The organism is Serratia sp. K-E0102, from assembly GCF_029962625.1.
Taxonomy (GTDB): domain Bacteria; phylum Pseudomonadota; class Gammaproteobacteria; order Enterobacterales; family Enterobacteriaceae; genus Serratia; species Serratia sarumanii.
The window spans coordinates 967,852-1,024,576 of record NZ_CP124754.1; the positions used below are offsets into that span (position 1 = coordinate 967,852).

Sequence of the window (56,725 nt, forward strand, 5' to 3'; positions counted from 1 at the left end):
TTGGGGCTGCTGAACGCTGTGTAGGGAAGGGGGAGAGGGGATGCATCTCCCTGGAAGATCGGAATGTCACCTGTCGCTGTCCGCGAGCGCTTTACTCTGCGCCGCGATCGCATTTCGCGCGAAAAACCAGTGACAGATCAACCGCAATCCCCCAATATGGATTTTCCATCAAGATGATTACGCGGGTGCCAGTCTATGCTGAAAGTGAATGAGTATTTTGCCGGAAAAGTGAAGTCTATCGGTTTTGACAGTAGCAGCATCGGTCTTACCAGCGTGGGCGTGATGGAAGAGGGGGAATACACCTTCTCCACCGCGCAGCCGGAAGAAATGACGGTGATCACCGGGGCGCTGAAAGTGCTGCTGCCGGGGGCGCCGGACTGGCAGGTGTTTACGCCGGGCGAGAAGTTCTTCGTGCCGGGGCACAGCGAGTTCAACCTGCAGGTGGCCGACGCGACCGCCTATCTGTGCCGCTACCTGAGCAAATAAATTTTGTTCGTTAGGGAAACGCAGGGCTCAGCGGATGCTGGGCCCTGGTCATTTCTGCGGCGGGATTAACGCTGGGCTTCGCCGCCGAGCGCTTCGATGGTGTTTTTGATCAACGCCGCCAGCTCGCTGGTCATCAGGATAAAGTCGGCGTCAAAGCGCTGGGCGAAGTCATCGCGATCGATATCGTCGTTCTGTTCGCGCAGCGTGTCGGCGAATTTCAGGCGCTTGAGCGAGCCGTCGTCCGACAGCATCAGCTGAATGCGCTCCTGCCAATCCACCGCCAGCTTGGTCACCAGCTTGCCGGCTTCGATATGCACCGCGATTTCGTCGCTGATCAGATTCTGTTTCTTGCAGCGGATCACGCCGCCTTCTTCCAGAATCGCTTTCAGTTCCGCTTCATCCTGAATGGCGAAACCAGCCGGCATCTCGCCGGAACGCACCCATTCGGTCAGCGTCAGTTCGATCGGGCTTTCCATGGTCAGCGGCACCACCGGCAGCGAGCCGAGGCTTTTGCGCAGCAGCGCCAGCGTATCTTCGGCGCGTTTGGCGCTGGCGGCATCGACCATGATCAGATCGTTGACGGTGTCGATCCACATGAAGGTTTGGTTGAAGCGGCTGAAGGCACGCGGCAGCAGGCTGTGCAGCACTTCGTCCTTCAGCGCGTCTTTCTCGGTTTTCTTCAGTTTGCGATGTTGTTCCGCCTCCAGGCGCTCAATTTTGGCCTGCAGCTCTTGCTTGATGACCGGCGACGGCAGGATTTTCTCTTCCTTGCGCGCGCAGATGACGATTTGGCCGTTGACCGCGTGCGTCAGCGCATCGCTGTGCGAGCCCATCGGGGAGACCCAGCCGGTCTTGGCCATGTCCTGGCTGCCGCACGGCGTGAAGGCGAACGCGCTGAGTTGTTTTTCCATTTCATCCGCGTTTAACGCCACTTCGCGGCTCAAACGGTAAACCATCAAATTCTTAAACCACAGCATAATGTTATCCCTGGCTGGGCGTGCGCTCGGCACGCTGATTCGTCAAAAGCAGGGCGGCATGATAACGAATTGACGCTGAAAAATCGCCCCATTCTCTCCGAATTGCGTCGCCGACCGCAGCGGAAAAGGCCGGGCGGGGGAGAGGGAAACAGGTGATTCATCCGCGTACTTACATTAGGCTGTGGCAACGCTGCGCGGCATCGAGGAGAAAAATACATGCGCATTGGCATCGATTTGGGCGGGACAAAAATTGAAGTGATTGCGTTGGCGGACGACGGCCGGGAGCTGTTTCGCCATCGCATCGCCACGCCGCGCCATGACTATGGGCAAACCCTGGCGGCGATCGCCGGGCTGGTGAAACTGGCGGAAGATTATACCGGCGAGCGGGGATCGGTCGGGATCGGCATTCCCGGCACGCTGTCGCCGTTTACCGGGCGGGTGAAAAACGCCAACTCGGTATGGCTCAACGGCCAACCGCTGGACAAGGATCTCTCAGCGCTGTTGGCGCGCGAGGTGCGTATCGCCAACGACGCCAACTGCCTGGCGGTGTCGGAAGCCACCGACGGCGCAGGCGCCGGCGCGCAAACCGTGTTTGCGGTCATTGTCGGCACCGGCTGCGGCGCCGGCGTGGCGCTGAATGGGCAGGCGCATTCCGGCGGCAACGGCATCGCTGGCGAGTGGGGCCACAATCCGCTGCCGTGGCAGGATGACGATGAGCTGCGCTACGCCCGCGAAGTGCCGTGCTACTGCGGCAAACCGGGCTGCATCGAAACCTTTATTTCCGGCACCGGTTTCGCCACCGACTATGCGCGCCTGAGCGGCAACGCGCTGCAAGGGCACGAAATCATGGCGCTGAGCGAGCGGGGCGATGCGCTGGCGGAGCAGGCGATCGTGCGCTACGAAATGCGGCTGGCGAAAGCGTTGGCGCACGTGATCAACATTCTGGATCCGGACGTGGTGGTGCTCGGCGGCGGCATGAGCAACGTGGATCGCCTGTACCGCACGGTGCCGCAGCGGGTGAAAGATTGGGTGTTCGGCGGCGAGTGTGAAACGCCGATCCGCAAGGCGGTGCACGGTGACTCCAGCGGCGTACGCGGCGCGGCCTGGTTATGGCCGCAACAGCAGCGCTAAGCGTTGCAGCAAAGCGCGAGGCTGCTCGCGCTTTAAACCATTCCCTGTACAAAAACTGGACGGCGCTTTATGCTTTAGCTAACTTAGCTAAGGAGGACGCGTATGCCGATTCAGGCCAATATGCACGAAGCCAAATCCAATCTGAGCCAGCTGGCGGACAGAGCCGCGGAGGGAGAAACCGTGATTATTGCAAAAGCAGGGAAGCCGTACGTACAGCTGGTCGCCATCCAGGGCGAAGCGCGCCGGCCCGGCGCCGCCAAGGGCAAGTTTACCGTGCCGGTGGATTTCAACGCGGGGGATGCGGCCATTGCGGCGCTGTTTGAGGGCGATGCATGAAGCGCCTGCTGCTGGATACCCACGCGTTGCTGTGGTGGCTGATTGATGACGCCTGCCTGGGCGCGAACGCCAAAAGGCAGATCGCCGATCCGGGCAATGCGGTGTACGTCAGCGCGGCCAGCATTTGGGAGATCTCGATCAAGCAGGCGCTGGGCAAGCTGGCGCTGCCGGAAGACATCTTTGCGATCATCGAGGCCGAAGATTTTCTGGCGCTGCCGATGGACGCCTTTCATTGCCAACAGGCCGGGCAGCTGCCGCCCTATCATCAGGATCCTTTCGATCGCATGCTGATCGCACAGGCGCAGGCCGAGGGGCTGACGCTGATCTCCGCCGACGCGGTGTTTCCGCAATACGGCGTGCGGGTGGCGGACGCCCGCCGTTAAGCCGGTTTCTCCTCGCTTTCGCTGCGCACCCGTTCGATATGAATGGTCAGGAACATCATCTCTTCCGTGGTGAGCTGGTGCTGATAGTGCTTTTCGATGTGGCGGTTGATCTTGCCGGCGCAGGCGAATGACTCACGGTATTTCTCTTTCACCACCTGATACAGCGAGTCGTCGTCGCTGTCGACGTAGTTTTTCCCCAGCAGGCGCTGGGCAAAGAATTTCAAATGGGTGACGAAACGGTGGTAGCTCAGGGCTTCCTCGTTGTAATCAAAGCGGAAGTGGTATTTGACCAGGTTGAGGATCTCTTGCATCACGCGGGTGATGTGCAGCGTGTTGTGCATCTCGTCGTTAAGCTGGGCGTTGACCAGGTGCAAGGCGATAAATCCGGCCTCGTCTTCCGGCAGCGCGGTATTCAGCCGCTCGGCGATCAAGGCCAGCGCCTCCAGCCCGACGGCGAACTCGGCCTGATAGAGCTTTTTAATCTCCCACAGCAACGCATTTTTGATATCCAATCCTTCCGCGTGGCGCTGCAGAGCGAAATGGATGTGGTCGGTCAGCGTGATATAGACGATGTTATGCAACTTGCCCGGCAGCCGTTCGCGGGCGAGGGTAATAATCCGGTCGGCGGTGGTGACGCAGGCCAGCGGGATCTCGGAGAGCAGCTCTTTATAGCGCTCGGCGATTTCACCGCCGTTATGGGTGAACACTTTTTCGATCAGGCTTTCGTCCAGCGTGTCGCCGGGCTTCTTTTTAAAGCCGATTCCTTTTCCCATTACCACCGTCTCTTCCTGACGGTCGTCCAGCGTAATCACCACGTTATTATTGAGTATTTTAGCGATTTTCATGGTCTTTCCCGGTGTTTCAGCATCCTGAAAACGAAAAAACCTGACGCCCGGGAGCGATCCCGGGCGCCAGGTTTTGCCTGTATTTTATGTTTCTATCCTGCGGCCTGAGCGGCGGAGGGGATACAGTAACAATCCTGTTATGCCTGCATAATAACCCGTGCTCGCCGCGGCTCAACGCTTTTCACCGCGGAGTGCCGCCGCGGTCACACTTCTGCGCCGCGCACGGCGTGATCATTCCAGCCTAAAGTGCGCCTCCAGCCGGCTGACGCCGAGTCCGTTGACCTTTTTCACCTTGATCTGCACCGGAATACGCTCTTTCATCGCCTCGACGTGGCTGATCACGCCAATGGTTTTGCCGGAGGCGTTCAGGCTGTCCAGCGCGTCCAGCGCGGTATCGAGGGTTTCGGCGTCCAGCGTGCCGAAGCCTTCGTCGAGGAACAGCGAGTCGATGCTGGTTTTGTGGCTGACCAGATCGGACAACGCCAGCGCCAGCGCCAGGCTGACCAGGAAGCTCTCGCCGCCGGACAGGGTGCGGGTATCGCGCAGCGCGTCGGCCTGCCAGGTGTCCACCACCTGCAGCTCCAGCGCGTCGCTGGTTTTGCGCTGCAGCAGGTAGCGCCCGTGCAGCCGGCCGAGTTGCTGGTTGGCCAGATAAACCAGATGATCGAGCGTCAGCCCCTGAGCGAAGCGGCGGAACTTGTCGCCTTCTTTCGAGCCGATCAGCTGGTTGAGGTAGCTCCAGTCGTCGTAGTCTTGCTGGCTGCGGGCGATTTGCTCGAACAGTGCCTGTTGATTGAGGCGGCGGGCGGCGTCGCTTTCCAACTGGTTGCGCAGTTCACCCTGGCGCAGCTGCAACGTTTTCAACTGCTGTGCCAGCTCGGCCAGCGATTGGGTGAGTGCGTCGAGATCCGCGTTGGCTTCATCCACCCCTTCTGGGCGGCTTTGCCGATGCTGCTCCAGCGTTTGCGTCGCCTGCGTCAGCAGGGCGGCGGCCTCCACCTGCCGCTGTTGCAGTTGCTCTTTGCGCTGCTGCAATTCGCGGCGCAGGGCGTCGTCCAGCAGCGCAGCGGCGAAGGCGGTTTCATCGGCGAATTCGCTGTCGGCCAGCGCCTGCTGCCACAGCTGCTGCGCCTGCTGCAGCCGTTCCTGCATTTGGGTGTGCTGTTGTTGCAATCCGGCCTGCTGGCCGGCCAGGCGCTCGCGCAGTTCCTGCGCTTTTTGCCACTGCTCGGCGGCCTGCAAGCTGGCCTGCTCACAGGCGGTTTGTTTGGCGCGCAGCTGTTCGCGCACCTCGGCGACCTGCTGTTCGCCGAACAGCGCCAGCCGCTGCGCGCGCCGTTCGGCGAGGGTCTTCTCGCCTTCTTGCCAGCGTTGTTGCAGGTCTTGCTGCTGTTGCAGGCTGTCGGCATGGGTTTTCTGCAGCAGCGTAAAGCGCTCTTCGAGCAGCGCCAGCCGTTGCTGCGCCTGCTGCTGCTGCGTTTGCAGAGCGGCGAGCGCGTCTTTTGCCTGCTGTACCGCCTGCGCCGCCTGTTCATGCTGCTGCAGCGCGTGCTGCCCGCGCCGCTCTTCGTCGTCGCAGCCGCTCAGCCAGGCGCTGAGGCGCTCGCCCTCGGCCAACGTAAAGTCGAATGCCAGCGGCGCGCTGAGCTGCTGCCACTGCTGCTGTTGGGCAGCCAACTGCTGCTCATCCTGCGCGATAGCCTGCTGTTGGCGTTGCAATTGCTGTTGCAGGTTGTCGTAACGGGCTCGCAGCTCGACGCCTTGTTTTTGCAATGCTTCGGTCTGGACTTTCATTTGCTCCAGACGTTGCGCAGTTTCTGACAGTTTTACCTCTTGGTATTGTTCTACCGCCGGGTGATCGCATGAGCCGCACAGCGGGCAGGGGGCGCCGGGTTGCAAACGGGCGCGCTCGGCTTCCAGACCCACGATCCGTTGTTCCAGCGCATAGGTTTTTTCAACATCGGCCTGGTGGGCTTTCTGCTGCTTAAATTGCTGACGGATGAGCTCTAACTGTGGCTCCAACTGGGTCAGTTCATTTTGACCGATGTTTAGCTCTTGCCGCTGCTGTTCCAGCCGTTTAACAACTTGTTGCGATAAAGAGGCGAGCGTAAATAACTGCTGGCGCGTCGGGCGCAGATCCGCCAGAGCGCTCAGGCGCTGGCGCAGCGGGGCCAGCGGCGTTTGCGCCGCCAGCGCCTGCTGCTGTTGCTGCTGAACGGCCAGCGCTTCGGTCAGCGCGTTCAACCGCTGCTGATGCTGTGCGGCCTGCGCCGTCAGCTGGCTGCGCTCGGCGGTGAGCTGCTCCAGCGTGGTTTTCTGTTTGGCACACTGCTGCGCGGCAGCATCGCCGGACTGTCGCCGCTCGGCCTGCGTCGACTGCAGTTGGGCTATTTGGTGGTCGAGCGGGGCGACCTGGTCATCGATCAGCTGTTGCTGCTGCCGCATATACTCGGCATGGGCTTGCTGCGCCAGACGGGCCTTTTCCACCGCCTGCTGCAGTGGCGCCAGCTGCGCCGAGTGCTGTTCCTGTTGCTGCGTCAGCTGGGCTGCCTGCTGTTGTATCGTCTGCAGCTCGGCGCGGCAGCGATCGCGTTCACCGCGCAGCGGCCGCAATTTCTCGGCCGGTTCGCTGAGCGCCAGCCGCTGCAGCTGCGGGGCGGCCTCCGTCTGCTCGCGCTGGGCGGTTTCCAGCCGCTGTTGACCCTCGTTTTGCTGTTGCTGGAGGCGTTGCCATTGCTGCAGCCAGCTCAGCGCCTGTTGCTGTTGCTGAGTTTGCTTACCGAGGGCGCTTTCCTGCGCGCTCAGCGCCGTCAGCTGTTCAGTCAGGGAGTGGCGCTGTTCATCGTTCAGCAGCTCGATGCCGCTGGCGCGCTGGTGCAACCCATCCAGTTCGGTTTTGGCCTGCTTGTGCGATTCGAACACCTGTTCGGACAACCGCCCGTAGATTTCGGTGCCGGTCAGCTCTTCCAACAGTTCGGCGCGATCGTTGGCGTCGGCGTTGAGGAACGCGGCGAACTGCCCCTGAGACAGCATCATCGATTTGGTGAAGCGGCCGAAGTCCAGCCCGGTGATGGCGGCGGTGATCTCCAGCTTGTCGCGCACCTTGTCCGCCAGGATCTTGCCGTCCTCACGGCGCGCCAGTTCCACCTTCGGCGCCTGCAGGTTGCCGTCCGGCGCGTTTTTGGCGCGGCGCTGGCTCCAGAAGGCGCGATAGCCGACGCCCTTGACCTCGAATTCGACCTCCGCCAGCGATTCGGCGGTGTGGCGGGTCATCAGCTCATTCTGGCTCGGCGTGACGTTGAGACGCGGCGTCTGGTGGTACAGCGCCAGGCAGATGGCGTCCAGCAGGGTGGTTTTGCCCGCGCCGGTCGGGCCGGTAATGGCGAACAGGCCGTTGCTGGCGAACGGCTCGGCGGTGAAGTCAATTTTCCACTCGCCCTGCAGCGAGTTGAGGTTTTTTAACCGCAGGCTGAGGATCTTCATGGATTGGTCTCCTCAGGATTGTGCTGCACCGCCTCGACCACCTGGCGGAACAGTTGGTGCATCCGCCGTTGGCGCGCTTCGGGCATGTCGGCCTCCTGCGCCAACCTGCGTTCGAACACCTCGTTGACGCTCAGCTCGTTGAGCGTTTCCTTATCCTGCTGCGCGATCGCCTGGCGGCGCTGCTCTTTGCTGCGCCGCAGCAGCACCACTTCCACCGGCAGCTCATCCGCCATCAGCTGGATGCGGCGCTGGATATCGCTGAGATAGTCCTGCGTCGCCACTTCGATATCCAGCCACACCGGCAGCTCGCCGGCATAGTCGGCAAATTGCTGCAGCTGCCGTTCGATCTCGGCCAGATCGCCTTTGATCAGCTGCATGGGCTGGAACTGCGGGATCGCTAACGCTTCTACCTGCTGCAGGGCGCCGTCGGCGAAATCGACCAGGAAGACGCTTTTGGCTTTGCCCAGTTCATCGAAGCTGAGCGGAATCGGTGAGCCGCTATAGCGAATATGCTCTGATTTGGCGACGTTCTGCGCGCGGTGAATGTGGCCCAGCGCGATGTAATCGGCAGGTGGGAAGGCTTGCGCCGGGAAGGCGTCGAGGGTGCCGATATAGATGTCGCGCACCGAGTCGGAGGTGGTGACGCCGACGGTGGTCAGGTGGCCGGTGGCGACGATCGGCAGCGGCAGGCCCAGCCGATCGCGGCGTTCGCAGGCCGCCTGATACAGCGCCTGGTAATGTTCGGCGATGGCTTCCTGCAGCGCCTGCTGTTTTTGCGCGCCGGATTCGCCGGCGCGGCTGGTGAGCAGATCGCGCGGCCGCAGAAAAGGAATGGCGCACAGCACCGCGCCCGGCTGGCCGTCGCGCCGGTTCAGCACCACGATCTGCTGCTCAAGGGAGCCCTGCGCGCTCGCGATCACCGTGGTGTTCAGGCAGGAGAGCAGTTCCCGCGATTCGTTCAGCGTCGCCACCGAGTCGTGGTTGCCGCCCAGCACCACCAGCTGACAGCCGGTGCGCTGCAGCTCCACCACGAAGCGGTTGTACAGCTCGCGGGCGTAGCTGGGCGGCGAACCGGTATCGAACAGATCCCCGGCGACGATCAGCGCATCCACCTGCTGCTGCTCGATCTGCTCGATCAGCCAGTTCAGAAAAGCCTGGTGCTCGGCGGCGCGGCTTTTGGTGAAAAAGTACTGGCCAAGGTGCCAGTCAGAGGTGTGGATCAGGCGCATGACACTCCCGGATGCAAAGGTAATGGCGATGATTATAAAGGCCGCGGCGGCGGCTGTCCCGGCGCAATGATGATGACAACCGGATGATTTTTCTTTGCGGCGGGAAATAATCGCTATGCTTACTGCCTATAACAGCCGCTTTTTTTCATAAAAGTGTCACAAAACTGACGCATAATGGCGCCCGCAAAGTCGCTAACACATTGGCAGGATTGACGATGGCAAGACGCATACTGGTGGTGGAAGACGAAGCGCCGATCCGTGAGATGGTGTGCTTTGTGTTGGAACAGAATGGTTACCAACCGTTGGAAGCCGAGGATTATGACAGCGCCGTGACGCGCCTGTCTGAGCCGTTCCCTGATTTGGTGTTGCTCGACTGGATGTTGCCCGGCGGTTCCGGCATTCAGTTTATCAAACATATGAAGCGCGAAGCGCTGACCCGCGATATTCCGGTGATGATGCTGACCGCGCGCGGCGAAGAGGAAGACCGCGTGCGCGGCCTGGAAGTGGGGGCGGATGATTACATCACCAAGCCGTTCTCGCCCAAGGAGCTGGTGGCGCGCATCAAGGCGGTCATGCGCCGCATTTCACCGATGGCGGTGGAAGAAGTGATTGAAATGCAAGGGCTGAGCCTGGATCCGTCCTCCCACCGCGTGATGGCTAACGATCAGGCGTTGGACATGGGGCCGACCGAGTTCAAGCTGCTGCACTTCTTTATGACCCACCCGGAGCGGGTTTATAGCCGTGAGCAGTTGCTTAATCACGTCTGGGGCACTAACGTTTATGTGGAAGACCGTACCGTTGACGTGCATATCCGTCGGCTCCGCAAGGCGTTAGAAACCAGTGGGCATGATAAAATGGTTCAAACCGTTCGGGGCACCGGCTACCGGTTCTCAACGCGCTACTGATCGCGCTGCGCTGGAGAATATGCCGTGTTAGAACGTCTGTCGTGGAAGAGGCTGGCTCTGGAGCTGGCTCTTTTCTGTTTGCCCGCCTTACTGCTGGGGCTGATTTTCGGTTATCTGCCCTGGTTCCTGCTGGCCTCCGCGCTGGCCGCGCTGGTGTGGAATTTCTACAACCAGCTCAAACTCTCTCATTGGCTGTGGATCGACCGCAGCATGACGCCGCCGCCCGGCCGCTGGAGTTGGGAGCCGCTGTTCTATGGCCTGTATCAGATGCAGCAGCGCAATCGCCGCCGCCGGCGCGAGCTGGCGCTGTTGATCAAGCGCTTTCGCAGCGGGGCCGAATCGCTGCCTGACGCGGTGGTGATGACCACCGTTGAAGGCAACATCTTCTGGTGCAACGGGCTGGCGCAGCATCTGCTCGGCTTCCGCTGGCCGGAAGACAACGGCCAGCACATCCTCAACCTGCTGCGTTATCCGGAATTCAGCCACTATCTGCAACAGCAGGAGTTCTCGCGCCCGCTGACGCTGCAGCTGAACAACGAACACTACGTCGAATTCCGCGTGATGCCCTATTCCGAAGGGCAGTTGCTGATGGTGGCGCGCGACGTCACCCAAATGCGCCAGCTGGAGGGGGCGCGGCGCAACTTCTTCGCCAACGTCAGCCATGAGCTGCGCACGCCGCTGACGGTGCTGCAGGGCTATCTGGAGATGATGGGCGACGAAGAGCAGGACGGTTCGCTGCGCAGCAAGGCGCTCGGCACCATGCAGGAACAGACCCGCCGGATGGACGGGCTGGTCAAGCAGCTGCTGACGCTGTCGCGCATCGAGGCGGCGCCCAATGTCGACATGAACGAGCGGGTGGATATCCCGCTGATGCTGCGGGTGTTGCAGCGCGAGGCGCAATCGCTGAGCGGCGGCAATCACGAGATCACTTTCCGGGTGAACGAACAGCTCAACGTGTTCGGCAATGAAGACCAGTTGCGCAGCGCGGTGTCTAACCTGGTATACAACGCGGTCAACCACACGCCGAAGGGCACCCATATCGAAGTGAGCTGGCAGCAGACGGCGCACGGCGCGCAGTTCCAGGTCAGTGACAACGGGCCGGGCATCGCCGCCGAACACCTGCCGCGCCTGACCGAGCGTTTTTACCGCGTCGACAAGGCCCGTTCGCGCCAGACCGGCGGCAGCGGGCTGGGGCTGGCGATCGTCAAGCATGCGCTCAGCCATCACGACGCGCGGCTGGAGATCCTCAGCGAGCCGGGGATCGGCACCCGCTTTATCTTTACCTTACCCAACCGGTTGATTGTTCCCGCCGCTTTATCAGAGAATGCGGTGAAAAATTAACGCGAGACACCGGTATGACCCGAATAACCCGAGGGCTGTTGCTTTGCCTGGCGCTGCTGGCCGGACGCGGCGCGCTGGCGCAGCCCGACGGCATGCTGGCGGGCAACCTGTCCAGCGTCGGTTCCGATACTTTGGCGAATCTGATGGCGCTGTGGGCGCAGGATTTCAGCCGGCATTATCCCAATGTTAACCTGCAGATCCAGGCCGCCGGCTCGTCGACCGCGCCGACCGCGTTGGCGGCGGGCGCCGCGCAGCTGGGCCCGATGAGCCGGCCGATGAAGGCGGCCGAGGTTTCGGCGTTCGAACACCGTTACGGCTATGCGCCGCTGGCGGTGCCGGTGGCGGTGGACGCGCTGGTGGTGTTGGTGCATCAGGACAACCCGCTGCGCGGCCTCAATCTGCAGCAGCTCGATCGCATTTTCTCCGCCACCCGGCGCTGCGGTGAAAGCAAGCCGCTGACGCGCTGGGGCGAGCTGGGGCTGAGCGGCGACTGGGCGACGCGCTCGCTGCAGCGCTTCGGCCGCAACTCGGCGTCCGGCACCTACGGCTATTTCAAACTGCGCGCGCTGTGCGGCGGCGATTTTATGCCGCGCGTCAATGAGCTGCCCGGCTCGGCCTCGGTGGTGCAGGCGGTGGCCGGTTCGCTCAACGGCATCGGCTACGCCAGCATCGGTTTTCGCGCCAGCGGCGTGCGGCTGCTGCCGTTGGCGGAATCGGGAGAGGACTATGTCGCGCCTACCGCCGCCAACGTGCGCAACGATCGCTACCCGCTGTCGCGCTATCTCTATATCTACATCAACAAAGCCCCCAATCAACCGCTGGAGCCGCTGACCGCCGCGTTCCTCGACCGCGTGCTGTCGAACGCAGGGCAGAGCCTGGTCAATCACGACGGCTATCTGCCGCTGCCGCCGGGCGCCCTGCAGAGGACCCGCCAGGCGCTCGGGCTGCAGCCGCTCGCGGCGGCCACGGTGCAATAAGCGACAAAAAGCGGCGTAATTTTCGCCTTTTTTAACGGCCAAACGGAGCTTATACCACGCGAAAACCGGGCATTTATTGGCGTTTTCGCGCGGTAAAGCGGTATATGTTTCACGTTTCGTGAATCCATTGTTCAAAAATGATACAAATCATGTAGTGTATATTTATTGATAGCCAATATGATCGACTGGTGGCTAAAGTTTATATGGTCGATAGCTCTGCTTTTCGCCGTGCGTCTTGCCTTGAAGCGCTATAAACGTTTACCTTAGCCCTCGTTGTCGGATTAAACCTCCATTTTTATAACTCCTAAAATTTTGCCCATCTTCATGAGCGGCCACTTTCGAATAGGGACATAAACGCCGGATCGACTGCGTTTAGGGTGCTTATTTGGCGCTGCGACGATCGGGCATGCCGGCAACCGGTGGGGCGTCACGCCACCACGCTATCGGACAATTTTTTTCATTTGAACAGGCAACACGACATCGTATGAGTCATCGTTTAACGTCAAAAGATATCCTGGCACTGGGCTTCATGACCTTTGCCTTATTCGTTGGGGCCGGGAACATCATCTTCCCGCCGATGGTCGGCTTGCAGTCCGGTGAACACGTCTGGACCGCGGCGCTGGGCTTCCTGATCACCGCCGTCGGTCTGCCGGTCATCACCGTCATCGCGCTGGCGCGCGTCGGCGGCGGCATCGATGCCCTCAGTTCGCCGATCGGCCGCGGCGCCGGCCTGCTGCTGGCGACCGTCTGCTACCTGGCCGTCGGCCCGCTGTTCGCCACGCCGCGCACCGCCACCGTGTCCTTTGAAGTGGGCATCGCCCCGCTGACCGGCGACGGCGCCATGCCGCTGTTCATTTACAGCCTGGTGTACTTCGCGCTGGTGATCGGCATCTCCCTGTATCCGGGCCGCCTGCTCGACACCGTCGGCCATGTGCTGGCGCCGCTGAAGATCGTGGCGTTGGGCGTACTGGGCATCGCCGCGCTGCTGTGGCCTGCCGGCGCGCCGATTCCGGCGACGGCGGCTTACCAGAGCGTGCCTTTCTCTTCCGGCTTCGTTAACGGCTACCTGACCATGGATACGCTGGGCGCGCTGGTATTCGGCATCGTTATCGTCAACGCGGCGCGCTCGCGCGGCGTGAAAGACGCCGGTCTGTTAACCCGCTACACCATTCTGGCCGGTTTGATCGCCGGCGTGGGCCTGACGCTGGTTTACCTGAGCCTGTTCAAGCTGGGCTCCGGCAGCGGCGCGCTGGTGCCGGACGCCACCAACGGCGCGGTGATCCTGCACGCTTACGTTCAGAACACCTTCGGCGGCCTGGGCAGCTTCTTCCTGGCGGCGCTGATCTTCATCGCCTGTATGGTGACCGCGGTAGGCCTGACCTGCGCCTGCGCCGAGTTCTTCGCGCAATACCTGCCGTTCTCGTACAAGACGCTGGTGTTTATCCTGGGCCTGTTCTCGATGGTGGTGTCCAACCTCGGCCTGAGCCACCTGATCCAGATCTCCATTCCGGTGCTGACCGCGATTTACCCGCCGTGCATCGTGCTGGTGGTGCTGAGCTTCACCCTGCGTTGGTGGCACAGCGCGCCGCGCATCATCGCGCCGGTGATGCTTGTCAGCCTGTTGTTTGGTATCCTTGACGCGGTGAAAGCCTCCAGTTTCCAGCAGCTGCTGCCGGCCTGGACCACTCACCTGCCGCTGGCGGAGCAGGGGTTGGCATGGTTGCCGCCTTCGCTGCTGATGCTGGTGCTGGTCGCGATTTATGATCGGGTGTGCACGCGTTCCCAAGTGACCGCGCACTGATAATCCCCCGGCTTAATCCAGGGCCACGGACATGTCCGTGGCTTTTTTACGTTTAAAACTATGGGTCATTTTCATGCAACAACAGTCACCCACCACTGCCCCCGACAATAAGCTGAAACGCGGCCTCAGTACGCGTCATATCCGCTTTATGGCGCTGGGATCGGCCATCGGCACCGGGTTGTTCTACGGCTCGGCGGACGCCATCAAAATGGCCGGCCCGAGCGTGCTGCTGGCTTACCTGATCGGCGGCATCGTGGCCTTTATCATCATGCGCGCCCTGGGGGAGATGTCGGTCAACAACCCGCAGGCCAGCTCGTTTTCCCGCTACGCGCAGGACTACCTCGGCCCGATGGCGGGTTACATCACCGGCTGGACCTACTGCTTTGAAATCCTGATCGTCGCCATCGCCGACGTGACCGCCTTCGGCATCTATATGGGGGTCTGGTTCCCGGAAGTGCCGCACTGGATCTGGGTGCTGAGCGTGGTGCTGATCATCGGCGCTATCAACCTGATGAGCGTCAAGGTGTTCGGCGAGCTGGAGTTTTGGTTCTCGTTCTTCAAAGTCGCCACCATCATCATCATGATCGTGGCCGGCATCGGCATCATCATCTGGGGCATCGGCAACGGCGGGCAACCGACCGGCATTCATAACCTGTGGTCGAACGGCGGCTTCTTCAGCAACGGCTTTATCGGCATGATCCTGTCGCTGCAGCTGGTGATGTTCGCTTACGGCGGCATTGAAATCATCGGCATCACCGCCGGCGAAGCCAAAGATCCGAAAAAATCGATTCCGAAGGCCATCAACTCGGTGCCGTGGCGCATTCTGGTGTTCTACGTCGGCACGCTGTTCGTCATCATGTCTATCTACCCGTGGAACCAGGTGGGCACCAACGGCAGCCCGTTCGTGCTGACCTTCCAGCATATGGGCATCACCGTGGCGGCGGGCATTCTCAACTTCGTGGTGATTACCGCTTCGCTGTCGGCGATCAACAGCGACGTGTTCGGCGTCGGCCGCATGCTGCACGGCATGGCCGAGCAGGGCCACGCGCCGAAGATGTTCAGCAAGGTGTCGAAGCGCGGCATTCCCTGGGTGACGGTGGTGGTGATGATGCTGGCGCTGCTGCTGGCGGTATATCTCAACTACATCATGCCGGAGAGCGTGTTCCTGGTGATCGCCTCCCTGGCGACCTTCGCCACCGTGTGGGTGTGGATCATGATCCTGTTCTCCCAAATCGCCTTCCGCCGCAGCCTGAGCAAAGAACAGGTGAAGCAGCTGGCGTTCCCGCTGCGTGGCGGGGTATTCACCTCGGTGGTGGCGATCGTGTTCCTGGTGTTCATCATCGGCCTGATCGGCTATTTCCCGACCACGCGCGTCTCGCTGTACGCCGGCCTGGTTTGGGTGGTATTGCTGCTGGCGGGGTACTGGTTCAAGGTCAACCATCAGAAAAAACGCGCGCCGTTGGCGACGCAGCAAGACTGAATGGAAAAACACCGGCTAAGGCCGGTGTTTTTTTAGGAGCAGGCGTCAAGCGAAGTCCAGCTTGCGCAGTTTGGAAACGTCGATGGACTGCCTGGCCTGCCACAGATCGTAAGCATCCTGCATGCCCATCCAAACCTGTTCGGAACTGCCTATCACGATGGACAGGCGGATGGCCATTTCCGGCGAGATATCGGACTTTCCGCTGATCAGGCGTTGAACCGTGGAGGGCGCGACGTCCAGCGCTTTAGCCAGCGCACGCGCGCTGAGATTCAGCGTTTCCATGGTTTCTTTGATCAACTCGCCAGGATGAGGGGGATTATGCATGCGGTTCATTAGTGATAGTCCTCATAATTCACGATATAAACATCACCCTCGACCAGTTCAAACGTGATACGCCAGTTGCCGGTTACGGTGACGGACCATTGCCCGCTGCGAGCGCCCGTTAGCGGGTGCAAGAAGAAGCCGGGCAGATCTACGTCATCAATCACTTTCGCCAGATCCAGCACGCTCAGCCGCAGCGCGATTTTCTTCGCCTGCTTGGCGTCGATACCCGCCGTTGAACCGGTTTCGAAAAACTTTTTGAGTCCCTTATGCTTGAAGCTTCTTATCATCCTGACGGCTCCATGAGTGTTGCGCTATACGCATCATAGCCAGGTGTTGCGTATGGCGCAACAAGATGGGGCGTTTTTTAACCTATTATGCCGGGCGTTTGTCTTCCGCTTCATCCTCCCCGGCGGCGCGCGCTTCGATACGCACGTCGCCGCCGTTAAGGCGTTCCTCCTCTTCCTCGCCGGCGCAGCGCGCCAGCACCTCGCGAATGTCTTGCATATTGCTGCTCAGGGCGCTCAGCGAAGGTTGCAGGTTGCGGGGCATGCGGCTTTCGTCCAGCGAAGCGCTGTGCAGGCAGCCGATAAACAGCAGGGTGGCCATCAGGGTAAACAGCCGGTGACGTAAGCGTTTCAGCAAGGGCTTTCCCTCTCGGTGGTGAAGATGATGGCGCATTAACGCCGTTTTCACCGGGGAAAAGAAGGGGATGGAGATATCTGCTGGCAATTGAAAGAACATCATTACCAGCAGACACAGTTACGTCAGCCGACGTCAGGAAGCGTTGGCGTTTTGTAGCAGCATGCCGCGCAGGTCATTGCCGGTTGGCGTTTGATGCACGCGCAGGCCGAACTCGTCGATCACCGCCAGGATATGGTCGAAAATATCCGCCTGAATGCTTTCATACTCCGCCCAGACCGTGGTGTTGGTGAAGGCGTAGATTTCCAGCGGCAGGCCTTCCGGCGTCGGCGCCAGCTGGCGCACCATCAGCGTCATGTTCTGGTGAATGCGCGGGTGAGCGCGCAGGTAGGCTTCCAGATAGGCGCGCAGCGTGCCGAGGTTGGTCAGGCGGCGGCCGTTGAGCGGCGAGGCCAGATCGATGGCAATCTCCTGATTGTGCCGGCTCAGCTCCTGGGTTTTATCATTCAGGTAGCTGTGCAGCAGCGGGTTGCGCTGCAGGCGGCGCTGTTCCTCTTCCGACAGGAAGTGCACGCTGCCGGTGTCGATATTCAGGCTGCGCTTGATGCGGCGCCCGCCGGATTCCGACATCGACCGCCAGTTTTTGAACGAGTCGGAGATCAGCGCGTAGGTGGGAATGGTGGTGACGGTGTTGTCCCAGTTACGTACTTTGACCGTGGTCAGGCCGATGTCGGTGACCGCGCCGTCGGCGCCGTATTTCGGCATTTCCAGCCAGTCGCCGATCTTCAGCATATCGTTGGCGGAGAGCTGGATGCCGGCCACCAGGCCGAGGATCGGATCCTTGAACACCAACATCAGGACCGCGGTCATGGCGCCCAGGCCGCTGAGCAGCAGCAGCGGCGATTTGCCCATCAGCAGCGAGACGATCATGATGCCGATCAGGATCGCCGCCACCAGTTTCAGGCCCTGGAAAATGCCGCGCAGCGGCAGCTGATTGGAGATCGGGCTTTGGCGCAGCAGCGCCAGCAGCGTATCCAGCAGCGAGAACAGCGACAGCAGGGTGAAGGCGAGGATCCACACCTGTGCGGCGGTGACGATCACCGCCTGGGTCTGGCTGCCGCTCTGTAACCACAGCGTCGCCTGGATGCTGATGATCACCCCTTGCAGCAGCAGCGCCACGCGCTGGAACAGTTTGTATTGGGTGATGGCCTGTTGCCAGACGCGCTGCGATTGCTGGCCGCGGCGCTGAAGGGCGGCCAGCACCACCCGGTGCAGCACCAGGTGGATCGCGACCGAGATCAGGACAATCAACCCCAATACCATCAACAGCGACATCACTCCGCCGAATTCCAAACCAAACTGTTCCAGCCAGCGCGTTATCTGTTGTTGCATTACCGCTCCTTAAAAAATGCGCAAAAAATATCCTGTAAACTTAAAACGCGTTAGCCTAAGGGGTAACGTGCAGGATTTGTACCTGTTTACCTTTTTTTACATCGGGTTAGCGTTATTTTTCGGTCTCCGCCCCCCGGCTCATCCCCGGGTTTTGCGGCCAGAGAGGAGGGGGAGTTGCACTTAACGTGGCATTGTTCGTTTCTTGAAGAACGCCGTCGATTTCGTTTGGTACAGCAGGAGAAACAGTATGCTTAACGCCTGGCATCAACCGGTCCCGCCTTTTGTGGTAAAGCAAGGGCAACGTTTGGATATCACGCTGTGGTTACAGGGGGATGAACTGCCGGAACGGGTGTTTTTGCGCGCCGAACCGGACAACGAAGAGTGGCTGCTGGTGATGAAAGCGCAGCGCCACGAGGGGATGCGGCGCTACCAGGCCAGCCTGACGCTGAATGAGGGCGAGCCGACGCGGCGTTACTGCTTCAAGCTGCTGTGGGCCGATCGCCAGCAGTGGTTCGGGCCGCAGGGCTGGTCGCCAACGCCGCCGGGGCAGCTGGCGCAGTTCGCCGTCGACGAACCTGACAACGGCCCCGAGTGGGTGGCGGATCAGCTGTTCTATCAGATTTTCCCCGATCGCTTCGCCAGCAGCGGCGGCGAGCACGGCATCCAGAGCGGCAGCTACCGCCATCACGCGGCCGGCGCCGAGGTGATTCGGCGCGACTGGCAGCACCCGCTGGAGGATCGCCACGCCGCCTCGACCTTTTACGGCGGCGATCTGGACGGCATCGGCGCCAAACTGCCGTATTTGCAGCAGCTGGGGGTGACGGCGCTGTACCTGAACCCGATTTTTACCGCACCGAGCGTGCATAAGTACGATACCGAGGACTATTACCAGGTCGATCCGCACTTCGGCGGCAACGCGGCGCTGCAGCGTTTGCGAGTGAGCACTCACAAGGTGGGCATGAAACTGGTGCTGGACGGGGTATTCAACCACACCGGCGACTCGCATCCGTGGTTCGACCGCCATCGTCAGGGCGAAAACGGCGCCTGTCACCACCCCGATTCGCCGTATCGCGGCTGGTTCAACTTTTACCCGGACGGCCGCGCGCTCGACTGGAAGGGCAACGCCAGCCTGCCGAAGCTCAACTTCGCCGAGCCGCAGGTGGCGGAAGCGATCTATCGCGGGGAAGGCAGCGTGGTGCGCCACTGGCTGCGCCCGCCGTACAGCATCGACGGTTGGCGGCTGGACGTGGTGCACATGCTGGGGGAGAACGGCGGCGCCACCGGCAACCTGTACCACCTGGCTGGCATCTATCAGGCGGTGAAGCAGGAGAATCCGCAGGCCTACGTATTGGGCGAGCACTTCGGCGACGCGCGCCGCTGGCTGCACGCCGGCGTGGAGGATGCGGCGATGAACTACATGGGCTTCGCGCTGCCGGTGCGGGCGTTCTTGGCGGGGCTGGACGTAGCCTATCACCCGGTGCGGCTGGACGCCGCCGGGTGCGCGCAGTGGATGGACGGCTACCGCGCCGGGTTGCCGCACGGCCGCCAGCTGATCCAGTTCAACCAGTTGGACAGCCACGATACCGCGCGTTTTCTCACGCTGTTGCAGGGGAACGCGGCGCGCATGCAGATGGCGGCGGTGTGGTTGCTGAGCTGGATAGGCGTGCCTTGCCTCTATTACGGCGATGAGATTGGTCTGGACGGCGGCAACGATCCGTTCTGCCGCAAGCCGTTCCCGTGGGACGTCGGCGACTGGGACCGGCCGCTGCTGGCGCTGTTCCAGCGCATGGCGGCGCTGCGTAAACAGAGCGTGGCATTGCGTCGCGGCGGCTGTCAGGTGCTGTATGCCAGCGGGGAAACGCTGGTGTTCGTGCGCCTGTATCAGCAGGAGCAGGTGCTGGTGGCGCTGCAGCGCGACGGCAGCGGCCAGGCGCAGCTGCCGTACAACCCGCTGTTGGCGCGCGGCCCGTGGCGGCGTGTGGAAGGGCGGGGAGAGTTGAGCGAAACGGCAGGCGGGCTGCGCCTGCAGCTGGCGGAAGAGACGGCCACCGTGTGGCGCTGTGAAGGCTAAAGACACTGCGGGGGCCGAAGGGCCCCCGCGATAAAGGTGAGTAGGCGTTTACATCAGTAACCGACCGCAGAACCTGCCGGGCGACGCACGTCGTTGGCGCCGTACAGATAGCCTTCGCGCACCTTGCCGGAAACCGCCGAGTCGTTGCCGGAGTTGGCCGGGCTGACGCCCGCCGCGCCTGGCAAGCCGACCAGAATCAGTTCGGCGGCGCCCCACGGCGTTTGCTCGACCATCTTATAGCCCATGCCGCTCAGCAGCTTCAGCGTATCGGCGGAAACGCCGCGCTGTTCGTAGTACACCTCATCCGGCAACCATTGGTGATGGATGCGCGGTGCGTCCACCGCTTCCTGCGGCGCCATGCCGTGGTCTATCACGTTCAACGCGGTCTGCAGGGTGATGGTGATGATGCGCGAACCGCCCGGCGAGCCCAGCACCATAAAGATCTTGTTGTCCTTGGTCACCAGCGTCGGGCTCATCGACGATAGTGGGCGCTTACCGGGGGCAATGCTGTTGGCGGTGCCCTGCACCAGCCCGTACAGGTTTTTCTCGCCCACTTTGACCGTAAAGTCGTCCATCTCGTCGTTGAGGAAGAAGCCGGTGCCCGGTGCGATCACCACGGCGCCGAAGCGGCCGTTGACGGTATAGGTGGTGGAGACCGCGTTGCCGTCGTGATCGACGATCGAATAGTGGGTGGTTTCCGGCTTCTCATGCGGTTCCATGCCGGGCTGCACGTTTTCCGACGGCGTGGCCTTGTCCGCGACGATTTTCTTGCGGATCTGCTCGGCGTAGCTCTTGCTCACCAGCCGGTCGATCGGGTTCTTGATGAACTCCGGGTCGCCGAGGTAGGTGTTGCGGTCCATGTAGGCATGGCGCATCGCTTCGGTCATGGTGTGAATGGCCGCCGCCGAGTTGAAGCCCATGCTTTTCAGGTCGTAGCCTTCCACCACGTTGAGGATTTCGCACAGCGTCACGCCGCCGGAGCTGGGAGGCGGCGCCGACACGAACTTGTAGCCGCGATAGCTGCAGGTAATCGGCGGCGTTTCGGTGACCTTGTAATTGGCGAAGTCGGCGGCGGTCAAGATGCCGCCGCCCTGTTTGGCCGCCGCCTCCACCGCCTGCGGGATCTTGCCTTTATAGAAGGCGTCGGTTCCCCCTTTGGCGATGGCTTCCAGCGTATTGGCCAGATCGGTTTGCACCAGTTTGTCCCCCGGCTGCAGCGGGCTGCCGTCCGGGCGCAGGAAGATTTTGGCCGACTCGGGATCCTGTTTGAAGCGCGCGACGGTGGTGTCGAGGATATCGGTATCGGCGCGGGTCAGCACAAAGCCTTCGCGCGCCAGCCTGATCGCCGGCGCCAGCACCTGTTCACGGCTCAGCTTGCCGTACTTCTCACGCGCGGTTTCCATCCCCAGCACGGTGCCCGGCACGCCCGCCGCCAGATAGCCGTACAGGCTGGCGTCTTTCTTCACCTTGCCGTCGGCATCCAGATACATGTTGGCGCTGGCCGCCGCCGGCGCGGTTTCACGGAAGTTGATGAAGGTGTCGGTGCCGTCCGCCAGGTGAACGGTCATAAAGCCGCCGCCGCCGATGTTGCCGCAGCAGGGGTTAACCACCGCCTGCGCATAGCCCACCGCCACGGCGGCGTCGATGGCGTTGCCGCCCATCTTCAGGATATCCACGCCGACCTGCGAGGCCAGGTGCTGCGAGGTGACCACCATGCCGTTTTTGGCTTCCACCGCGGGGTTGGATGCCGCATACAGGCTGCCGCTGACCAGCAGCGCCGCCATGGTCAGGGGTTTGCTCCATTTCTGTAAAAACATAGTTATTCCTACCCTGTCAGTTTTTTATTGTGTTGTGTTTGCTTGCCGCTGTTCGCTTGCAAAGCGCGAGCCAGCGTTATTGATAGTAGCCGCAGATGGGCGCATGCGCGGCGAGCAGGGTGGGAAATGTGAGCGGAAACAGGGAAATAAAGCACTGAAGGTGGGCGGCCTGCCCCATAAAGGGGCATAAAAAAACCGGCCGCGTGGGCCGGTTGATTCACTATCAGGCTGAAATTACAGCTTGGCAGCGTTTTCAGACAGGTATTTTGCAACGCCGTCTGGGGAAGCGCCCATACCTGCTTTGCCTTTTTCCCACTGAGCCGGGCACACTTCACCGTGCTCTTCGTGGAATTGCAGCGCGTCAACGGTACGGATCATTTCGTCGATGTTACGGCCGATTGGCAGATCGTTAACAACCTGAGCACGCACGATGCCGTCTTTGTCGATCAGGAAGGAGCCGCGCAGCGCAACGCCGGCTTCCGGGTGTTCGATGCCGTAAGCTTTCTGAATTTCACGCTTGATGTCAGCAACCATTGCGTATTTCACTTCACCGATGCCGCCTTTGTCGACAGGGGTTTTACGCCATGCGTTGTGAACGAACTCTGAGTCGAAGGAAACGCCAACCACTTCAACGCCACGCTTCTGGAACTCTTCATAGCGGTGATCGAAAGCGATCAGCTCGGAAGGGCATACGAAGGTGAAGTCCATTGGCCAGAAGAACAGGACGGCCGGTTTGCCGTTCAGGTGCTTCTTCAGGTTGAAGTTTTCAACGATTTCGCCGCTACCCAGTACGGCAGCTGCAGTGAAGTCAGGGGCTTGACGAGTTACCAGGACCATAATTACTCCTGTAATAGGTGTTAAAGGGTGGATGTAAAAACAAGGGCCAGTATAGGGGCCGCGACTTGGTGAATAAAGGGTAAAAGACCAATCGATGAGATAGCTTTCACCTATCAAAGTCGTTGATATAATTTAGCGAGCTTTAAAAATAACCTTTTCCTACAAAAGGGCAAGCGGCAAAACGTAAATTCTTGCAAGGCGTTGCAATTTCAAGGGCTTGAGCTTGACCTCAGAGCGCTTTGTCCTTCGCCTGCCGCATCATTTGCGGGTAAAACTGCCAGAACTGTGTTTCAAGCTGATGATAATGTTGCTCGACGTCGGCGAACGAACCGGCCAGCGCCTCGAGGCGCGGGCGGCGGCTGGCCATGCCCTGCAGCACCTGGGCGATGAACGGCAATTCGGCGTAGCGCTCCAGCCAGCGTTCCTGCCACAGGTAGCCGTTCAGGTTCTGAAAGCGCGGCGGAGTGAGCGGCAGAAAAGGTTCGATCTGGCTGCGGGCTTCCTGGGTAAACTGGTGCAGGTCGCGCGAAGGCTCGAGCTGCTGCCAGTGGCGCGCCAGAAAATGGTCCCACACCACGTCGAGGGTGATCGGCGCCACGCGGCGGTAGGGGGCGCTGAAATAGTCGCGGCTGGCTTTGACCTGCGGCAGGCTGTCGGTCAGCACGTCGACGCGGCGGTGCATCATGATGCCGGCCACCACCTCGGGCTGGTAGTCGGCGGCGGGGTTGCCGCGCACGAAATCGGCCAGCAGGTTGCCCAGCAGCGAGCTGTCCGCCAGCATGGCCAGGTGAAGATGAGCGAGAAAATTCATCCCTCAACTATACCCGAAGTCAGGCAAATCCTCCTTATTTCTTGCCGCTGACCGCCCCCGGCTTTAGACTAGGCCGCCTGTTTTTTACCAACCAGCCCTAAATTGAAGAAGTGAATACCCATGCGCGTCGCTGATTTTTCGTTTGAACTTCCCGAATCCCTGATTGCCCACTATCCCCAGGCCGAACGCAGCGCATGCCGCCTGCTGCAGCTGGACGGGCCGAGCGGGGCGCTGACGCACGGCGTATTCACCGATCTGCTGGATAAGCTGGAAGCCGGCGACCTGCTGGTGTTCAACAATACCCGCGTGATCCCGGCGCGCATGTTCGGCCGCAAGGTCAGCGGCGGCAAGATTGAGGTGCTGGTGGAGCGCGTGCTGGACGACCATCGCGTGCTGGCGCACGTGCGCGCGTCGAAAGCGCCGAAGCCGGGCGCCGAGCTGCTGTTGGGGGATGACGAGAGCATCGCCGCCACCATGGTGGCGCGCCACGAAACGCTGTTCGAGCTGCGCTTCAACGACGAGCGCGACGTGTTCACTATCCTCAACGCCGCCGGCCACATGCCGCTGCCGCCTTATATCGCCCGCCCGGATGAAGACGCCGACCGCGAGCTGTATCAGACGGTCTACAGCGAGAAGCCCGGCGCGGTTGCCGCGCCGACCGCCGGCCTGCACTTCGACGAGCCGCTGCTGGCGGCGCTGCGCGCCAAGGGCGTGGAAATGGCGTTCGTGACGCTGCACGTCGGCGCCGGCACCTTCCAGCCGGTGCGCGTGGAAACCATCGAAGATCACGTGATGCACGCCGAATACGCCGAAGTGCCGCAGGAGGTGGTCGATGCGGTGCTGGCCTGCAAGGCGCGCGGCAAACGCGTCGTAGCGGTGGGCACCACCTCGGTGCGCTCGCTGGAAAGCGCCGCGGCGGCCAGCAAAGAAGCGCTGATTGCGCCGTTCTTCGGCGACACCAGCATCTTTATCTATCCGGGCTATCACTATCAGGTGATCGACGCGCTGGTGACCAATTTCCACCTGCCGGAATCGACCCTAATCATGCTGGTGTCGGCCTTCGCCGGCTATAAAAATACCATGAACGCCTATCAGCAGGCGGTGGCCGAGCAGTATCGCTTTTTCAGCTACGGCGATGCGATGTTCATCAGCCGTAACCCGCAGGCGGAAAACGAGTCCGTCGGCGGTTAATTTCCCGGGCTGCGCGCACGGCGCGGCCCCGTTTCAACGACATCAGACTGTTTCTCTGATGCTGGAGGCTTTGTGAAGTACGAACTACAGACTACCGATGGCCGCGCGCGTCGCGGCCGCCTGATCTTCGACCGCGGCGTGGTGGAGACCCCGGCCTTTATGCCGGTCGGCACCTACGGCACGGTCAAGGGCATGACGCCGGAAGAAGTGAAAGAAACCGGCGCGCAGATCCTGCTGGGCAACACTTTCCACCTGTGGCTGCGCCCGGGCCAGGAGATCATGAAACTGCACGGCGACCTGCACGATTTCATGCAGTGGCATGGGCCGATCCTTACCGATTCCGGCGGTTTCCAGGTGTTCAGCCTGGGGGCGATGCGCAAGATCAAAGAGGAAGGCGTGTACTTCCGCAACCCGATCAATGGCGACAAGGTGTTCCTGAGCCCGGAAAAATCGATGGAAATCCAGTATGACCTGGGTTCCGACATCGTGATGATCTTCGATGAATGTACGCCGTACCCGGCCGACTGGGACTACGCTAAGCGTTCGATGGAAATGTCGCTGCGCTGGGCGGAGCGCAGCCGCAAGCGATTCGACGAGCTGGAAAATAAAAATGCGCTGTTCGGCATCATTCAGGGCGGCGTTTACGAAGATTTACGTGATGTTTCAGTCAAAGGGCTGGTGGATATCGGCTTTGACGGGTACGCTGTGGGCGGCTTGGCTGTAGGCGAGCCGAAAGAGGATATGCATCGCATTCTTGAACACGTTTGCCCGCAAATTCCGGAAGATAAGCCACGCTATTTGATGGGCGTCGGCAAGCCGGAAGATTTGGTGGAAGGCGTGCGTCGCGGCATCGACATGTTCGACTGCGTCATGCCGACCCGCAACGCCCGCAACGGCCATTTGTTCGTGACTGACGGTGTGGTAAAAATCCGTAATGCCAAGCACAAGGATGATACTTCTCCGCTGGATAAGGACTGTGATTGCTACACCTGTCGCCATTACAGCCGCGCCTACTTGCACCATCTCGACCGTTGCAACGAAATATTGGGTGCTCGACTGAACACGATTCATAACCTGCGTCACTACCAACGCCTGATGGCGGGTTTACGCCAGGCTATCGAAGAGGGTAAATTAGAGCAGTTTGTTGCGGATTTCTATGGTCGGATCGGCAAGCCGATTCCGCCTTTAAACGCTTGATCTAATAATTGATAACTTAATGAGGGAATTTCAATGAGCTTTTTCATTTCTGACGCCGTCGCATCCGCAGGGGCTCCGGCTCAGGGAAGCCCGTACTCTCTGATCATTATGCTGGTGGTGTTCGGCCTGATCTTCTACTTCATGATCCTGCGCCCACAGCAGAAACGCGCTAAAGATCACAAGAAGCTGATGGACTCCATCGGTAAAGGCGACGAAGTGCTGACCACCGGCGGCCTGATCGGTCGCGTGACCAAAGTGGCCGACACCGGCATCATCGCCATCGCGCTGAACGACACCACGGAAGTGATGATCAAGCGTGACTTCGTGGCGGCCGTTCTGCCGAAAGGTACCATGAAGGCCCTGTAATCTTTTTTCCCGAAGGGAATTGCCGTGCTAAACCGTTATCCTTTGTGGAAGTATCTGATGTTGATCGTGGTGATCCTCGTCGGTCTGCTTTATGCGCTTCCCAACATCTACGGTGAGGATCCGGCCGTACAAATCACTGGCGCGCGCGGCGTCGCCGCCAGTGAAACTACGCTGGACCAGGTCCGTACCGTATTAGAAAAAGACAACATCGCGAGCAAGTCGATTGCGCTGGAAAATGGCGCCATCCTGGCTCGCTTTAAAGATCCTGACGTTCAGCTGCGCGCCCGCGAAGCGCTGGTGACCGAGCTGGGTGACAAATTCGTCGTGGCGCTGAACCTGGCGCCGGCCACGCCGACCTGGCTGGCCATGCTGGGCGCAGAGCCGATGAAACTCGGCCTGGACCTGCGCGGCGGCGTACACTTCCTGATGGAAGTGGACATGGACACCGCGTTGAGCAAGCTGCAGGAACAGACCATGGATACCCTGCGCAGCGAGCTGCGCGAGAAGGGCATTCCTTACGCGTCTATCCGCAAGCTGGACAACAACGGCGTGGAAGTTCGCTTCCGCGACAATGCGGCCCGTGACCAGGCCATCAGCTACATCGGCCCGCGTCAGCGCGATCTGGTGCTGTCCGCCAACGGCGCCAACACCATGAAAGCCAGCCTGACGGACGCCCGTCTGAGCGAAGCGCGCGAATACGCCGTCCAGCAGAACATCACTATCCTGCGTAACCGCGTCAACCAGCTCGGCGTCGCCGAACCGCTGGTACAGCGCCAGGGCGCCGACCGCATCGTGGTCGAGCTGCCGGGCATTCAGGACACCGCGCGCGCCAAAGAAATTCTGGGCGCCACCGCGACCCTCGAATTCCGTCTGGTGAACACCAATGCGGACGCCACTGCGGCGGCCAACGGCCGCGTGCCGGGCGACTCCGAGGTGAAATACACCCGTGACGGCCAGCCGATCGTGCTGTACAAGCGCGTGATCCTGACCGGTGATCACATCACTGACTCCACCTCGAGCACCGACGAATACAACCAGCCGCAGGTTAACATCTCGCTGGACAGCGCCGGCGGCACGTCCATGTCCAACTTCACCAAGGACAACATCGGCAAGCCGATGGCGACCCTGTTCGTGGAGTATAAGGACAGCGGCAAGAAAGACGCCAACGGCCGTGCAGTGCTGGTGAAACAGGAAGAAGTGATCAACGTGGCGAACATTCAGTCGCGTCTGGGCAACAGCTTCCGCATCACCGGTATCGGCAACCCGAACGAAGCGCGTCAGCTTTCGCTGCTGCTGCGTGCGGGCGCGCTGATCGCGCCGATTCAGATCGTCGAAGAGCGCACCATCGGCCCGACCCTGGGTCAGCAGAACATCACCCAGGGTCTGGAAGCCTGTCTGTGGGGCCTGGTGGCGTCCATCGTCTTCATGGTGGTCTGGTACCGTAAGTTCGGCGTGATCGCCACCACGGCGCTGGTCGCCAACCTGGTGCTGATCGTCGGCGTGATGTCCCTGTTGCCGGGGGCGACGCTGACCATGCCGGGCATCGCCGGGATCGTGTTGACGCTGGCGGTGGCGGTCGACGCCAACGTACTGATTAACGAACGTATCAAGGAAGAGCTGAAGAACGGCAGGTCCGTTCAGCAGGCGATCCATGAGGGCTATAAAGGCGCGTTCTCCAGTATCGTTGACGCCAACATCACCACGCTGATCACCGCGATCATCCTGTACGCAGTCGGCACCGGTTCGATCAAAGGCTTTGCGATCACCACCGCTATCGGTGTGGCGACGTCCATGTTCACCGCGATTGTCGGTACCCGTGCCATCGTCAACCTGCTTTACGGCGGCAAACGCATTAACAAGCTGTCTATCTGAGGAGTGCGTTGTGGCACAGGATTATACTGTTGAGCAACTCAACTACGGCCGTAAAGTCTACGACTTTATGCGCTGGGACTACGTGGCCTTCGGCATCTCGTTGGTGCTGTTGGTCGCGTCGATCGCCACCATGTCGGTGCGAGGGTTTAACTGGGGTCTGGATTTCACCGGCGGTACGGTGATTGAAATCAACCTGGAGAAACCGGCTAATCTCGACCTGATGCGCGATACGCTGGAGAAGGCCGGGTTCCAGGATCCGATCATCCAGAACTTCGGCAGCAGCCGCGACGTGATGGTGCGCATGCCACCGGCGACCGGCACCGCAGGCCAGGAACTGGGCAACAAGGTGATCGGCGTGATCAACGACTCGGTGGATAAAAATGCCACCGTGAAGCGCATCGAGTTCGTCGGCCCGAGCGTGGGCAGCGAACTGGCGCAAACCGGCGGCATGGCGCTGCTGGTGGCGTTGATCTGTATCCTGATCTACGTCGGTTTCCGCTTCGAATGGCGCCTGGCGCTGGGGGCGGTTATCGCGCTGGCGCACGACGTGATCATCACGCTGGGCGTGCTGTCGCTGTTCCATATCGAGATTGACCTGACCATCGTCGCGTCCCTGATGTCGGTTATCGGCTACTCGCTGAACGACAGCATCGTGGTTTCCGACCGTATTCGTGAGAACTTCCGCAAGATCCGCCGCGGTACGCCTTACGAGATCATGAACGTGTCGTTGACCCAGACGCTGAGCCGTACGCTGATGACTTCCGGGACCACCCTGATGGTGGTGCTGATGCTGTACATCTTCGGTGGCGCGATGCTGCAAGGCTTCTCGCTGGCGATGCTGATCGGCGTGTCGATCGGTACCGTCTCCTCGATCTACGTCGCGTCCGCGCTGGCGTTGAAGCTGGGGATGAAACGCGAACACATGCTGCAGCAAAAAGTGGAAAAAGAGGGCGCAGATCAGCCTTCGATTCTGCCTTAACAACCGCAGTATTCAGCGATATGAGAAGGAGCGCCGATGGCGCTCCTTTTTTTTTGCCTCGGGGGTCAGTGCTGCTTCACTACCGCCGGTTGGACGGTCGAAACCAGACTGTGCAGACGGATATAGCCCAATTGTTCCGGCGTCAGGCCGCTGAAGCGCAGTTCGAAGTCCTGGCCGGGCTTCGGCAGCAGCGAATCGGCGCTGGCGATCGGTTGCGACAGCGCCTCGGCGGTCAACGGCCGGCCGGTGGCGTCGTCCAACTGGCCCCATTCCACCACGGCTTTGAACGGCGGCAGCGTGGCCTGTGAGAGGACGCGCACATGCAGCTGCGCCTGCGTGCCGTTGGCTTCGTTCTTGATGTGGCTCAGCGAAACGCTCAGTTCGCCGATACCGCTCTGCAAACGGGCGGCGCTTCGGGCCGCCGGCAGCAGATAGACGCCGTTGTCGGAGTGCTGATTGAGCTGATTCTGCCGCTCCAGCGCGGTGGTTTGATCGGTCAGCACGCTCACTTTCTGGTTCAGCGCGGCGACCTGATGGCGCAGCTGGGGCACGGCGGCGTTATGCGCGCAGCCCGCCAGCAACACGGCGGCGGCGAGCAGGGCGATTTTGGGGTAACAGGTTGTCATGACGGCGATTTCCTATGCTGAATCTCCTGTTATCAGCTTAGTCCGCCCGGAGGGGAAAGTCATATCGGCGCCGCTTCCCGGCCGCGTGTCGCAACAAATGGCCGCCGCCCTTTGTTGTGGCTGCACTTCGGGGTAAACTGCATTTATCTATAAAAAACGTTTATCAGGACGTGTTATGCATTGCCCTTTCTGCGCCGCCGTTGATACCAAAGTCATTGATTCCCGCCTGGTGGGGGACGGTTCGCAAGTGCGCCGTCGCCGCCAGTGTCTGGTGTGCAATGAACGCTTCACCACCTTCGAGGTGGCTGAGCTGGTGATGCCGCGAGTGATTAAAAGCGATGAGGTGCGCGAGCCGTTCAACGAAGACAAACTGCGCCGCGGCATGCTGAAAGCGCTGGAAAAGCGCCCGGTCAGCTCGGACGACGTGGAAAACGCCCTTAATCATATAAAATCCCAACTGCGCGCCACCGGCGAACGAGAAGTGCCGACCAAACTGGTGGGCAATCTGGTGATGGACGCGCTGAAAAAGCTGGATAAGGTCGCCTATATTCGCTTCGCGTCGGTGTACCGCAGCTTCGAAGACGTGCGCGAGTTCGGCGAAGAGATCGCCCGCCTGCAAGACTAAAGGATCTTTCATGCATCACGACGAACTTTATATGGCGCGCGCCTTCGAACTGGCGCGGCTGGGGCGTTTTACCACCGCACCCAATCCGAACGTCGGCTGCGTTATCGTGCGCGACGGCGAAATTGTCGGTGAAGGCTATCATCTGCGCGCCGGCGAGCCGCACGCGGAAGTGCACGCGCTGCGCATGGCGGGCGACAAGGCGCGCGGCGCCACCGCCTATGTCACGCTCGAGCCGTGCAGCCATCACGGCCGCACGCCGCCCTGCGCCGATGCGCTGGTGGCCGCCGGCGTAACCCGGGTGGTCGCGGCGATGCAAGATCCCAATCCGCAGGTGGCGGGGCGCGGGCTGTACAAGCTGCAGCAGGCCGGCGTCGAGGTGCGGCACGGCCTGATGCTGGCCGAGGCCGAAGCGGTCAACCTGGGCTTCCTCAAGCGCATGCGCACCGGTTTCCCTTACGTGCAGCTGAAGCTGGGCGCGTCGCTGGACGGCCGTACGGCGATGGCCTCCGGCGAGAGCCAGTGGATCACCTCACCCGAAGCGCGTCAGGACGTGCAGCGCCTGCGCGCGCAGAATGCCGCCATTCTCAGCACCAGCGCCACCGTGCTGGCGGACGATCCGTCGCTGACGGTGCGTTGGGATGAATTGGACGCCGAGACGCAGCGCCTCTATCCGCGCGACAATCTGCGCCAGCCGCTGCGCATCCTGCTCGACAGCCAAAATCGCATTACTCCGCAGCACCGCGTGGTGCAGCAGCCGGGCGCCACCTGGCTGGCGCGCCTGGAGGCGGATGAACAGGCCTGGCCGCAAGACGTCGAGCAGTTTATCTGCCCGGCGCACGGCGGCGGCGTCGATCTGGTGGTGATGATGATGCTGTTGGCCAAGCGCCAGGTGAATTCAATCTGGGTGGAGGCGGGCGCATCGCTGGCCGGCGCACTGCTGCAGGCCGGCCTGGTGGATGAGCTCATTTTGTACATCGCGCCGAAACTGTTGGGCGATAATGGCCGTGGCCTGTGCCACCTGCCGGGCCTGGAGCGATTGGCCGACGTGCCGGAGTTCGTCTTCAGCGACGTGCGCCAGGTTGGCCCCGACCTGCGTTTGCGCCTGCGGGCGAAACACTGAATCTCGCGCCCGTGCGCCGGTTTTACAAAAGCGCCGCGCAGGCGATGAAAGAATATGATAGAATCCGCCCCCCTGCGGGGTATTGAACCCATTTTTAAGGAAAGCCCATGAAAGTTATCGAAGGTGTTGTTGCTACTCCAAAGGCCCGCGTGGCGATCGCAATTGCACGTTTTAACAATTTCATCAACGACAGCCTGCTGGAAGGCGCGATCGACGCGTTGAAACGCATTGGTCAGGTTGCTGACGACAACATCACCGTTGTCTGGGTCCCGGGCGCTTACGAGCTGCCGCTGACGGCGAGCGTATTGGCCAAAACCGGCAAATACGACGCGGTTATCGCGCTGGGCACCGTTATCCGTGGGGGCACCGCGCACTTCGAATATGTGGCGGGCGAAGCCAGCTCCGGCATCGGCAACGTTGCGATGAATGCCGAAATCCCGGTTGCTTTTGGCGTGCTGACCACCGAAAGCATCGAGCAGGCGATCGAACGCGCCGGCACCAAAGCGGGCAACAAGGGCGCTGAAGCCGCGCTGACCGCACTTGAAATGATTAATGTTATCAAAGCTATTAAAGCCTGAATTTAGTTAAGGGGAATTCCGTGAAACCTGCTGCTCGTCGCCGCGCTCGTGAGTGCGCTGTTCAAGCGCTTTACTCTTGGCAGTTGTCTAAAAACGACCTTGCCGATGTTGAACACCAGTTCCTGACGGAGCAGGATGTCAAAGATGTTGACGTCGCCTATTTTCGCGAGTTGCTGTCCGGCGCGGCAGTGAATGCAGGTATGCTGGACGAACTGATGGCGCCTTACCTGTCGCGTCAGCTCGAAGAGCTGGGCCAGGTGGAGCGCGCGGTGCTGCGCGTCGCGCTGTTTGAACTGAAAATGCGCGAGGATGTCCCTTACAAGGTGGCGATCAACGAAGCGATCGAACTGGCGAAAACCTTCGGCGCGGAAGACAGCCACAAGTTTGTGAACGGGGTGCTGGATAAAGTGGCGCCAACCCTTCGCAAGAAAAAGTAAAACATTAAGGCCGGCATTCCCGGCCTTAATTTCTTCTAGTGGAATATCGATATGGCATGCGGCGAATTTGACCTCATTGCCCGCTATTTTGACCGGTTCAAGCGTGTGCGCCGGGATGTACAGTTGGGCATTGGAGATGACTGCGCACTGCTGGCAGTGCCGGAAAAACAGCTGGTGGCCGTCAGTACCGATACGCTGGTGGCGGGCGTGCACTTTCTGCCGGACATCGATCCGGCCGATCTCGGCTATAAGGCGTTGGCGGTCAATCTGAGCGATCTGGCGGCGATGGGCGCCGATCCGGCCTGGCTTTCGCTGGCGCTGACCCTGCCTGAAGTGAACGAATCCTGGCTGAAGGCCTTCAGCGACAGCCTGTTCGATCAGCTCAACTATTACGGCATGCAGCTGATCGGCGGCGATACCACGCGCGGGCCGCTGAGCATGACGCTGACCATCCAGGGGCTGATCCCGGCCGGCCGGGCCCTGACTCGCAGCGGCGCGCGCATCGGCGACTGGATCTATGTGACCGGCACGCTGGGCGACAGCGCCGCCGGGTTGGCGATCCTGCAGGATCGTTTGGCGGTGACGGAAACGACGGCGCGCGATTATTTGGTCGCTCGCCATCTGCGGCCGCAGCCGCGGGTGTTGCAGGGGCAGGCGCTGCGCGATCTGGCCAGCTCGGCGATCGACATCTCCGACGGCCTGATTTCCGATCTGAAGCATATCCTTAAGGCCAGCGACTGTGGCGCACGCATCGTGCTGGACGAGCTGCCGATGTCGCAGGCGCTGAGCAGCCACGCCGATGCCGAACAGGCGCTGCGCTGGGCGCTGGCGGGCGGCGAAGATTACGAGCTGTGCTTCACCGTGCCGGAGATCAACCGCGGTGCGCTGGAAGTGGCGTTGAGCCACCTCGGGGCCGACTACACCTGCATCGGCCAAATTGGCCCGCTGTCTGAAGGCATCCGCTATTATCGCGACGATGAGGCGGTAGAGCTGGACTGGGCTGGGTTCGATCATTTCAACGCGGAGCCGGGCACCCATGGATGAAGCCAAGCGCCGGCTGCGGATGAGCAATCCGTGGCACCTGCTGGCCACCGGGTTTGGCAGCGGTTTGTCGCCGGTGATGCCGGGCACCATGGGATCGCTGGCGGCGATCCCGTTTTGGCTGCTGCTGCTCCAGCTGCCGTGGCAGCTCTACTCGCTGACGGTGATGTTCAGCATCTGCATCGGCGTCTATATTTGCCACCGCACGGCAAAAGACATGAAGGTGCACGATCACGGCAGCATCGTCTGGGACGAGTTCGTTGGCATGTGGATCACGCTGATGGCGCTGCCGGTCAACGACTGGCGCTGGGTCGCCGCCGGTTTCGTTATCTTCCGCATTCTCGACATGTGGAAGCCGTGGCCGATCCGCTGGTTCGACCGCAACGTGCATGGCGGCATGGGCATCATGGTCGACGATATCATCGCCGGCGTGCTGTCCGCCGGCATCATCTACCTGATTGGGCACCACTGGCCGATCGGGCTGTTCTGACAGACGGGCGCGCCGTTTTGCGCCCGCTTCTCTTATTCAAATCCCGTCACCCGATGCGGCACGTAAGCCGTCTCCAGTTCTGCGATCTCTTGCGGCGACAAACTCAAATCGACCGCGGCGATGGCGTCATCCAACTGCTCGCTGCGTGAAGCGCCGACGATCGGCGCGCTGACCGCCGGCTTGTTCAGCAGCCAGGCCAGCGCGATCTGCGCGCGTGAAACGCCGCGTTCGTCGGCGAGGCTGGCGACGCGCTCGGCGATAATGGCGTCGATGCCTTCAGTTTCCTCGTACAGGCTCTTGCCGAACTGGTCGGAAACCAGCCGCGCGGTGGTTTCGCCCCAGGGGCGGGTCAGGCGGCCGCGCGCCAGCGGGCTCCACGGCAGCACGGCGATGCCTTCGGCGGTACACAGCGGATGCATTTCGCGCTCTTCTTCGCGCTGGATCAGGTTGTATTGATCCTGCATGCTAACAAAGCGCGTCCAGCCGTGCAGATCGGCGGTATACAGCGCCTTGGCGAACTGCCAGGCGTACATCGAGGAGGCGCCGATGTAACGCGCCTTGCCGGCTTTCACCACGTCGTGCAGCGCTTCCATCGTCTCTTCCAGCGGCGTTTCGTAATCCCAGCGGTGGATCTGCAGCAAATCGACATAGTCGGTGCCGAGACGGCGCAGGCTGTCGTCGATGGATTGCATGATGTTGGCGCGCGACAAACCGCGCTCCAGGTTGCTCAGCGGGAAATACACCTTGGTGGCGACCACCACGTCTTCGCGGCGCGCATAGTCGCGCAGCGCCCGGCCGAGGATCTCCTCGCTGCTGCCGTCGGAATAGCTGTTGGCGGTATCGAAAAAGTTGATGCCGGCTTCCAGCGCCTGTTTCAGCAGCGGGCGGCTGCTCTCTTCCGGCAGCGTCCAGGCGTGATTGCCGCGGTTCGGTTCGCCGTAGGTCATGCAGCCCAGGCAGATGCGCGAGACGTTCAGATCGGTGTTGCCCAGTTTCAGGTACTTCATGCTTGCCTCCCATTCGAAAGCTCAGACAGTAACTGTAGCGCGGATCCCGGAGGGCGGAAACGAAAACGCCCCCGAGAGCGGAGGCGTTTTTTCAGGCGCGAGTGGCGATTACTGCGCCAGCCAGGTTTCGATTTGGCGCTGAATGCCGGCGGCGTCCAGCCCCAGATCGGCGCGCAGTTCTTCCTGGCTGCCCTGCGAGACAAAGCTGTCCGGCAGGCCGAGGTTCAGCACCGGCACCGGACGGCGTTTAGCCATCAGCAGTTCGTTGACGCCGCTGCCGGCGCCGCCCATGATGGCGTTCTCTTCCAGCGTGACCAGCGTTTCATGGCTGGCGGCCAGTTCGAGCACCAGCTGCTCGTCCAGCGGTTTGACGAAGCGCATGTCGACCAGCGTGGCGTTGAGCGCCTCCGCCGCTTGCGCGGCCTCCGGCAGCAGGGTGCCGAAGTTGAGAATGGCGATCTTTTCCCCCTGGCGGCGCACCACGCCTTTGCCGATCGGCAGCAGGTTGAGCGGCTCCAGCGCCGCGCCGGTGCCGGTGCCGCGCGGATAGCGTACGGCGCTCGGGCCGTCGTTGTAGTGATAGCCGGTGTACAGCATCTGGCGGCATTCGTTCTCGTCGCTCGGCGTCATGATCACCATGGTCGGGATGCAGCGCATGAACGACAGATCGAACGCCCCCTGGTGAGTCTGGCCGTCGGCGCCGACGATGCCGCCGCGATCGATGGCGAACATCACCGGCAGGTTTTGGATCGCCACATCGTGGATCAGCTGATCGTAGGCGCGTTGCAGGAAGGTGGAATAGATCGCCACCACCGGCTTGTAGCCGCCGATCGCCAGCCCGGCGGCGAAGGTGACCGCATGCTGCTCGGCAATCGCCACGTCGAAATATTGCTGCGGGTAGTCACGAGAGAACTGCACCATGCCGGAGCCTTCGCGCATCGCCGGCGTGATCGCCATCAGCGAGCTGTCTTTGGCGGCGGTTTCACACAGCCAGTCGCCGAAGATTTTCGAATAGGTCGGCAGACCGCCGGCGCTTTTCGGCAGCGTGCCGCTGGCGGGATCGAACTTCGGCACCGCGTGGAAGCTGATCGGATCCTTCTCCGCCGGCGCGTAACCGCGGCCTTTCTTGGTCATGATGTGCAACAGCTGCGGGCCTTTCAGATCGCGCATGTTTTTCAACGTGGCGATCAGCCCCTGCACGTCGTGCCCGTCTACCGGGCCGATATAGTTGAAGCCCAGCTCTTCGAACAGTGTGCCCGGCACCACCATGCCTTTCAGGTGCTCTTCGGTGCGTTTCACCAGCTCCTTGATCGGCGGCACGCCGGCCAGCACTTTCTTGCCGCCTTCGCGCAGGGTGGAGTAAAGCTTGCCGGACAGCAGCTGCGCCAGGTGGTTGTTCAGCGCGCCGACGTTTTCCGATATCGACATCTCGTTATCGTTCAGCACCACCAGCATGTCCGGGTTGATGTCGCCGGCGTGGTTCATCGCTTCGAACGCCATGCCGGCGGTGATGGCGCCGTCGCCGATCACGCACACCGTGCGGCGGCCTTTGCCTTCACGTTCCGCCGCCACCGCCATGCCGAGGCCGGCGCTGATCGAGGTCGACGAGTGGCCGACCGACAGCACGTCGTATTCGCTTTCGGCGCGCCACGGGAAGGGGTGCAGGCCGTTCTTTTGCCGAATGGTGGCGATACGGTCGCGGCGGCCGGTCAGAATTTTGTGCGGGTAGGCCTGGTGGCCGACATCCCACACCAGGTGATCGAACGGCGTGTTGTAGACGAAATGCAACGCCACCGTCAGTTCGACGGTACCCAGCCCGGAGGCAAAGTGGCCGCTGGAGCGACTGACGCTGTTCAGCAGGTATTGCCGCAGCTCATCGCACAGCTTCGGCAAGCTCTCTTTGGGCAGTGAGCGGAGTTCCTCGGGGTTTTCCGCTAGCGCCAGGGTTGGGTATTTGGCTATATCAAGACTCATTCGATACTCATATCAGAGGAGTTAACGTCACACGTTAATTGTCGCGTTCAATAATGAAGCTGGCTAACGCTCGCAATGGCGCTGTGTTATAAGATTGCGCTGCCAAAGTGTCTAATGCAGCTAATGCTTCCTGATAGAGATCCCACGCTTTTGCTTTCGCGCTGTCAAGCCCGAGCAACGCCGGGTAGGTACTCTTTCCGTGTTGTTGGTCCGCGCCCTGGCGCTTGCCGATTTTTTCAGTCTCGCCGACAACGTCCAAAATGTCATCCTGCACCTGGAACGCCAGGCCAACCGCGGCGGCGTAACGATCCAGCTGCGGCAACGCCGCTCGCCCGGCTTCGCCGGCGCTCAGCGCGCCCAGACGCACCGCCGCGCGGATCAGCGCGCCGGTTTTGTGGCGGTGGATCTGCTCCAGCGCCTGCAGGTCGACGCGCTTGCCTTCGGCTTCCAGATCCAGCGATTGGCCGCCGCACATGCCGGCTACGCCGCTGGCGGTCGCCAGTTCGGAGACCATCGCCAGCCGATCGCGCAGGGCCACGTCGGGCATTTCGGCATCGGCCAGGATCGAAAACGCCAGCGTTTGCAGCGCATCGCCGGCCAGGATCGCGTTGGCTTCGCCGAATTTAATGTGGCAGGTCGGCTGGCCGCGTCGCAGATCGTCGTCGTCCATCGCCGGCAGATCGTCGTGGATCAGCGAGTAGGCGTGAATGCATTCCACCGCCGCCGCCGGCGCGTCCAGGTTGGCCAACGACACGCCGAACATCTGGCCGGTGGTGTAGACCAGGAACGGGCGCAGGCGCTTGCCGCCCAGCAAGGCGCCATGACGCATCGCCGCCACCATGTTGCCGTCGTTGAACGGCAGTGGGGCGATGAAGTCCAGCAGCGCGCGATCGGCGCGCTGGCGGAAAATCTGCAGTTGATCGGCAAAAGCGGCCGCTGGGGCGATCTCAGACATGTCGGTTACTCGGTATCCGGTGTGAAAGGCGCCAGCGCCGCGTCGTCGGCGCTGTCGTTAAGAAGTATCTGCACACGCTGTTCCGCCTGTTGCAGTTTCTGCTGGCCCTGACGCGCCAGCTGCACGCCGCGTTCGAATTCGTTCAGCGCGTCTTCCAGCGGCAGTTCGCCTGATTCCAGACGCGTCACGATGCTTTCCAGCTCGCCGAGGGCGCTTTCAAAGCTGGCTGTTTGCTCTGTACTGGCTGATTGTGCTGGTTTTTTCGGCATAATTTTCTTTTTACGTCATCATGTGAACCGTGGCGCCAGAGCCTATCCTAGCGGATCTTGATTAGCAAATCATGGCGCTCATGTATGGTTTTGTGCGCAGAGCGCGGCGATATGGTGATATACTCCGCGCCGTAATTCTTATCTGACAACAAAGACCGCCATGAAGTTTATCATTAAATTGTTCCCGGAAATCACCATCAAGAGCCAATCTGTGCGCTTGCGCTTTATCAAGATTCTCTCGACCAATATTCGCAACGTCCTGAAGCAGTATGATGAAACGCTGGCGGTCGTCCGTCACTGGGATCATATCGAAGTTCGCGCCAAAGATGAAAACCAGCGGCCAGTCATCGCCGACGCCCTGACGCGCATTCCCGGCATCCACCATATTCTGGAAGTGGAAGATCGCGCTTATACCGATATCCACCACATCTTCGAGCAGACCCTGGAAGCCTACCGCGCCCAGCTGGAAGGCAAAACCTTCTGCGTGCGCGTCAAGCGCCGCGGCAAGCAGGCGTTCAACTCGCAGGACGTGGAGCGCTATGTCGGCGGCGGTCTGAACCAGCATATCGAGAGCGCGCGCGTTAACCTGACCCGCCCGCAGGTTACGGTAAACCTGGAGATCGAAGACGACAAGCTGATGCTGGTCAAACGCCGCCTCGAAGGCATCGGCGGTTACCCGGTCGGCACCCAGGAAGACGTAATGTCGCTGATTTCCGGCGGTTTCGACTCGGGCGTGTCCAGCTACATGCTGATGCGTCGCGGCTGTCGCGTGCACTTCTGCTTCTTCAACCTGGGCGGCGCCGCGCACGAGATCGGCGTGAAGCAGGTGGCGCACTACCTGTGGAATCGCTTCGCCAGCTCGCACAAGGTGCGCTTCGTCGCCATCGATTTCGAGCCGGTGGTGGGTGAGATCCTGGAGAAGATTGACGACGGCCAGATGGGCGTGGTGCTCAAGCGCATGATGGTGCGCGCCGCTTCGCAAGTGGCCGAACGCTACGGCGTGCAGGCGCTGGTGACCGGCGAAGCGTTGGGGCAGGTCTCCAGCCAGACGCTGACCAACCTGCGCTTGATCGACAACGCGTCCGATACCCTGATCCTGCGTCCGCTGATCTCGCACGATAAAGAGCACATCATCAAGCTGGCGCGCGAAATCGGCACCGAAGACTTCGCCAAAACCATGCCGGAATACTGCGGCGTGATTTCGAAGAGCCCGACGGTGAAAGCCGTCAAGGCCAAGATCGAAGAGGAAGAGAGCCACTTCGATTTCAGCATTCTCGACCGGGTGGTGAGCGAAGCGAAGAACGTCGATATCCGCTCCATCGCCGAGCAGGCGCAGGAGCAAGTGACCGAGGTGGAAACCGTCGCGGCCTTCGGCGCCGACGAGGTGATCCTGGATATCCGCTCCAACGACGAGCAGGAAGAGAAGCCGCTGCAGCTGGAACAGGTTGAAGTGAAAGCGCTGCCGTTCTACAAGCTGAGCACCCAGTTCGGCGATCTGGATCAGAGCAAAACCTACCTGCTGTACTGCGAGCGCGGCGTGATGAGCCGCCTGCAGGCGCTGTACCTGCTGGAGCAAGGCTTCAGCAACGTGAAGGTTTATCGTCCGTAATTTATCCGCCGGCGTCGCCAGACGCCGGCCGTTTTCTTTCAAAGCGCATTTTCCCGCCAAATAACCCTGCTTATTACGCCGTTTTTTAAACAATACACTTAACTTGGTTTTTTTTTATTAAAATCACTTCAGTCAATATATTAAATATCTATTGATTTTTTTATTTGATGGTATGGATATTATTGTTATCGAACGCTGGCAACCCTGTCGGCGTTTATCTGCAGATTCCCTATTGAAATTGTGTTTTGGCATTTGATTGCGCATATTTTTTCTCTTACTGTGCAAATTATATTTTTGCTGAGCATAGGCCATTCGTATTTTATGGTTATCAGGGTAATGCACATTGCAAAGGAGAATATCCCTATGGCCATTAATGTTTTTCGCCATTAGTCTGAACGTCAGTTAATGGTTGGCAGGGATGGACAACGTTATTTAAGGAGAGCGATTAATGAAAATGAATAAGACGACATTGCTGTTGTCGGCAGCGGCGTTGCTGTTGCCCAGCGCGCCGCTGTTGGCGCAAATAGCACCTCAGGCGGGGGGCGCATCGGTTGACCATATCAATCAGGTGCCGGTGGTGAATATCAATCGTGCGGGTGCGGACGGTGTCTCGCATAACGTTTACACGCAGTTCGACGTTGGCGCTCAGGGCGCTATTTTAAATAACAGCCTTGCGGGCGCGAATACGTCATTGGCCGGAACCGTTGCGGGGAACGCTCAGTTAGAGGGCCGTGCAGCTAAGGTAATTCTGAATGAAGTGAATTCGCCAAATAAAAGTATTTTGAAGGGGATGGTAGAAGTCGCCGGGCAACGTGCCGATGTTGTCATTGCCAATAAATCCGGCATTACCTGCAACGGTTGCGGTTTTATTAATGCCCGCAACGGCGTATTAACTACCGCCGATTTGCAGTTCAAGGACGGCGCTTTTAACGGCTACCACGTTAATCAAGGCAATATTCGAGTCGAGGGGGAGGGCTTGACGAAGGGCGATGTCGATTATACGGCTGTTATTGCGCGCACGGCGGAAATCAGCGCGGCGGTTCATGCGGACGCCCTGTTAGTCTCAGCGGGGAAAAAAACGGTTTCGGCAGATCTATCCCGCTTCAATAGCGTTGAAGCGTCTAAAGATAAGCCTGAAGTATTGATCGACGTCGCCGAGTTGGGGGGAATGTATGCCAACAAGATTAGGCTGGTCGCCAATGAAAACGGCGTAGGCGTCAATAGCGGCAATGCCAGTGGGGCGGGCTCCAACGCCGGCGCCGCGTTGAACAATGTCAGCATCGTCAGTATCCAAACTGACGCGGGAAGTGATGAACGCGTGCAAATCGGCAACGGCGCTCAAAACGTATCTCGCGCTTCCGTCGGTATCGCCAACCGCGGTCAGATTCAGGCGAAAAACGGTGGCGCCGACATCAGTACCGACTCGCTGGTCAATCAAGGAAATATCGCTTCACAGGGGCAATTGAACATCAGCGCGACCCGGCTGCAAAATGAAAAGAACGTGAGTGCGCGTTCGGCCTCCCTGACGGCAACGCAGCTGGACAATATCGGCCGCATCGAGGGCGGGGCAATGCGGCTGAATGCGACCCAACTGAACAATCGCGGCAGCGTCAAAACGCAAAACGGCGCGCTGACACTGCGGGCGACCCGCGTCGACAATACCGGCGGCATTCAATCCGCGCAGGCTTTGCAACTCAACGCCACCAGCTTGTTCAACGCCGGCAATGGCGTGATCGAAGCCCAAAACGGCGCGGCGATCCAGGGAACGTCCATCACCAACCGCGGGAGCATCGTTTCTCGCGCTTCTTCCATCAGCTTGTCGGACACCAGTTTCAGCAACTACGGCAGGATTGAAGCCTATGGCGATATCAGCCATCGCGGCGTCTCTTTCAACAACTCAGGCACGATGCGCTCCACGTCCGGCGCGGTCACCAACAACGGCCGCGACATCAACAAGCCCGCGAATAGCTGGGGTTGGGGATACGGCGGTTTCGGCTGGCCTTACGGTTGGTCTTATTGGATGTGACAAACGTTTCCCCCACCCAAGGGTGGGGGAATGGATGAGAGAGCATGAAAAGGGAATGTCTTATTCTTTGTCTGGGCGTGCTGTTCAGCTGTTGCAGCCGCGCTGAAGCCACGCCGGCGTCGGCCAAACAACGCGTTAGCCAGGAAAGCCTCATCGGCGATACGCAACGCAAGCTGTTACCGTCCACCCCTCCTGTTTTGTCGCCGCAGCCGGAGCAAAACGCGCAAGCGGACATATTTATCAGCGAATCTCCGTGTTGGATGATCGATAAAGTCGAAACGGCGACGGCGCCGCTACGCCTCACGGCTTTCAAACAGTTGGCGCATACGGCCCGTGGCCGCTGTATGGGGGAGAAAGGGTTGGCGAGGTTGCGCAAAAAGCTGCAAAACGCGCTGATAGCGCAAGGCTATATCACTTCGCGGGTGCAGCTCGACGTTCAAGAGGTACCGGCAGGGATACTGAAGGTTCGTGTGCATTATGGCCGCATCGGTCAGCTGAAAATGCAGGCGGGCAGCAGCGCCTATTTCCGCCCCGATGCGCTTTTTCCCATTGCGGCCGGCGATGTGCTGAATTTGCGTAGTATCGAGCAAGGGCTGGAGAACATGGGGGGGATACCGGGCGTCATCAGCGATATCCGCATTGCTCCGGGCGAACGAGCTGGCGAAAGCGATATCGAGATCCTGCGCCAACAGGATAAATATTGGCGTTTTACCGCCTGGGCGGATGATGCCGGCGTTCGTTCTACGGGGCGTTATCAGACCGGCGGCGCGCTGTATCTCGATAATCTGACCGCATTGGGCGACGTTTTTTACCTGTCGATGGCGCGCAGCATTCTGGCGCCGCCGGGCAAAGGCAATGAAAGCCGCGCCCTGTACTATAGCTTGCCTTGGGGATACTGGCGCTTCAGCGCGTTGGGCGGAGACAGCCGCTATCACCAGACTTTCGCCGGCAACTTCACCGATTATCGCTATAATGGCCGTTCGCAGTATTGGGGGCTGCAGGCTGACTATACGTTGGCGCGCGGGATGAATGAGAAAACGTCGTTGAATGCGCAACTGCTGCAACGTCATTACCGCTATTACCTCAATGACACGGAGATTGCCTTGCAGAGCGCACGGCTAACCAGCCTGAAGCTGGGCGTCAGCCATCTTTATTATGGCGCCCGTGCGCAAATCGCGCTGACCGCCGACGCCCTTGCCGGCGTCGGGAAGGGGAGTTCACATGCCGAACAGCAGCTGCGAGCGGGCGGCAGTATGCTGAAACCCTTCAATGCATTTGGTCATCGTCTGCGTTATCTCGGGGAGTTATCGGGGCAATGGGCGAGCGCCGCACAGCCGATCCAGGATAAGTCGTTTATCGGCGACCGTTCTACGGTGCGTGGGTTTAGCGGCGACAGCAAATTGATCGGCAGCAGCGGAGGGTATCTGCGCAATACGCTGACGTTGGAACGTGACATGCTGCAACCCTATATTGGATTCGACTACGGGCAGTTGGCCAAACAACAGGGGGAAGGCGGCCAGTTGGCGGGGAGCGTCATTGGCCTGCAGGTGAATCAGGGGCGTTTTGCTGCGGACATTTTCGCCGGCACGCCGGTGATCAAACCCGGCGCGCTGCCGAGTGAGCGTCTGGTTTTGGGCTTCTCCAGCCAGCTCAGTTTTTGACGCGATACGGGGCGCGGATCTGCGCCCCGTGTTTACGATCGCTGATTCAGTTTTCTTCACTGTCGCGATAATCGTACATCCCGGGGATCAGCACCAGCTGTGCGGCGATCTCCGCCGCCTTGGCCTTGCCGAGCAGCAGGTCTATCAGCTTCAGCGCGAACTCCATCGCGGTACCCGGCCCCTGGCTGGTGAGCAGGTTGACGCGCGCGTCGTACACCACGCGGCGCTCCATCCATTTATCCGCCGGTATCTGGTCTTTCAGGCCCGGGAAGCCGGTCATGTTGCCGATCGGGAACAGATCGTGATGCTGCAGCACCAGCGCCGGCGCCGCGCAGATGGCGGCGACGATATTTCCCTGCAGATGCATCTGCCGCACCTTTTCCACCAGCAGCGGGCTGTCGCGGAAGCATTCTGCGCCTTTCAGGCCGCCGGGCAGTACGATGGCGTCGAACGGCTCATCGACGATTGCCACCAGCGGCGCGTCGGCCAGCAGCTTGACGCCGCGCGAACAGACGATAGTCAGCTCGCCGTCGCCGGCAACGCTGGCGGTAGTGACTTTTACGCCCGCCCGCACCAGCAGATCGAGGGTGGTGACGGCTTCGATTTCTTCGCTACCAGGTGCCAGGCAGACCAGCGCCGATACGCTCATATTCATTTTCCTTTCGTTTAATCAGTTCAAACAGCCGCGCATTCTCCGGCAGCGTGAGGCCGTGGCTGCGCGCGCGGCGCAGCAGGTAACCGGTGATGTAGTCGATCTCGGTGTGCCGCTGGCTGCGGATATCCTGCAGCATCGACGAAACGTTGTCGGCGGTGCTGTGGATCACGTCCATCACGTATTGCATCAGACCTTCGCAGGAGGTGTGGTAGCCCTCCATCGCCATCACGCTGGCGACTTCACGGCACAGCGTTTCGATCTGCTCCGGGTAGCGCTGCAGATCGCCGTTGCGGCAGCCGTACAGCGCCGTCAGCGGGTTGATCACGCAGTTGACCGCCAGCTTGCGCCAGTTGGCCGAGGCGATGTTGTTGTGCCAGGCGACGTCGGGCAGCGCCTGATGCAGCACTTCCGCCAGGTGGCTGAGGTGTTGGGCGGCCGGCGAGGTGGGGCCAATGTGGGTGATGCCGGTGGCGACGTGAATAATGGTGCTGCCTTCGTGGCGCGCAGCGTGGGTGGTGGTGCCCTGCAGGATCGGCTGGCCGTTCGGCGGCAGCTCCTCCTGGGTGCCCATGCCGTTGTGCAGCAGCAAAATGGCGCACTGGGGGTTCAGCTTCGGCAGCAGCGCGCTGACCGCGCTGGACACCTGCCAGGCTTTCAGCGTCACCAGCAGCAGCTCGCTCTGCGCGAGGTGCTCCGGATCGTTGGTGGGCAAATTGCGATTGAACGAGACGCCTTCCGGCTCTATCACGTTCACGGCGCAAAAAGGCTGAGGCACTCTTAGCCATCCCTGCACATCGTGGCCCTGTTGATACAGCCGGGAGAGCCACAGTTGTCCGAGCGCGCCGCAACCAAGAATGGTTATTTTCATTCAGTCTCCTTGGAAACACGGGAATACCGCTCAATTACCGTGAATTAACTATAGGCTTTATGGCAGCCCGAAGCGCTATCCCTGCGTGCGTTCAGCAGATTTTGTCTGAGGCGGCAAAGCGGTTATCATGCTCGGCATCAAAATCGCCTAAGCTATTAGGCACTCATTCAGGAGGAAGAAGTATGCCATCTTTCGACATCGTTTCCGAAATTGATATGCAGGAAGTGCGTAACGCCGTTGAGAATGCCACCCGCGATCTCGGCACCCGCTGGGATTTTCGCAACGTGCCGGCCAGCTTTGAGCTAAACGAGAAAAACCAAAGCATCAAGGTTGCCACCGAGTCTGATTTCCAGGTGCAGCAGCTGCTCGACATTCTGCGCGAAAAGCTGAGCAAGCGCAGCATCGACGGCGCCGCGCTGGAGATCCCGGAAGAGTTTACCCACAGCGGTAAAACCTACAGCGTGGAAGCCAAGCTGAAGCAGGGGATTGAAACCTCTGTGGCGAAGAAAATCGTCAAGCTGATCAAAGACAGCAAGCTGAAGGTGCAGGCGCAGATCCAGGGCGAAGAAGTGCGGGTGACCGGCAAGTCACGCGACGATTTGCAGAGCGTGATGGCGCTGGTGCGCGGCGGCGATCTGGGGCAGCCGTTCCAGTTCAAGAACTTCCGCGATTAATCTCTACAGGGCCGGCATTGCCGGCCCTGATGTTTTATAGCGAATTGACCAGCGCTTCCAGCTGACCGCGATTGGTCTGCTTGGTATCCACCTTGACGTAGGCGCTGCGCTCTTCCGGCACCACGATCGCTTCGGCCACGCCGGGCTGCGCCTTCAGGCGGCTTTCCAGCGCCGAATCCTTTACCGCCAGTTCCGATAGCGTAATGCGCAGGCTGCTGACATACGGCGGCTCTTTCATGGTGCTGCTGACCAGGAACCAGACCGCGGCCAACACGGCGCCGGCGATAAACACCAAGCCCGCCCCCTGCAAACCGTACAGCCAGCCGCCGAGGCTGCCGCCGATCGCCACGCCGATAAACTGGCTGGTGGAGTAGACCCCCATCGCGGTGCCCTTGTAGCCGGCCGGCGATTCTTTGCTGATCAGCGAAGGCAGAATGGCTTCCATCACGTTGAAGGCTATGAAGAACAGCTGAACGCCGGCGATGATGCCCCACAGGCGCGCGCCGGAGAGCCACAGCAACACTTCGGCGCAGAACAGCACCGCCACGCAGCCCATAAACACCTGTTTCATGCGGCGATATTTTTCGGCATAGATGATGAAAGGCACCACGGCGGCGAACGACACCAGCATGGTGACCAGGTAGACGATCCAGTGCTCGCTGGCCGCCAGCCCGGCTTTTTCCATCGCCAGCGGCAGCGCCACGAAGCTCGACATCAGCAGGATATGCAGGCACATGATGCCGAAGTTGAGCTTCAGCAGGCGCGAGTTGCTCAGCACCTTGCGGAAGCTGCCGCGCACGATGCTGGACTCGCGGTTCAGCAGGTGAGTGTCGGCGGAAGGCACCACCGCCAGGGTGATGACAATGCCGGCCAGCGCCAGTACGGCGATCATCCAGAACAGCGCATGCAGGCCTAAGGCGTGGGTGATGATAGGGCCCAATACCATGGCGATGGCGAAGGTGATGCCGAAGCTGACGCCGATAAACGCCATCGCCTTGGTGCGGTTCTGCTCGCGGGTCAGATCGGAGAGCAGCGCCATTACCGCGGCGGCGATGGCGCCGGAGCCTTGTAGCGCGCGGCCGAGGATCACGCCCCAGATCGAGTCGGTAGCGGCGGCGATCACGCTGCCGAGGGCAAAGATCAGCAGGCCGCCGACGATCAGCGGCTTGCGGCCGATGCGATCGGACACCAGGCCGAACGGGATTTGAAACACCGCCTGCGCCAGGCCGTAGATGCCGATGGCGATGCCGATCAGCGCTTCGCTGGCGCCGTTGAGCGCCATGCCGTAGGTGGTCAGCACCGGCAGTACCATAAACATGCCGAGCATGCGCAGGGAGAATACGGTGCCTAATCCCCAGGTGGCGCGGCGCTCCTGCGGGGTCATTGAATTATCGTTCACATCAAACCTCGGTAAAAACCATGCCATCAGACGTTGAGACAGCGCCTGATGGCATGATTTCTGTAAAGCTGCGTCATTTTAGTGTGCAGGGCAGGGGGGGTAAATCGAATGTTGTTTAACAGATATTACAGTTCGGCCGCTTTTCGGCGTGACAAATAAAATGGGCCGCAAAAGCGGCCCATTCACAGATGATTTGGCTTACCAAACGTAGGTCACCAGCGCTTCAGGCGCCGCCGTGGCGCTGAAGTCGATCGACATCATCACGCTCAGCGAGGTGATGGCGACGATGGAGAACACGAACAGTTTACGCGCCCAGACGCTGTCGTTTTCGGTTTTGTAACCGCGCAACGCCATGCCCAGCCACCATACGCTCACCGCCGCAGCGACGATCAGGTATTTGTAGCCGGCGTAGCCCACCAGGGTCAGCATCAGCGTGGCGATCATAAATGCCAGGATGTAGACCGTGATGTGGTTCTTGGCGACGGAAATGCCTTTCACCACCGGCAGCACCGGAATGTTGGCCGCCTGGTAATCTTTAAAGCGGAAGATAGCGATCGCATAAGAATGCGGCATCTGCCACAGGCTAAAGATAGCCAGCAGGATCAACGCCCCGGCGTCGAACTCGTTGGTTACCGCGCAGTAGCCGATAACCGGCGGCGCGGCGCCCGACAGGCTGCCGATCAGCGTGCCGTAGACCGAGTGGCGTTTCATGTACAGGCTGTAAACGCCGACATAAACCACGAAGCCCATCACCGCCAGCCACATGGCCAGCGGGTTGGCCGCGATATACAGCAACGCGAAGCCCACAATACCCAGAACGGTCGCATAAACCAGGGTGACACTCGGCGCGATCAGGCCTTTTACCAGCACCCGATTCTTCGTTCTCTCCATTTTCTTGTCGATGTCGCGGTCGATGTAGTTGTTAAACACACAGCCCGACGCGACCACCAACGAGACACCCACCAGGGTGGCGAGAAACAGGGGATAGTCGATGCTCCCTTTGGAAGCGAGCAGGAATCCCCCAACGACAGAAATTAAATTGCCGAAAATAATTCCTGGTTTAGTGACTTGCAGGTATTGCTTAATCATCACGTGCAGCTCAGCTCTTAATCGACCATCATATTGATGTTGAGGTTGTACATAATCCAGAGTGAACCTACAACAACGATACCGATGATCATAGCGGTGAACAGCAATGCCACCAGGTTCCAGCGCTCTTCCGATGAGGTGTTCATGTGCAGGAAGTAAACCAGGTGAACAATCACCTGGATAACCGCCATGCCGACAACAACCGCCAGGATGGTGGAATGAGAGGCAGTGCCGTTCATTACCATCGCAAATGGAATTACCGTCAGGATGATCGACAGGATAAAGCCGATCAGGTATGACTTCACGCTGCCGTGGCTTGCGCCGCCGTGAGAGGTTTCATGGGATGAATGGCTCATTACATAACCCCCAGCAGGTAGACAACGGTAAATACGCAGATCCAGACCACGTCCAGGAAGTGCCAGAACAGGCTCAGGCACATCAGGCGGGTTTTGTTGGTCGCGGTCAGGCCGAACTTGCTCACCTGAATCATCAGCACGATGATCCAAATCAGGCCGGAAGTTACGTGCAGACCGTGGGTTCCGACCAGCGCGAAGAAGCTGGACAGGAACGCGCTGCGATCCGGACCGAAGCCTTCGGCGATCAGATGATGGAATTCATAGATTTCCATCGCCACGAAGCCCAGACCAAACAGGAAGGTCAGGAACAGCCAGGTGTTTACACCGCCAACTTTACCCTTGTTCATGGCGATCATCGCCATGCCGTAGGTGATGGAGCTGAACAACAGCAGGAAAGTTTCGACCAGGACAAACTTCAGGTCGAAGATGTCTTTACCTGAGGGACCGCCAGCGGTCCCGTTCACCAGGACTGCATAAGTCGCGAACAAGCTCGCAAACAAAATACAGTCGCTCATCAGGTAGATCCAGAATCCGAAGACTTTGGTCTCTCCCGCGTCGTGGTGCCCATGCTCTGCATGGGCTGCGTTATGATTGGTCAGAGTTTCAGTTGACATGGTTCACGCCTGCTTTACGGATTTGTTCGTAGTGTTGGTTCTCAATGCGCTCGATTTCATCAACCTGCACATAGTAGTCAACATCGTGATCGAAGCTCTTGCCGATCCAGACAACGATCATACCGATGAAGCCGGCCAGAGCCATCCACCAGATTTCCCAAATCATTGCGAAACCGAATACCAGGCTGAAGAAGGCGATGATAACGCCGGCGCCGGTGTTCTTAGGCATATGAATCGGTTCGTATTTAGCCGGTTTCTTATACGCTTCGCCTTTTTCTTTCATGTCCCAGAATTCATCACGGTCATGAATCTGCGGCACTACGGCAAAGTTATAGAACGGCGGTGGAGACGAAGTTGACCACTCCAGAGTACGAGCGCCCCATGGGTCACCGGTCAGATCGCGGTTCTGTTCGCGGTCACGGATACTGACGAAGATCTGGATCAGCTGGCACAGGATGCCGCAGGCGATCAGCGCCGCACCGCCGGCTGCAACCAGCAGCAGAGGGTGGAACTCAGGGTTGATGTTCTGGCTGATACGACGGGTCATACCCATAAAGCCCAATGCGTACAGCGGCATGAAGGCGGTGAAGAAGCCGATGATCCAGAACCAGAACGCGCGGATGCCCCATTTTTCGTTCAGCGTGAAGCCGAAGGATTTCGGGAACCAGTAGGTCAGGCCCGCGAAGCAACCGAACACCACGCCGCCGATGATGACGTTGTGGAAGTGAGCGATCAGGAACAGGCTGTTGTGCAGCACGAAGTTCGCGCCCGGCACCGCCAGCAGAACGCCGGTCATACCACCTACGGAGAAGGTGATGATGAAGCCAACGGTCCACAGCATCGCGGAGTTGAGCTTGATACGGCCCTGATACATGGTGAACAGCCAGTTGAAGATTTTCACCCCGGTCGGGATGGAAATGATCATGGTGGCGATACCGAAGAAGGCGTTAACGTTCGCGCCGGACCCCATGGTGAAGAAGTGGTGCAGCCAGACGATGAACGACAGAACGGTGATCGCGATGGTTGCCCATACCAGTGAGGTATAGCCGAACAGGCGTTTTCTGGAGAAGGTCGCGGTGACTTCGGAGAACACGCCGAACACCGGCAGAACCAGAATATACACCTCTGGGTGACCCCAGGCCCAAATCAGGTTGATGTACATCATCATGTTGCCGCCCATATCATTGGTGAAGAAATGGGTGCCCAGATAGCGATCCAGGGTCAGCAGCGCGATGGTGACGGTCAGAATTGGGAAAGAAACGATGATCAGGACGTTGGTACACAGCGCCGCCCAGGTGAACACCGGCATCTTCATCATAGGCATGCCTGGGGCACGCATCTTCAGAATGGTGGCGAAGAAGTTCACGCCGGTCAGCAGGGTACCCAGACCGGAAATCTGCAGACTCCAGATCCAGTAATCGACCCCGACGCCAGGACTGTACTCTTTACCCGACAGCGGCGGATACGCCAGCCAACCGGTCTGAGCGAACTCACCGACCCCCAGGGAGATGTTGATCAGCACAACGCCCACCACGAAGAACCAGAAGCTCAGGGAGTTCAGGAACGGGAAGGCGACGTCGCGCGCACCGATTTGCAGCGGCACCACGACGTTCATCAGGCCGACCACGAAAGGCATCGCCATGAAGAAGATCATGATAACGCCGTGCGCGGTGAAGATCTGGTCGTAGTGGTGCGGCGGCAGGAACCCGGCTTCGCCGGCGGACGCTAACGCCTGCTGGCTACGCATCATGATGGCGTCGGCGAAACCGCGCAGCAGCATGACCATCGCCACGATGATGTACATGATACCAATTTTTTTATGGTCGACCGAAGTCAGCCATTCGCTCCACAACCACTTCCATTTGCCGAAATATGTCAGCAGCGCCAGCACTGCCAGGCCCCCGACAATAATTGCGGCTACGGTGACCATGATGATCGGTTCGTGGTACGGAACCGCATCAAGTGTTAATTTTCCCAACATCAGTTATTCCTCGGCTCCGGCGTGAGCAGCATGTTCACCCATGTCCATACCTTGGCTCATGTCCATGCCTTCGTGCGCGCCAGCGCCCTTGTGCATATCCATGTCGCCCATGAATTTGGCAATTGTTTCTTTGAACAAATTCGGTTTGACAGCGGCAAAGTACTCAACCGGGTTGTTTTCACTCGGCTCTGCCAGTTTGTTAAAGTCGTCGGTGGTGTTCAGGTTTTTAGACGATGCCTTCACCTTGGCCACCCACTGATCGAAGTCGCCTTCGGTCGGGGTAACGATCGCGGTGAATTTCATGCCGGAGAAGCCTGCGCCGCTGTAGCTGCTGGAGATGCCTTTGTAGGCACCGGCTTCGTTGCCGATCAGGTGCAGTTTGGTCTGCATGCCGGCCATCGCATAAATCTGTCCACCCAACTGCGGGATAAAGAACGAGTTCATTACCGAGTTAGAGGTGATCTTGAATTCGACTGGAACATCTTTCGGGAAAGCCAGCTCATTAACGGTCGCAATGCCTTGTTCCGGGTAGATGAACAGCCATTTCCAGTCGAGCGACACCACTTCGATCGTCATCGGCTTCTTGTCGGTGACAATCGGCTTGAACGGGTCGAGTTCGTGGGTGGTCTTCCAGGTAATGGTGCCAAGGATGGCGATGATAATGATAGGAATGGTCCAGACGACCGCTTCGATCTTGTTGGAGTGGGCCCAGTTCGGACTGTACTTGGCGTCTTTGTTGGAAGCGCGATACTTCCAGGCAAAGGCGAACGCCATGAAGATAACTGGCACCACCACGATCAACATCAACGCGATTGCAGTGATAATCAGTGTCCGTTGCTCAACACCAATTGCTCCTTTGGGATTCATCAAAACCATATCGCAACCACTGAGCAATACAGTGGCTGCGATTAATGACAGCATCCCAATACTTTTATTGTATTTCTTAAGTCTCATCTAACGACCTCAATAACAAAGGCTCAATTGTCGTTTCATGTGTGCGGGCATTTTACGGGAAGGTTGCAGTACTGTAAACATGCTTAAGGGAGTGTCAGCGGCTTGTTGACACTTTCTGTTAAGGGGGTCACAGATGTAACCCTGCGTGACAATTTACTAATGACAACAACGCGTTGGCACGCTGAATCGTGACGAGCAGTCCGTATGTTAAGGAAAACTAAAGGTATGATGAATTTGGCGAAGAAATGCGCGGCAGGGAAATACGAAGAAAAGGTTTATTTAATGTAAAATAATTGTGTCTTAAAGGTGAATTTAATTTTATTTCCGAGCGCGGCAGTCGGATAAAAAAATAATTTTCGCGCCGATTATCTTTTTTTACCGAAATAAATATACCCCCGGATCGCTTTTTTTTCGGCCGGCGAAATCGCCGGCCGGTCAGATTATGCCAAACGGGTGCGGCGAAGGGCGAGGTAATCCAGCGCGCTGCCCATCGCGACGCCGAGCAGGCTCAGCGCGGCGCCGATCTGCAGCAGCCGATCGGCCAGCAGCGGTGCCTGCGTCCAGTCCAGCGCATTGGCGATCAGCAACAGCAACCACAGGCCCAACAGCGAACAGCCTAGCGTCAGCAGGCGCAGTGCCCAACGGTAAGATTCTGAAAACTCGGTGCGCGGCATGAAGTCGCCATGCTGCTGGGTGTGCTCCAGCGTCTGACGGCAGATGCCGAGCAGCAGCAAGCCGGGCAGGGCGGCGGCGATAGAGAACAGGTAGAACAACGGCCAGCCGTGGGCTTCGACGAACCAGCCGGCGATCGGGCCGACATAGACGCGCCCCACGGCGGACAGCGCCGACAGCAGCGCGAACTGGGTGGCGGAGAACGAACGGTTGCACAGCGTCATCAGCAGCGCCACGAAGGCCGCGGTGCCCATGCCGCCACACAGGTTTTCAAGGAAAATGGCGCTGCCCATGGTGAGCAGACTCTTGTCGGTCACCGCCAGGCTCCAATACCCGAGGTTGGAGATCGCCTGCAGGACGCCGAACAGCATCAGCGCGCGAAACAGGCTGAGACGCTGCATTAGCACACCGCCGAACAGGGCGCCGACGATGGTGGCGAACAGGCCGAGGGTTTTGTTGACCAGCCCGACTTCACCGGCGTCGAACCCCACGCCGCGGATCAGGAAGGTAGTGCTCAGGCTGCCGGCGAAGGCGTCGCCCATTTTGTACATCACGATCAGCAGCAGGATCAGCCAGGCGTTGTTGCGGCCGAAGAAATCGCGCAGCGGCGCGACGACGGCCTGTTCCATGGTGCGCGGCGCCGGGATGCTTTCGTCCGGCTCCGGCGCCAGCAGCGTGGCGGCCACGCCGATCAGCATCAATCCGGCCATCAGCCAGTAGGTGGCTTGCCAGCCGAAATAGCGATCCGCCAGCCACAGCGCCAGGCCGCCGGAAACCAGCATCGCCAGCCGGTAGCCCAGCACCGAGATCGCCGCGCCCGCCCCGCGCTCTTCGGCTTTCAGCAGATCGGTCTTGTAGGCGTCGAACACGATATCTTGCGAGGCGGAGCAGAACGCCACCAGCACCGCCAACGCCGCCAGCCACCACAGGTGCTGCGCGGGCTGCATAAAGCCCATCGCCACGATCGCCGCCACCAGCAGCAGCTGGCTGACCAGCAGCCAACCGCGCCGCCGCCCGAGGAACGGCGGGGTATAGCGGTCCATGAACGGCGACCAGAGGAATTTGAAGACGTAGGCCTGGCCCACCAGCGAGAAGATGCCGATGGTTTTCAGATCGATATTTTCGACGGTCATCCAGGCTTGCAGCGTGCCGGAGGTCAATGCCAGCGGCAGACCCGACGCGAAGCCCAGCAGCAGCAGAATGGCGGAGTTACGCTGGGTGAAAATGTTCAGATAGTGTTTCGACATGAGTTCCCTGTCTGCGCCGCCCGATCCGCCGGGCGGCACAAGGCGCGGCGATTAACGCGCGTTTTGCTTGATGAAATCGTTGACGCTGGTGTCCTGGGCCATATCGGCGATCACGTCGCCCAGCACGGAGTTGACGGCGTCGGTGATCTTCTCGTTGGTGGCCGTGAAGGCGCCCTGCACGTTATAGGTCGAGCGGTAATTCTTCACCTGCTTGTTGCCGTTCTTCGCCTGGGCGATGATCGAGATGTCGGCTTTGGTGGTGATGTTGTAGCGCAGGTTGCCTTCGGAGACGTCCGCGTACAGATTATTGACGACGATTTGCAGCGCCACCGGGCCGTCGGCGCCGATCATGTAGCCGCGTGCGCCCATCTGTTTCTCCAGCACTTCCTGCAGCAGGAAACGCAGATCGCGCGATGGCGTCAGCGTGACTAGCTGGCCGTCACGGTTCACCTTGGCCAGCGCCTGATCGGTGCGCTGATCCGCGCCGTTGATGCTGACGGTGATGCCCTGCAGGGTAGGATCCTGCTGCGGCAGAACGATTTTCGGCGTGACGTTCAAGGTGTTGCTGCTGGTCGCGCAGCCGGCCAGCAGCAGGGCGGCCAGCAAAGGAAGACAAAGTTTCTTTAACATGTTTTCTGTCTCATTCTCGATGGATTTAGCAATAATCAGAGCGGGATAGCCGACAACAAATTGCCGACATCATAGCATCGCCGCCGTGCGGTGGAAGCGCGGAAGGCGCCTGAGTGACAAATTTTTACCTGCCGTTGATAAAAACACGCTTTTTTGGCCCGCTCAATCGGATAATCCCCCAAGCGGCGGGGATGACGCTCATCATTTGACCGCAGAAAAGAGAAATTTGTCCCGGCGATGGTCTAAACGGGGGGAAACCGGCTAATATTGAACTAGATGGGCACGGTCCTCTGCCGGTGTTGTAAGGAGATCCTATGATTCGCGAGCAAATAGAAGCAAAGTTAAGGGCGGCGTTTGAGCCCGCGTATCTGGAAGTCGTTGATGAAAGCTATCGTCATAACGTTCCGGCGGGTTCAGAAAGCCATTTCAAAGTGGTATTGGTCAGCGATCGCTTCGTCGGCGAACGTTTTTTGACGCGCCACCGCTCCATCTACGGCGTGCTGTCGGAGGAGCTGGCGGACGGCGTACACGCGCTGGCGCTGCACACCTACACGCTCAAAGAGTGGGAAGGGTTGCAGGATACCGTGCCGGCCTCGCCGCCGTGTCGCGGCGCCGGGACGCTGGCCTGAGGGGGAAATTTTCAGGTATCAGTGGAACTTTGCCCTTGAATTAGGGTATTACTACTGACGAATTTTGAAACGGCCTGCGGGCCGTTTCTGTTTTTGACGACGACACGGCCGATGCGCAATGTGGCCAACGTTCGGTCTGTTTTGGCGGCCTTTTGGCGATCGAATCGGCAAAAGTGTGAGTTTTAGCGCGCCTGCGCCGCCTAGCTTTCCTCGACTCGCCATGCATGCGCCGCTATAATGTCGCGTCTTATTTTTCCAGAATGGTTTCGGGACGCTTCTGTCATCAGGGAACTCGGTTCTTATTTGTAGCCGTCCTGGTTCTTGGAACGGAGTTGACCGAGCACTGTGATTTTTTTGAGGTAACAAGATGCAAGTTTCAGTAGAAACCACTCAAGGCCTTGGGCGCCGTCTCTCTATTACTGTACCGGCTGATACTATCAAGCAGGCGGTGAAGAAAGAGCTGATCAACGCAGCGAAAAGCGTGCGTATCGACGGCTTCCGCAAAGGCAAAGTGCCGATGAACATCGTGGAACAGCGTTACGGCGCCTCTGTTCGTCAGGACGTGCTGGGCGAAGCGATGCAGCGCAGCTTCGTTGACGCGATCATCAAAGAAAAGATTAATCCGGCCGGCGCACCAAACTACGTGCCGGGCGAGTACAAAGAAGGTGAAGACTTCACCTTCGCCGTTGAATTCGAAGTGTATCCAGAAGTTGAGCTGAAAGGCCTGGAAAACATCGAAGTTGAAAAACCTGTGGTTGAAGTGAACGACGAAGACGTCGACGCGATGCTGGATACCCTGCGCAAGCAGCAGGCAACCTGGAAAGAAACCGATCGCGCAGCGGAAGCTGAAGATCGCGTGACCGTTGACTTCACCGGTTCTATCGACGGTGAAGAGTTCGAAGGCGGCAAAGCGTCCGACTTCGTACTGGCAATGGGCCAGGGCCGCATGATCCCAGGCTTCGAAGAAGGCCTGGTCGGTCACAAAGCGGGTGAAGAGTTCTCCATCGACGTGAACTTCCCGGAAGATTACCACGCGGAAAACCTGAAGGGCAAAGCGGCCAAATTCGCTATCGTGCTGAAGAAAGTTGAAGAGCGCGAACTGCCGGAGCTGACCGAAGAGTTCATCAAGCGTTTCGGCGTGGCGGACGGTTCCGTTGCCGGCCTGCGCACTGAAGTTCGCAAGAACATGGAGCGCGAGCTGAAAGGCGCCGTGCGTAACCGCATCAAGTCTCAGGCGATCGACGGCCTGGTGAGCGCGAACGAAATCGACGTGCCTGCTGCCCTGATCGACGGCGAAATCGACGTACTGCGTCGTCAGGCTGCACAGCGTTTCGGCGGCAACGAGAAGCAAGCGCTGGAACTGCCACGCGAGCTGTTCGAAGAGCAAGCGAAACGCCGCGTAGTGGTTGGCCTGCTGCTGGGCGAAGTGATCAGCACCAACGATCTGAAAGCTGACGAAGACCGCGTGAAGACGCTGATCGAAGAAATGGCTTCTGCCTACGAAGATCCGAGCGAAGTCATCGAGTTCTACAGCAAAAACAAAGAGCTGATGAACAACATGCGCAACGTGGCTCTGGAAGAGCAAGCGGTTGAAGCCCTGCTGGCAAAAGCGAAAGTGACTGAAAAAGCCACTACCTTCAGCGAGCTGATGAACCAGACTCAACAGGCG

The 56,725-nt window shown here is 59.8% G+C and carries 54 protein-coding genes (2 of these 54 running past the window's edge); 28 read left to right on the forward strand and 26 right to left on the reverse strand.

What is annotated here, in order from left to right:
• Positions 1-24 carry the final stretch of a two component system response regulator gene (locus tag SSARUM2_RS04480; protein WP_033637278.1) on the forward strand. The gene continues 615 nt to the left of window position 1, outside the view, so only the last 24 of its 639 coding nucleotides appear in the window; the start codon falls outside the window, past its left edge; it ends in the stop codon at positions 22-24.
• 171 nt (positions 25-195) lie between these two features.
• Positions 196-486, forward strand: coding sequence for a pyrimidine/purine nucleoside phosphorylase (gene ppnP / locus SSARUM2_RS04485; RefSeq protein ID WP_004940463.1), 291 nt, complete (start codon positions 196-198; stop codon positions 484-486).
• Positions 487-551: 65 nt separating this feature from the next.
• On the opposite strand, the gene rdgC is transcribed toward ppnP, so the two are convergent.
• Entirely contained in the window at positions 552-1,463 is a 912-nt protein-coding gene (rdgC, locus tag SSARUM2_RS04490) for a recombination-associated protein RdgC (RefSeq protein ID WP_004940461.1), read from the reverse strand.
• Between the two features lie 216 nt (positions 1,464-1,679).
• Between rdgC and mak the strand changes: the two genes are divergently transcribed.
• The 3 genes from mak (at position 1,680) to SSARUM2_RS04505 (ending at position 3,313) form a co-directional block, all read left to right on the forward strand.
• Entirely contained in the window at positions 1,680-2,594 is a 915-nt protein-coding gene (gene mak / locus SSARUM2_RS04495) for a fructokinase (protein ID WP_060439030.1), read from the forward strand.
• Positions 2,595-2,696: 102 nt separating this feature from the next.
• On the forward strand, positions 2,697-2,930 hold the full coding sequence (locus SSARUM2_RS04500; RefSeq protein WP_060429530.1) for a type II toxin-antitoxin system prevent-host-death family antitoxin: 234 nt from the start codon (positions 2,697-2,699) through the stop codon (positions 2,928-2,930).
• The gene (locus SSARUM2_RS04505) at positions 2,927-3,313 is read left to right on the forward strand and encodes a type II toxin-antitoxin system VapC family toxin (protein WP_033637281.1); all 387 of its coding nucleotides are present in this window, start codon (positions 2,927-2,929) and stop codon (positions 3,311-3,313) included. The genes SSARUM2_RS04500 and SSARUM2_RS04505 overlap by 4 nt, the downstream gene beginning before the upstream one ends.
• Here SSARUM2_RS04505 and SSARUM2_RS04510 read toward each other — a convergent pair.
• The 3 genes from SSARUM2_RS04510 to sbcD form a co-directional block, all read right to left on the reverse strand.
• Positions 3,310-4,158, reverse strand: a complete 849-nt coding sequence (locus SSARUM2_RS04510; RefSeq protein ID WP_041033609.1) for a PRD domain-containing protein — start codon at positions 4,156-4,158, stop codon at positions 3,310-3,312. The genes SSARUM2_RS04505 and SSARUM2_RS04510 overlap by 4 nt on opposite strands.
• A 231-nt stretch (positions 4,159-4,389) precedes the next feature.
• Positions 4,390-7,641, reverse strand: coding sequence for an exonuclease subunit SbcC (gene sbcC / locus SSARUM2_RS04515; protein ID WP_060429531.1), 3,252 nt, complete (start codon positions 7,639-7,641; stop codon positions 4,390-4,392).
• Complete coding sequence (gene sbcD / locus SSARUM2_RS04520) at positions 7,638-8,870, reverse strand: exonuclease subunit SbcD (RefSeq protein ID WP_049235170.1); 1,233 nt, start codon at positions 8,868-8,870, stop codon at positions 7,638-7,640. The genes sbcC and sbcD overlap by 4 nt, the downstream gene beginning before the upstream one ends.
• A gap of 215 nt (positions 8,871-9,085) precedes the next feature.
• Here sbcD and phoB point away from each other — a divergent pair, with 215 nt between their 5' ends.
• From phoB to proY, 5 genes are all read left to right on the forward strand, one after another.
• A complete protein-coding gene (gene phoB / locus SSARUM2_RS04525; protein WP_004940438.1) occupies positions 9,086-9,775 on the forward strand; it encodes a phosphate response regulator transcription factor PhoB in 690 nt (229 codons plus the stop codon).
• A 24-nt stretch (positions 9,776-9,799) separates the two neighbouring features.
• Positions 9,800-11,116: a phosphate regulon sensor histidine kinase PhoR gene (gene phoR, locus SSARUM2_RS04530; protein WP_025301740.1), complete on the forward strand. Its 1,317-nt coding sequence runs from the start codon at positions 9,800-9,802 to the stop codon at positions 11,114-11,116.
• 14 nt (positions 11,117-11,130) lie between these two features.
• On the forward strand, positions 11,131-12,093 hold the full coding sequence (locus SSARUM2_RS04535) for a phosphate ABC transporter substrate-binding protein PstS family protein (RefSeq protein WP_033647326.1): 963 nt from the start codon (positions 11,131-11,133) through the stop codon (positions 12,091-12,093).
• A 484-nt stretch (positions 12,094-12,577) separates the two neighbouring features.
• Complete coding sequence (gene brnQ / locus SSARUM2_RS04540) at positions 12,578-13,894, forward strand: branched-chain amino acid transport system II carrier protein (RefSeq protein WP_041033616.1); 1,317 nt, start codon at positions 12,578-12,580, stop codon at positions 13,892-13,894.
• A gap of 73 nt (positions 13,895-13,967) precedes the next feature.
• Positions 13,968-15,374 (forward strand): proline-specific permease ProY, encoded by a 1,407-nt coding sequence (gene proY / locus SSARUM2_RS04545; protein ID WP_033653281.1) that lies wholly within the window; start codon positions 13,968-13,970, stop codon positions 15,372-15,374.
• Between the two features lie 45 nt (positions 15,375-15,419).
• Here proY and SSARUM2_RS04550 read toward each other — a convergent pair whose 3' ends face one another.
• The 4 genes from SSARUM2_RS04550 to SSARUM2_RS04565 form a co-directional block, all read right to left on the reverse strand.
• Positions 15,420-15,707: a HigA family addiction module antitoxin gene (locus SSARUM2_RS04550; RefSeq protein WP_025160069.1), complete on the reverse strand. Its 288-nt coding sequence runs from the start codon at positions 15,705-15,707 to the stop codon at positions 15,420-15,422.
• Entirely contained in the window at positions 15,707-15,985 is a 279-nt protein-coding gene (locus SSARUM2_RS04555) for a type II toxin-antitoxin system RelE/ParE family toxin (RefSeq protein ID WP_019454217.1), read from the reverse strand. Before SSARUM2_RS04555 ends, SSARUM2_RS04550 begins: the two co-directional genes overlap by 1 nt.
• Before the next feature lie 85 nt (positions 15,986-16,070).
• Positions 16,071-16,340, reverse strand: coding sequence for a hypothetical protein (locus tag SSARUM2_RS04560; protein WP_033637289.1), 270 nt, complete (start codon positions 16,338-16,340; stop codon positions 16,071-16,073).
• Between the two features lie 132 nt (positions 16,341-16,472).
• The gene (locus SSARUM2_RS04565) at positions 16,473-17,729 is read right to left on the reverse strand and encodes a mechanosensitive ion channel domain-containing protein (protein WP_033637290.1); all 1,257 of its coding nucleotides are present in this window, start codon (positions 17,727-17,729) and stop codon (positions 16,473-16,475) included.
• A gap of 247 nt (positions 17,730-17,976) precedes the next feature.
• Between SSARUM2_RS04565 and malZ the strand changes: the two genes are divergently transcribed.
• A complete protein-coding gene (gene malZ / locus SSARUM2_RS04570; RefSeq protein WP_060452700.1) occupies positions 17,977-19,800 on the forward strand; it encodes a maltodextrin glucosidase in 1,824 nt (607 codons plus the stop codon).
• A gap of 53 nt (positions 19,801-19,853) precedes the next feature.
• Here malZ and ggt read toward each other — a convergent pair whose 3' ends face one another.
• From ggt to SSARUM2_RS04585, 3 genes are all read right to left on the reverse strand, one after another.
• On the reverse strand, positions 19,854-21,617 hold the full coding sequence (ggt, locus tag SSARUM2_RS04575) for a gamma-glutamyltransferase (RefSeq protein ID WP_033637292.1): 1,764 nt from the start codon (positions 21,615-21,617) through the stop codon (positions 19,854-19,856).
• A gap of 234 nt (positions 21,618-21,851) precedes the next feature.
• Positions 21,852-22,454 carry a peroxiredoxin C gene (locus tag SSARUM2_RS04580; RefSeq protein ID WP_019454212.1) on the reverse strand — a complete coding sequence of 201 codons (603 nt, stop codon included), beginning with the start codon at positions 22,452-22,454 and terminating at the stop codon, positions 21,852-21,854.
• Between the two features lie 229 nt (positions 22,455-22,683).
• Positions 22,684-23,265: an ACP phosphodiesterase gene (locus tag SSARUM2_RS04585; protein ID WP_060439028.1), complete on the reverse strand. Its 582-nt coding sequence runs from the start codon at positions 23,263-23,265 to the stop codon at positions 22,684-22,686.
• A 120-nt stretch (positions 23,266-23,385) separates the two neighbouring features.
• Here SSARUM2_RS04585 and queA point away from each other — a divergent pair, with 120 nt between their 5' ends.
• From queA to secF, 5 genes are all read left to right on the forward strand, one after another.
• Positions 23,386-24,456 (forward strand): tRNA preQ1(34) S-adenosylmethionine ribosyltransferase-isomerase QueA, encoded by a 1,071-nt coding sequence (queA, locus tag SSARUM2_RS04590; RefSeq protein WP_004940394.1) that lies wholly within the window; start codon positions 23,386-23,388, stop codon positions 24,454-24,456.
• A 72-nt stretch (positions 24,457-24,528) separates the two neighbouring features.
• On the forward strand, positions 24,529-25,653 hold the full coding sequence (gene tgt / locus SSARUM2_RS04595; protein WP_033647322.1) for a tRNA guanosine(34) transglycosylase Tgt: 1,125 nt from the start codon (positions 24,529-24,531) through the stop codon (positions 25,651-25,653).
• Between the two features lie 33 nt (positions 25,654-25,686).
• Complete coding sequence (yajC, locus tag SSARUM2_RS04600; protein WP_004940391.1) at positions 25,687-26,019, forward strand: preprotein translocase subunit YajC; 333 nt, start codon at positions 25,687-25,689, stop codon at positions 26,017-26,019.
• Between the two features lie 24 nt (positions 26,020-26,043).
• Positions 26,044-27,891 (forward strand): protein translocase subunit SecD, encoded by a 1,848-nt coding sequence (gene secD, locus SSARUM2_RS04605; RefSeq protein ID WP_072008390.1) that lies wholly within the window; start codon positions 26,044-26,046, stop codon positions 27,889-27,891.
• Between the two features lie 10 nt (positions 27,892-27,901).
• Positions 27,902-28,870, forward strand: coding sequence for a protein translocase subunit SecF (secF, locus tag SSARUM2_RS04610; protein WP_019454209.1), 969 nt, complete (start codon positions 27,902-27,904; stop codon positions 28,868-28,870).
• 65 nt (positions 28,871-28,935) lie between these two features.
• Here secF and SSARUM2_RS04615 read toward each other — a convergent pair whose 3' ends face one another.
• Complete coding sequence (locus tag SSARUM2_RS04615) at positions 28,936-29,496, reverse strand: DUF3251 domain-containing protein (protein WP_049213800.1); 561 nt, start codon at positions 29,494-29,496, stop codon at positions 28,936-28,938.
• 175 nt (positions 29,497-29,671) lie between these two features.
• On the opposite strand from SSARUM2_RS04615, the gene nrdR reads away from it, so the two are divergent.
• From nrdR to pgpA, 6 genes are all read left to right on the forward strand, one after another.
• Positions 29,672-30,121, forward strand: a complete 450-nt coding sequence (gene nrdR / locus SSARUM2_RS04620) for a transcriptional regulator NrdR (RefSeq protein ID WP_004940387.1) — start codon at positions 29,672-29,674, stop codon at positions 30,119-30,121.
• 10 nt (positions 30,122-30,131) lie between these two features.
• A complete protein-coding gene (gene ribD, locus SSARUM2_RS04625; RefSeq protein ID WP_049213802.1) occupies positions 30,132-31,241 on the forward strand; it encodes a bifunctional diaminohydroxyphosphoribosylaminopyrimidine deaminase/5-amino-6-(5-phosphoribosylamino)uracil reductase RibD in 1,110 nt (369 codons plus the stop codon).
• A 107-nt stretch (positions 31,242-31,348) separates the two neighbouring features.
• Positions 31,349-31,819: a 6,7-dimethyl-8-ribityllumazine synthase gene (ribE, locus tag SSARUM2_RS04630; RefSeq protein WP_033637299.1), complete on the forward strand. Its 471-nt coding sequence runs from the start codon at positions 31,349-31,351 to the stop codon at positions 31,817-31,819.
• 20 nt (positions 31,820-31,839) lie between these two features.
• Complete coding sequence (gene nusB, locus SSARUM2_RS04635; RefSeq protein ID WP_004940384.1) at positions 31,840-32,256, forward strand: transcription antitermination factor NusB; 417 nt, start codon at positions 31,840-31,842, stop codon at positions 32,254-32,256.
• Positions 32,257-32,307: 51 nt separating this feature from the next.
• Positions 32,308-33,300, forward strand: a complete 993-nt coding sequence (thiL, locus tag SSARUM2_RS04640) for a thiamine-phosphate kinase (protein ID WP_033637301.1) — start codon at positions 32,308-32,310, stop codon at positions 33,298-33,300.
• Positions 33,293-33,787, forward strand: coding sequence for a phosphatidylglycerophosphatase A (gene pgpA, locus SSARUM2_RS04645; RefSeq protein WP_033653272.1), 495 nt, complete (start codon positions 33,293-33,295; stop codon positions 33,785-33,787). Before thiL ends, pgpA begins: the two co-directional genes overlap by 8 nt.
• Before the next feature lie 32 nt (positions 33,788-33,819).
• Here the strand turns inward: pgpA and SSARUM2_RS04650 are convergent, their stop codons facing one another.
• The 4 genes from SSARUM2_RS04650 to xseB form a co-directional block, all read right to left on the reverse strand.
• Positions 33,820-34,794, reverse strand: coding sequence for an aldo/keto reductase (locus tag SSARUM2_RS04650; protein WP_060452701.1), 975 nt, complete (start codon positions 34,792-34,794; stop codon positions 33,820-33,822).
• Between the two features lie 108 nt (positions 34,795-34,902).
• Complete coding sequence (gene dxs, locus SSARUM2_RS04655; RefSeq protein ID WP_060452702.1) at positions 34,903-36,768, reverse strand: 1-deoxy-D-xylulose-5-phosphate synthase; 1,866 nt, start codon at positions 36,766-36,768, stop codon at positions 34,903-34,905.
• A 34-nt stretch (positions 36,769-36,802) separates the two neighbouring features.
• Positions 36,803-37,723 (reverse strand): (2E,6E)-farnesyl diphosphate synthase, encoded by a 921-nt coding sequence (ispA, locus tag SSARUM2_RS04660; RefSeq protein WP_033637304.1) that lies wholly within the window; start codon positions 37,721-37,723, stop codon positions 36,803-36,805.
• Between the two features lie 5 nt (positions 37,724-37,728).
• Positions 37,729-37,992, reverse strand: coding sequence for an exodeoxyribonuclease VII small subunit (gene xseB / locus SSARUM2_RS04665; protein WP_033642062.1), 264 nt, complete (start codon positions 37,990-37,992; stop codon positions 37,729-37,731).
• A 160-nt stretch (positions 37,993-38,152) separates the two neighbouring features.
• Here xseB and thiI point away from each other — a divergent pair, with 160 nt between their 5' ends.
• The 3 genes from thiI (at position 38,153) to SSARUM2_RS04680 (ending at position 43,288) form a co-directional block, all read left to right on the forward strand.
• Positions 38,153-39,601: a tRNA uracil 4-sulfurtransferase ThiI gene (thiI, locus tag SSARUM2_RS04670; protein ID WP_033637305.1), complete on the forward strand. Its 1,449-nt coding sequence runs from the start codon at positions 38,153-38,155 to the stop codon at positions 39,599-39,601.
• Positions 39,602-40,049: 448 nt separating this feature from the next.
• Complete coding sequence (locus SSARUM2_RS04675; RefSeq protein ID WP_060437353.1) at positions 40,050-41,627, forward strand: filamentous hemagglutinin N-terminal domain-containing protein; 1,578 nt, start codon at positions 40,050-40,052, stop codon at positions 41,625-41,627.
• Between the two features lie 44 nt (positions 41,628-41,671).
• The gene (locus SSARUM2_RS04680; protein ID WP_065404217.1) at positions 41,672-43,288 is read left to right on the forward strand and encodes a ShlB/FhaC/HecB family hemolysin secretion/activation protein; all 1,617 of its coding nucleotides are present in this window, start codon (positions 41,672-41,674) and stop codon (positions 43,286-43,288) included.
• Between the two features lie 46 nt (positions 43,289-43,334).
• On the opposite strand, the gene yajL is transcribed toward SSARUM2_RS04680, so the two are convergent.
• Positions 43,335-43,937: a protein deglycase YajL gene (yajL, locus tag SSARUM2_RS04685; protein WP_033647310.1), complete on the reverse strand. Its 603-nt coding sequence runs from the start codon at positions 43,935-43,937 to the stop codon at positions 43,335-43,337.
• Entirely contained in the window at positions 43,900-44,811 is a 912-nt protein-coding gene (panE, locus tag SSARUM2_RS04690) for a 2-dehydropantoate 2-reductase (RefSeq protein ID WP_033647309.1), read from the reverse strand. Before panE ends, yajL begins: the two co-directional genes overlap by 38 nt.
• Before the next feature lie 182 nt (positions 44,812-44,993).
• Here panE and SSARUM2_RS04695 point away from each other — a divergent pair, with 182 nt between their 5' ends.
• Complete coding sequence (locus SSARUM2_RS04695; RefSeq protein ID WP_004940373.1) at positions 44,994-45,485, forward strand: YajQ family cyclic di-GMP-binding protein; 492 nt, start codon at positions 44,994-44,996, stop codon at positions 45,483-45,485.
• A gap of 34 nt (positions 45,486-45,519) precedes the next feature.
• On the opposite strand, the gene SSARUM2_RS04700 is transcribed toward SSARUM2_RS04695, so the two are convergent.
• The 8 genes from SSARUM2_RS04700 to SSARUM2_RS04735 all read right to left on the reverse strand — a co-directional run bounded on the left by SSARUM2_RS04700 (position 45,520) and on the right by SSARUM2_RS04735 (position 54,427).
• Positions 45,520-46,884 (reverse strand): MFS transporter, encoded by a 1,365-nt coding sequence (locus SSARUM2_RS04700; RefSeq protein ID WP_033653267.1) that lies wholly within the window; start codon positions 46,882-46,884, stop codon positions 45,520-45,522.
• Between the two features lie 198 nt (positions 46,885-47,082).
• Complete coding sequence (cyoE, locus tag SSARUM2_RS04705; RefSeq protein WP_019454196.1) at positions 47,083-47,973, reverse strand: heme o synthase; 891 nt, start codon at positions 47,971-47,973, stop codon at positions 47,083-47,085.
• Positions 47,974-47,990: 17 nt separating this feature from the next.
• Positions 47,991-48,329 (reverse strand): cytochrome o ubiquinol oxidase subunit IV, encoded by a 339-nt coding sequence (locus tag SSARUM2_RS04710; RefSeq protein ID WP_004940369.1) that lies wholly within the window; start codon positions 48,327-48,329, stop codon positions 47,991-47,993.
• Positions 48,329-48,943, reverse strand: coding sequence for a cytochrome o ubiquinol oxidase subunit III (locus SSARUM2_RS04715; RefSeq protein WP_004940367.1), 615 nt, complete (start codon positions 48,941-48,943; stop codon positions 48,329-48,331). Before SSARUM2_RS04715 ends, SSARUM2_RS04710 begins: the two co-directional genes overlap by 1 nt.
• On the reverse strand, positions 48,933-50,924 hold the full coding sequence (gene cyoB, locus SSARUM2_RS04720; protein WP_033637313.1) for a cytochrome o ubiquinol oxidase subunit I: 1,992 nt from the start codon (positions 50,922-50,924) through the stop codon (positions 48,933-48,935). Before cyoB ends, SSARUM2_RS04715 begins: the two co-directional genes overlap by 11 nt.
• Before the next feature lie 3 nt (positions 50,925-50,927).
• Entirely contained in the window at positions 50,928-51,878 is a 951-nt protein-coding gene (cyoA, locus tag SSARUM2_RS04725; RefSeq protein WP_025301763.1) for a cytochrome o ubiquinol oxidase subunit II, read from the reverse strand.
• A gap of 440 nt (positions 51,879-52,318) precedes the next feature.
• Positions 52,319-53,797 carry a muropeptide MFS transporter AmpG gene (gene ampG / locus SSARUM2_RS04730; RefSeq protein WP_060439026.1) on the reverse strand — a complete coding sequence of 493 codons (1,479 nt, stop codon included), beginning with the start codon at positions 53,795-53,797 and terminating at the stop codon, positions 52,319-52,321.
• Between the two features lie 51 nt (positions 53,798-53,848).
• Entirely contained in the window at positions 53,849-54,427 is a 579-nt protein-coding gene (locus SSARUM2_RS04735; RefSeq protein ID WP_033634001.1) for a lipoprotein, read from the reverse strand.
• A gap of 314 nt (positions 54,428-54,741) precedes the next feature.
• Between SSARUM2_RS04735 and bolA the strand changes: the two genes are divergently transcribed.
• Together bolA and tig are read left to right on the forward strand one after the other, a co-directional pair.
• Positions 54,742-55,056 carry a transcriptional regulator BolA gene (bolA, locus tag SSARUM2_RS04740; protein WP_004940361.1) on the forward strand — a complete coding sequence of 105 codons (315 nt, stop codon included), beginning with the start codon at positions 54,742-54,744 and terminating at the stop codon, positions 55,054-55,056.
• A 367-nt stretch (positions 55,057-55,423) separates the two neighbouring features.
• Positions 55,424-56,725, forward strand: the 5' portion of a protein-coding gene (gene tig, locus SSARUM2_RS04745; RefSeq protein ID WP_004940358.1) for a trigger factor. It continues 3 nt past the right edge of the window; only the first 1,302 of its 1,305 coding nucleotides appear in the window; it begins with the start codon at positions 55,424-55,426; the stop codon falls past the right edge of the window.

Bases quoted from the DNA above. Each gene is read 5' to 3' on its own strand.
- ppnP (WP_004940463.1), top strand. From the start codon at position 196: ATGCTGAAAGTGAATGAGTATTTTGCCGGAAAAGTGAAGTCTATCGGT.
- rdgC (WP_004940461.1), bottom strand. From the start codon at position 1,463: ATGCTGTGGTTTAAGAATTTGATGGTTTACCGTTTGAGCCGCGAAGTG.
- mak (WP_060439030.1), top strand. From the start codon at position 1,680: ATGCGCATTGGCATCGATTTGGGCGGGACAAAAATTGAAGTGATTGCG.
- SSARUM2_RS04500 (WP_060429530.1), top strand. From the start codon at position 2,697: ATGCCGATTCAGGCCAATATGCACGAAGCCAAATCCAATCTGAGCCAG.
- SSARUM2_RS04505 (WP_033637281.1), top strand. From the start codon at position 2,927: ATGAAGCGCCTGCTGCTGGATACCCACGCGTTGCTGTGGTGGCTGATT.
- SSARUM2_RS04510 (WP_041033609.1), bottom strand. From the start codon at position 4,158: ATGAAAATCGCTAAAATACTCAATAATAACGTGGTGATTACGCTGGAC.
- sbcC (WP_060429531.1), bottom strand. From the start codon at position 7,641: ATGAAGATCCTCAGCCTGCGGTTAAAAAACCTCAACTCGCTGCAGGGC.
- sbcD (WP_049235170.1), bottom strand. From the start codon at position 8,870: ATGCGCCTGATCCACACCTCTGACTGGCACCTTGGCCAGTACTTTTTC.
- phoB (WP_004940438.1), top strand. From the start codon at position 9,086: ATGGCAAGACGCATACTGGTGGTGGAAGACGAAGCGCCGATCCGTGAG.
- SSARUM2_RS04535 (WP_033647326.1), top strand. From the start codon at position 11,131: ATGACCCGAATAACCCGAGGGCTGTTGCTTTGCCTGGCGCTGCTGGCC.
- brnQ (WP_041033616.1), top strand. From the start codon at position 12,578: ATGAGTCATCGTTTAACGTCAAAAGATATCCTGGCACTGGGCTTCATG.
- proY (WP_033653281.1), top strand. From the start codon at position 13,968: ATGCAACAACAGTCACCCACCACTGCCCCCGACAATAAGCTGAAACGC.
- SSARUM2_RS04550 (WP_025160069.1), bottom strand. From the start codon at position 15,707: ATGAACCGCATGCATAATCCCCCTCATCCTGGCGAGTTGATCAAAGAA.
- SSARUM2_RS04555 (WP_019454217.1), bottom strand. From the start codon at position 15,985: ATGATAAGAAGCTTCAAGCATAAGGGACTCAAAAAGTTTTTCGAAACC.
- SSARUM2_RS04565 (WP_033637290.1), bottom strand. From the start codon at position 17,729: ATGCAACAACAGATAACGCGCTGGCTGGAACAGTTTGGTTTGGAATTC.
- malZ (WP_060452700.1), top strand. From the start codon at position 17,977: ATGCTTAACGCCTGGCATCAACCGGTCCCGCCTTTTGTGGTAAAGCAA.
- ggt (WP_033637292.1), bottom strand. From the start codon at position 21,617: ATGTTTTTACAGAAATGGAGCAAACCCCTGACCATGGCGGCGCTGCTG.
- SSARUM2_RS04580 (WP_019454212.1), bottom strand. From the start codon at position 22,454: ATGGTCCTGGTAACTCGTCAAGCCCCTGACTTCACTGCAGCTGCCGTA.
- SSARUM2_RS04585 (WP_060439028.1), bottom strand. From the start codon at position 23,265: ATGAATTTTCTCGCTCATCTTCACCTGGCCATGCTGGCGGACAGCTCG.
- queA (WP_004940394.1), top strand. From the start codon at position 23,386: ATGCGCGTCGCTGATTTTTCGTTTGAACTTCCCGAATCCCTGATTGCC.
- yajC (WP_004940391.1), top strand. From the start codon at position 25,687: ATGAGCTTTTTCATTTCTGACGCCGTCGCATCCGCAGGGGCTCCGGCT.
- SSARUM2_RS04615 (WP_049213800.1), bottom strand. From the start codon at position 29,496: ATGACAACCTGTTACCCCAAAATCGCCCTGCTCGCCGCCGCCGTGTTG.
- nrdR (WP_004940387.1), top strand. From the start codon at position 29,672: ATGCATTGCCCTTTCTGCGCCGCCGTTGATACCAAAGTCATTGATTCC.
- ribD (WP_049213802.1), top strand. From the start codon at position 30,132: ATGCATCACGACGAACTTTATATGGCGCGCGCCTTCGAACTGGCGCGG.
- ribE (WP_033637299.1), top strand. From the start codon at position 31,349: ATGAAAGTTATCGAAGGTGTTGTTGCTACTCCAAAGGCCCGCGTGGCG.
- thiL (WP_033637301.1), top strand. From the start codon at position 32,308: ATGGCATGCGGCGAATTTGACCTCATTGCCCGCTATTTTGACCGGTTC.
- pgpA (WP_033653272.1), top strand. From the start codon at position 33,293: ATGGATGAAGCCAAGCGCCGGCTGCGGATGAGCAATCCGTGGCACCTG.
- SSARUM2_RS04650 (WP_060452701.1), bottom strand. From the start codon at position 34,794: ATGAAGTACCTGAAACTGGGCAACACCGATCTGAACGTCTCGCGCATC.
- dxs (WP_060452702.1), bottom strand. From the start codon at position 36,768: ATGAGTCTTGATATAGCCAAATACCCAACCCTGGCGCTAGCGGAAAAC.
- ispA (WP_033637304.1), bottom strand. From the start codon at position 37,723: ATGTCTGAGATCGCCCCAGCGGCCGCTTTTGCCGATCAACTGCAGATT.
- xseB (WP_033642062.1), bottom strand. From the start codon at position 37,992: ATGCCGAAAAAACCAGCACAATCAGCCAGTACAGAGCAAACAGCCAGC.
- thiI (WP_033637305.1), top strand. From the start codon at position 38,153: ATGAAGTTTATCATTAAATTGTTCCCGGAAATCACCATCAAGAGCCAA.
- SSARUM2_RS04675 (WP_060437353.1), top strand. From the start codon at position 40,050: ATGAAAATGAATAAGACGACATTGCTGTTGTCGGCAGCGGCGTTGCTG.
- SSARUM2_RS04680 (WP_065404217.1), top strand. From the start codon at position 41,672: ATGAAAAGGGAATGTCTTATTCTTTGTCTGGGCGTGCTGTTCAGCTGT.
- yajL (WP_033647310.1), bottom strand. From the start codon at position 43,937: ATGAGCGTATCGGCGCTGGTCTGCCTGGCACCTGGTAGCGAAGAAATC.
- panE (WP_033647309.1), bottom strand. From the start codon at position 44,811: ATGAAAATAACCATTCTTGGTTGCGGCGCGCTCGGACAACTGTGGCTC.
- SSARUM2_RS04695 (WP_004940373.1), top strand. From the start codon at position 44,994: ATGCCATCTTTCGACATCGTTTCCGAAATTGATATGCAGGAAGTGCGT.
- cyoE (WP_019454196.1), bottom strand. From the start codon at position 47,973: ATGATTAAGCAATACCTGCAAGTCACTAAACCAGGAATTATTTTCGGC.
- SSARUM2_RS04710 (WP_004940369.1), bottom strand. From the start codon at position 48,329: ATGAGCCATTCATCCCATGAAACCTCTCACGGCGGCGCAAGCCACGGC.
- SSARUM2_RS04715 (WP_004940367.1), bottom strand. From the start codon at position 48,943: ATGTCAACTGAAACTCTGACCAATCATAACGCAGCCCATGCAGAGCAT.
- cyoB (WP_033637313.1), bottom strand. From the start codon at position 50,924: ATGTTGGGAAAATTAACACTTGATGCGGTTCCGTACCACGAACCGATC.
- cyoA (WP_025301763.1), bottom strand. From the start codon at position 51,878: ATGAGACTTAAGAAATACAATAAAAGTATTGGGATGCTGTCATTAATC.
- ampG (WP_060439026.1), bottom strand. From the start codon at position 53,797: ATGTCGAAACACTATCTGAACATTTTCACCCAGCGTAACTCCGCCATT.
- SSARUM2_RS04735 (WP_033634001.1), bottom strand. From the start codon at position 54,427: ATGTTAAAGAAACTTTGTCTTCCTTTGCTGGCCGCCCTGCTGCTGGCC.
- bolA (WP_004940361.1), top strand. From the start codon at position 54,742: ATGATTCGCGAGCAAATAGAAGCAAAGTTAAGGGCGGCGTTTGAGCCC.